Origin of the sequence: Tepidanaerobacter sp. GT38 (genome assembly GCF_021991635.1) — a bacterium.
Lineage (GTDB): Bacteria > Bacillota > Thermosediminibacteria > Thermosediminibacterales > Tepidanaerobacteraceae > DTU063.
Genome location: NZ_JAFFJA010000003.1, coordinates 57,672 through 115,342, shown reverse-complemented (window position 1 = coordinate 115,342; position 57,671 = coordinate 57,672). Strand labels below are relative to the sequence as shown.

Sequence of the window (57,671 nt, the reverse complement as noted above, 5' to 3'; positions counted from 1 at the left end):
GAAAGCATTCCCGTTGAAAAAAAAGTTGGGGATCTTGTGGTCGGTGCTACTATCAATAAGACGGGGACATTTAAATTTAAGGCTACCAAAGTGGGCAAAGATACCGTGCTTTTTCAGATTATTAAAATGGTTGAAGAAGCCCAAGGCTCCAAAGCGCCAATTCAAAAACTGGCAGACCAAATATCAGGTGTTTTTGTTCCCGCTGTAGTAGTTATTGCTGCAGTAACCTTTGCCGTATGGAACTTTATTTTTCATGACTTTACAGCAGGCTTGATTAATGCTGTGTCGGTTCTGGTCATAGCATGTCCCTGTGCTCTTGGGCTCGCAACTCCTACTTCAGTTATGGTGGGTACCGGTAAAGGTGCTGAACACGGCGTTTTAATAAAAGGTGGAGAGCATCTGGAAAGGGCCCATAAAATCAGAGCAATAGTTCTGGATAAAACCGGTACAATAACAAAAGGAGAGCCAGAGGTAACAGATGTAATCTCCGAAGGAGAGCTGACACCTGAAGAAATCTTAATGTATGCGGCAATTGCAGAGAAGAATTCGGAACATCCCTTAGGTGAAGCCATTGTTAATAAAGCCAAACAAAAAGACATGAACATTGTTGATGCAGAAGATTTTATGGCAATACCGGGTCACGGCATTTATGCCAAGATCCAGGGCAAAGATGTCTACCTGGGAAATAGGCGCCTGATGCAATCTAAAAATATCGACACAAAGGATATAGAAGAGCTTTTGGAAAAACTTGAAAACGAGGGAAAAACCGCCATGATTATGGCTATGGACAACAAAGTCCAGGGTGTGCTGGCCGTGGCAGATACTGTAAAAGATCATTCCAGGAAAGCTATAAGTGAGATAAAGCAAATGGGTATCGAGGTTTGGATGATAACCGGTGATAACGAGCGAACTGCAAAAGCCATAGCAAACCAAGTAGGAATAGATCACGTCCTTGCTGAAGTGCTGCCCGAACATAAAGCAAGAGAGGTGGAAAAGCTCAAAAGCCAGGGTAAGATCACAGCTATGGTAGGAGATGGAATAAACGATGCACCTGCTTTAGCTGCTGCAGATGTGGGCATAGCCATCGGCACAGGCACCGATGTGGCCATGGAAGCATCAGACATTACACTTATGAGCGGCGATCTGAGAGGAATCGTTACTGCGATTAAACTAAGTAGGGCAACCATGCGAAATATTAAGCAGAATCTGTTTTGGGCTTTTATTTATAACACCATAGGCATTCCTTTTGCGGCATTAGGATTTCTAAGCCCGGCCATTGCCGGAGCAGCTATGGCCTTTAGTTCGGTTTCTGTGGTAACAAATGCGCTGAGACTAAAGAGATTTAGACCTTAATCTACTAAGGAAGTTAATAGCAAAAGTTTTTTATTAAGTGTAGTATAATGGATATAGGATAGATGGTTTAAAATGATCATTTTTCCTGTATCCATTTTTATATTAATTAGACTCCGGAAGGGAGGCTATGTCAAATGTTCCTTTTTAACATGGAAAGTGTATACATAGGATATTCGTTACAAGAACTGTCAAAGGTGAGAGATATTCTGAAAAGAGAGGGCATTAAGTATTCCTATAAGGTGGTAAACCATTCAGGACAGTGGTCACGCCTGGGTACAAGAAGAAGCAGGTTTGGCAGTTTTGGAATGAATATGAATTACGAGAAGCAATATGCTGTTTATGTTCACAAAAAAGATCTTGAAAAGGCAAAAAACCTTGTTAACAGTGTTTTACATCAATAAAATTTCGAACTACCTGCGGTCTGTCGCTGTAGTTATAATATTTTCCTTCACGCTATTGTTTAGATGTAATTTTTATGCTACACTATATTTAGATGATTATCTAAATATCTAAATAGGAGGGCTCATATGAATGGCAATACAAAATCCAGGTTACCGATAAATTGGTTAGCAGTAGCATTGATTCTTTCGCTTTATGTATTAGGTTATTTTCTTTACCCTCATCTTCCAGAGCAAGTGCCGTCCCACTGGAATATAGAGGGTGAAGTAGATGGTTATAGCTCCCGGACTTTTCATGTATTATTTTTTCCAAGTATGATTTTGTTTTTGTATATAATCATGGCCTTTGCGCCGGTTTTAGATCCAAGACCGGAAAGTTATAAAAAATTCTTAGGTGTCTATGAGGGATTTCGCTGGTTGATGATTGGATTCCTCGTATTGCTTTATGTAACTACAACTCTATTTGCGCTAGGCTATCCCTTATCTATAGGGAAAATAATCAGATTTGTATTAGGCCTGCTGTTAGCTTTCATGGGCAACTATTTTGGTAAAATAAGGCACAATTATACCTTTGGCATAAAAACCCCCTGGACCCTTGCCAGTGAAGAAGTATGGAACAAGACTCACAGAATTTCTGGGCCTCTCTGGGTTGTTGTGGGCTTGATATGGATGCTTAGTATTTTCATTGCTGAAAAATTAGCTTTTGCAATTGCTATGGGAAGCTTAATGATAGTCACCATATATGGTTACGCCTATTCCTACGTCTTATTTCAGAAACTTAAAAACCAATAAGATGCTTTCGCAACAATCGAGGGAGAGGATGACAGGAGAACCATGAGCCTTAACCTAATGTTTAAAGCCCTATCAGACCCCATACGAAGGCAGATCCTTTTAATGTTAAGAAAACAAGACATGACCGCAGGAGAGATTGCGGAAAAGTTCGATATATCAAAGCCCAGCATTTCACATCATTTAAACATATTAAAACAGGCTGGCATGGTAATTGACGAAAGAAAGGGCCAGCATATATACTACTCAATAAATACATCTGTTTTTGAAGATGTGGTGAGTTTTGCTTTACAGCTTACCGGCCGCAAACAATAATAAGTGGAAGAGGGGTTAATATGAATATCCAATATTTAAAGAAAAAACTTAGTGAATTCCCAAGAGTTAAATTGATGTGGGGACCAACACCTATCGTTTATGCTGAAAACATCAGCAAAGACCTAGGAATAAATCTCTATATAAAAAGAGATGACCTGACTGGTCTTGCCTTAGGAGGAAACAAAACAAGGAAACTTGAGTTTATTATGGGCAAAGCAGTAGAACAAAAGTATGACACAGTTATTACAGCTGGTGCACTACATTCCAATCATGCCCTTCAGACTGCTGCTGCAGCAAAAAAGTTGGGAATGGATGCAGTGCTAGTATTAAGGGGCAAAGAAGAGAACAAAGGCAATTATTTTATGGATAAAATTATTGATGCTGACACGAGGGTATTTAATGTAAAAACAAGTAAAGAATTGAGAGTTTTCATGGACGATATAAAGAGAGAACTGGCAACGAAAGGCAAGAAACCTTTAGTAATACCGGTAGGAGGTTCTGATTCTGTAGGGGCCTTGGGGTATATAAATGCAGCTATAGAGATAAATGAGCAACTGAAAGAATTAAACTTAGAACTGGACTATGTAGTCAGTGCCACCAGCAGCGGGGGGACCCAAGCGGGTACTACCTTGGGATATAAGATACTTGCACCTTCAACAAAAATCCTCAACATAGGTGTAGGAGACCCGAGAGAAGAACTGCTAAGTGATGTATATAATTTGATCGAAGAAACCCAAGATATGCTTGGGATACAAGAAAGACTCATCGAGAAAAAAGAGGTAGACTTAAATACAATAGATGGCTACGGTTTTGGAGGTTACGGCACTATAGTAAGAGAAGTAGTAGATCTAATTCGATATGTTGCAAAACTAGAAGGATTTTACCTTGATCCGGTATATACCGGAAAGGCTTTTTACGGTCTTATGGACTTAGTAAGAAAAAAGGTTATTCCCCAAGATTCTAACGTGCTGTTTATTCATACAGGGGGATTGGGCGGCTTGTTCCAGTACGATGATGTTATTAGTGAGTTGTTGAAATTTTAATACCCTTTCCAAACCAAAAGTATGTAAACAACTGTTTATTATACTCAATATAATAGTTTAATATTACTAAAGTAGTGCCATATTTATGAGGTATATATCCTTTAAACCATTTATGGCTTGTTACATTAAGTGTAGCAAGCCTTTTTTATTTAACCGTAACCCCTTTTAAGCCACCTGAATATATATAAAGAAGGTTAATTTTTTAAAAGGGGTGGTTGCTTTGAGGCGTTTAGCATTGTTTTTAGTAGTTGTGTTACTGATTTCTGCGTTTATTATAGGCTGTAGTCAGCAGGCAAAAGTCGAAGAAAAGCCGGAAGAAACAGTACCTGAACAAAGCGAGGAACATACTGTTGAAAGCAAACCTGAAGTGGAGCCTCTTTCTCCTAAAGTAAAGGTAACGGTGGGAATGAAAGAAGTAGTATCTGATGCAGGTGTCCTCATTGGAATGGCCAAAGGTTACTATGAGGAACTGGGCATCGAAATTGAGTCAGTATCTTTTAACACCGGTCAAGACATGATAAATGCCTTAGGCGCTGGGCAGCTTGATGTAGGTTGCACCGTAACGGCATCAGGTCTATTTAATGCTATACTTCGCGACATACCCATTAAGATTGTTGCCGATAAAGGGATCAATGTTGAAGGCCAAGGATATTACCGCTTAATGATTAGAAAAGACCTGGTTGATGAAATCAAAGACTTTGAAGATTTAAGAGGACGCAAACTGGCAGTAGTGGGCACTGCTTCCCTTGATGAGATTGCTCTGGACAGAGTGTTAAATCAGGCTGGAATGACTACAAATGATGTTGACCTGCAGGTTATCAGAAGTTTTCCAGATATCGTGGCTGCTATGAGCAACAAGAGCATTGATGGAGGAATGATAATTGAGCCCTTTGTAACTGCTGCAATTGAAGATGATATAGCGGATCCTTGGAAAGATCCGTCAGAGTATGATCCTGATGCCCAGACGGCACTGCTGGTTTATGGCAAGAGCATGATTGAAAGGCCGGAAGTGGCAAAACGCTTTATGATTGCCTATCTCAAAGCCGTGCGGGACTACAACGATGCATTCTTTAAGGGCATAAACAAAGATGAAATCATATCTATCCTTTCTGAATATTCCACGGTAAAAGACAAAGCCCTTTATGAAAAAATGTACCCTGTAGGCTTAAATCCCGATGGCTTTGTGCGAATGAAAGGTATTCAAATGGATCTTGACTGGTATAAAGAGAGAGGTTTACTAAAAGGCGATTTGAATGCTGAAGATGTGGTAGATAACAGTTATGCTGAATATGCAGTGAAAGTGCTAGGTAATTATCAAAAATAGCAGCTGTGGCCGAAAATCGATTTGATTTTCGGCCACCTTAATAGAAAGGGGTTGACATCATGAGTTTGGTAGAAGAGACACTTCAAAAACAATTTGGTGAAATTATAGTAAAGGAAGCAAAAGGCGAACCTAAAAAAGCTGTATTTGACAAAGCATTAATCTTGAAAGTTTTAGCTTTTCTATCACCGTCTTTGCTGCTAGTTTTATGGGAAATATTCTCAAGACTTGGCGTTGTTGATATTCGACTTTTTTCAAGCCCAATTATGATTTTCAAGACCATGGTGCCCATGCTCTATTCAGGAGAACTACTATATCACACATTTATCAGCGCTCAAAGAATAGTGTTGGGATTTTTGGCAGGGGCTGTGCCCGGAGTGATTTTGGGCCTTTCCATGGGTCTTTTTGCACCGATAAGGGCAAGTTTAATGCCGATGGTATCAGCCACTTTTCCAATTCCAAAGCTGGCAATTATGCCGCTAATTCTAATAGTATTCGGTTTAGGAGAAGCGTCTAAAATATTTACAATAGCAATTGGCGTTTTTTATTTGGTATTGATAAATACCATGGCCGGTGTTTTAAACATAGATGACATCTACCTAGATGTGGCCAAAAACTTTGGAGCAAGTCCTTTTCAATTTTATACAACTGTGGCTTTCCCGGGTGCACTGCCTATGATATTTGCAGGTTTTAAACTGGGAATGGGAACTGCACTGCTTTTAATAGTTGCAGCAGAACTTTCGGCAGCTAAAGCTGGTGTCGGTTGGCTGGTTTGGCGGGCTTATGATATGTTCGATATTGAGAAAATGTTTGTAGCCCTTATTACATTAGCCTTTTTAGGGTATATCTTCTCTTATTTATTGGAAATAGCTGAAAAAGTTGTTATACCCTGGAAAAACGACAGGAGGTGAACTATGGTGAATCCCACCGAGGCTATAAATTTAGAAAATTTGACGAAAGTATTTTATGCGCGTAAAAAGAAAATAGTAGCTCTTGAAAATATAGATTTATCCGTGAGGGAAGGCGAATTTTTGTGTATAGTAGGCCCCAGTGGCTGTGGCAAGACCACACTTCTTAGAATTCTAGCAGGCTTGGAAAAACAAACTTGGGGAAAAGTGATAATTCGGTCAAAAAACCCGGAAAAACCTTTAACATCAATGGTATTTCAGGGAGAATCGGTATTTCCTTGGATGACAGTAGCAGAAAATGTAGCCTACAGTTTGAGAATCAGAGGCATTCCCAAAAATGAGAGACGGGAAATAGCCGACCACTATTTAAAATTAATGGGTCTTGACGGATTCGCTGACACTTTTCCCCACCAACTGTCCGGTGGGATGAAACAGAGGATCAACGTTGCACGGGCTTTCGTAAGCGATCCGGAAATATTATTGATGGATGAACCTTTTGGCGCTCTTGACGAACAAAATCGCTTGATCCTTCAACAAGAACTTTTAAAAATATGGGAAGGCAGCGAAAAAACAACCCTCTTTATAACACACAGCATTGATGAGGCTCTTGTTTTGGCTGATAGAATAATTATAATGACGGCTCATCCGGGTAGAGTCAAAGCTATAGTGCCGATTGATATACCAAGGCCAAGGGATATTCTGTCCTTGCGTTCATCGCCACAATTTGGAGCCCTCTTTCAAGAAATATGGCGACTCCTTCAAGAAGAAGTGTTGAAAGCCCAATCTATGGAATTAAAGAATTAACTTAACTTAAGCAGCAAACGCTGCTTTTTCTCATGCATTTCAAGATTTTATGGAATCTATAATATTTCCCCCATCATATAATTTTTCATGTATAATAGTAAATGTAGCATAATTTTTATTCGAGGAGGGTTTTCGATGAAAAAAGGTCTACAGGGAGTAATAGTAGTATTAGTAATAATAGCAGTATTGGGGTTATTTATTTTTTCAACATATAACGGTTTAGTTACATCTGAAGAGGCAGTAAACAGCGCCTGGAGCCAGGTAGAAAATCAAATTCAGCGCCGTTTAGATTTAATACCTAATTTAGTAAGTACAGTAAAGGGTTACGCTGCCCATGAAGAGTCTATTTTTTCAGAAGTTACAAGGGCAAGAGAAAAGCTAATAGGTGCAGGTTCTTTATCAGAAATGGCCGAGGCCAATCAGGAGCTGTCTGGAGCTTTATCGAGACTGCTGGCTATTGCTGAAAATTATCCACAGCTTAAAGCCGATGCCAATTTTAGGCAGCTTTCAGATGAACTGGCTGGCACTGAAAACCGCATAGCAGTCGCACGAATGGATTATAATAATGCCGTGCGGGCTTATAATACAAAAATAAGGAGATTCCCCACCGTTATCTTTGCCAATATGTTTGGCTTCGAAAGAAAAGATTACTTCCAAGCTGATGAAAGAGCAAGTGAGGTTCCGAAAGTTGATTTTAGCGGTGAAAGTGAGTAGTTTGGATCTCCAAAATTAGTGAAAGCGGTGAGCAAAATGACTTTAACCTCAGCAAGGCCACCCCGAGGAAAAAGCAAAAAAATCCTGCTGATTATATCAGTAATGATTTTTAGTTTTGCAATGTCTTTTCTGCAATGTGTCCAGGCCGAACCGATTCCGCCAAAGCCCCATGCAAATCTTTATGTATTCGATTATGCGGAGTTGATCGAAAGTCAAGATGAACAGGAAATGCAAAAAATAGCCAAGATTTTAGATGACAAAACAAAAGCTCAGGTTATTGTAGTGACAGTAAACGGTTTATCACAGATGGAAATCGAAGAATATGCACTGGGCTTGTTTAGAAACTGGGGAATAGGAGATAGACAAAAAAATAACGGTGTTCTAATTTTGATAAATAAAGAAAGTCTTTTAGCAAATCAAAGAGGACGCATCAGAATTGAAGTTGGATATGGCTTGGAAGGAGCTATTAATGACGGCAAAGCAGGTGCGATATTAGATAATTTTGCGCTGCCTGCTTTTGAAACCGGCGAATATTCTCGTGGAATCAAAGATACATTTATGGCTGTGGCTTCTGAAGTTGCCAAAGAATACGACCTTGATTTACAAGATAGCGATCTTTCCGGCCTAGAGCAATACTTAGTCGATGAAGATAATGGCTTGCTGTTTGACGTAATTATTGCCATAATAATCTTTATTGCAATAATTATTATTGCTACCAGTAAAAGAGGCAGTCGCCCATATTACCGCAGGGGGCCCTTTAACGGACCTTTTGGTCCCTTTGGCGGTGGAGGCTTTGGAGGCGGTAGCTTCGGCGGAGGAGGTTTCGGTGGTTTTAGCGGAGGAAGCTTCGGTGGCGGCAGGAGTGGCGGCGGAGGAGCTAGCAGGTAATTTTCGACATATTTTAAGGCACTAAAGATAAAGCAAAAAGAGGTGTTGGCTTTGAACGTAAATATAAAAGGTTTTGGAGTAAGCACCCTAGATGGGCCTATTAGCTTACAAGAGCTAGGCAAGCGATATGAAAAGGATTTTGCTTCTCCCATTGTTGCAGCTATTGTTGATGGCAGCCTTAGGGAACTGACATATGTAGTTGATGGAGATTCTAATGTAGAATTTTTAGACATGTCTTCAGAGATAGGCATGAAAATTTATATTAGGTCACTTATATTTTTATTTGTAAAAGCGTGCTACGATGTTTTTCCAGATTGCAAGGTTCATGTGGAACACTCACTGGGCGATGGGCTTTACTGTGAGGTTGTTCGAAAGGAACCTTTAAGCGAAGATGACGTAGAATCTATTGAAAAGCGTATGCGGCAATTAGTCGAAAGGGATATACCTATACAAAAATATAAAATGCCTCTAAAAGAAGCTATTGCAATGTTTAAGGAATCCGGAATGGAAGACAAGGTCCGAGTTTTAAAATACAGGAAAAGCGATTTTATAAATATTTATGAAATAGATGGCACAAAAGATTATTTTTACGGGTATCTTGTACCATCTACCGGTTACTTAAAGTGGTTTGGCCTAAAATTTTATTTGCCCGGGATCATTCTCCAACACCCCAACAAATCAAATCCAACACATATAGCCGAGTACCATGAACAACCAAAGCTTGCCAGTATATTTAGAGAATCAGACCGCTGGGCACACATTTTGGGTGTTCCAGATGTGGGTGCTTTGAATGAACTTATCACATCGGGTAAAAGTGGTGAAATCATAAGGGTAGCAGAAGCTCTCCATGAAAAAAAGATAGCACAGATTGCAGATACTATAGCCAATGAAAAGGAACGCCTGAGAATAATTCTAATTGCAGGTCCGTCCTCATCTGGCAAAACCACCTTTGCTCAGAGATTAATAGTTCAGCTTAGAGTAAACGGGCTGCGGCCCATATCTATATCACTGGATGATTATTTCTTAGATAGAGACAAGACTCCGCTGGGAGATGATGGCAAGCCTGATTTTGAAGCATTGGAGGCTATTGACCTTCGCCTGTTCAATCAGCAATTGGCCCAATTGATTCAAGGCAAGGAAGTAATAGTGCCGAGGTACAATTTCCATACAGGCAAGAGGGAATACCCGGATATTCCTACAAAAATAGAAAAGGATCAACCCATTATTATTGAAGGCATTCATGGGTTAAATGAACGCCTTACGGCTTCTATTCCGAAAGAAAACAAATTTAAAATATATGTCAGCGCTTTGACACAACTCGGTATAGATAATCATAACCGCATTTCAACAACTGACACCAGGTTGCTAAGGCGTCTGGTTAGGGATAGTTGGCAGAGGTCTACAGATGCAAAAACCACCATCTCCGTGTGGCCGAAGGTTTTAAAAGGTGCACAGGCCAACATTTTCCCATATCAGGAGGAAGCAGATGTAATGTTCAATTCAGCTTTAGTTTATGAAATTGCGGTAATCAAAAAATACGCGGAGCCGCTGCTAAAACAAATCACTCCCCAAGATCCGGAATATATAAAGGCAAAGCATCTGCTAAAGTTCTTGGAGTACTTTGAACCTATTGAGGATGAACGAGATATTCCTCTGACATCAATTATCCGTGAGTTCATAGGAGGAAGCTGTTTTTGCGCTTAAAGTTTTTTCGCCAGCAAGGGGATGTCTAGGAGCATGAACTACGGTTATGCTGCTGTATATGAGTTCGTACTCGCACTTACTGCAATCGCCATTAAGACACGTCTTGCGCATTTGTGCTCTCGGGATTACCACCGTTACTTCATGGGGTGTATCTAAATCGACATTTCTAGACATTTTTATAGTAAGGCCAGGTAAGCTTACTTCAACTTTGTCAGCTTGCCTGGCGTTGTTTTTTTTTACCAAATTTTTAAAAAAACTTTTAAGCTTTACAATGGGTTTCATATTAATTCTCCTTATAAGCTCTGTCGGTTTGCTACTTTCATTATATGCCTCTAATAACAAAATGTTTGATTTGACTTTACTATTTCAGTGTGATATATTGAAGAAAAGAAGGGCCCATCTTTTATTTAGCTTTAGGAGGAATGAATAATTGCAAGGTAAAGTAAAATGGTTTAACCAAGAAAAAGGCTATGGATTTATTGAAGTTGAAGGCGAGAAAGACGTTTTTGTCCATTATTCCGCAATTAATCAAGAAGGTTTCAAAACCTTAAAAGAAGGCGATGTTGTGGAATTTGATGTAGTTGAAGGACAAAAAGGCCCTCAAGCCGCAAATGTAACAGTTATATAGTGAAAATATTAGCCCGGGTAATTTTATGCGCCGGGCTTTAATTATACATTAAATTATATAAATTACATACAAATGTATTAGAAATCGTGGCAAAAAACATTACATTAAATATATTAAAAAAAAATCCCAGAGGGGAGTTGAGCTTTTATGAAGATTAATGTAAGTGGTAAAAATTTCAATGTAACAAAAGCTTTAAAAGACTATGCAGAGAAAAAAGTAGGAAAGCTCGAACGTTTTTTTGATACCCAGGTTGAGGCACAGGTAACCTTGAGCGTGGAAAAGGACAGACATATTGTCGAAGTTACAATGCCGATTAATGGAATGCTGCTTAGAGGTGAAACAGCTACAAACGATATGTATTCCTCCATCGATTTAGTTGTTGACAAACTGGAAAAACAAATAGGAAAATATAAGACAAAGATTGCGAAGAGCATCAGAAAAAATCCTTTTAAATATAACAACATAGAACAAGATGCGGCGGAAGATGTTGAACCGAAAATTGTGAAAGTAAAGCGATTTCCATTAAAACCAATGGATTTAGATGAAGCCGTGATGCAAATGGAACTTTTAGGCCATGATTTTTTCGTCTTTTCCAATGCAGAAACTGACCAAATCAATGTGGTGTACAAGCGGCGTGATGGAGATTACGGCTTGATTGAGCCTGAACTTTTATAAACTTAAAACTCCAAACCTGCCAATCGGCAGGTTTTTTTATACCAAAACAACTTATTGCTATTAGGAACTTTTATTATTTTTTACATTTTAGGAGGATTTGTAAAAAGAAAGTCGAATTAAACCCATATTAACCCTTAAAACGTGGGGTGATTTTGTGTGTAAATTTTTGGAAAGAGATAGGACCATTTTGCATTTTGAAAACCTAATAAAGGAAATTAGAGATATTGTATCAGCAAAGATAATGACCGATGCTGATGGCAAAATATCAGAGATCTATGTGATTTCAAAATCTGACAAAAGTCCAATGCAAATTGTAAAGGAAATTGAATCTACTCTTGCTACTTTTCTAGTGTCACAAACGGATTGTAAGAAAGATACTGTTTTCCATATACCAAATCTTAGTATTCAAGGCATAGCAACATATAAAACTCAACCAAACCTGGAGGTGAAGGTTTTACTTAAAAATTCTGATGGAACCATCTTTGAGGGAAAAGCTAAAGGCACTGTATCTTTTCAGAGTCGAGTGAGCACTACTGCTTATGCCACCATAAATGCAATTCAATTATTTGTCGGTGAAAACTTTGTTATTGATTTAGAGGATGTACATACATACAAAATAGGTAATAATCAGGCCATATCTGTGTTAGTTTCAGTTTTGACTGAAGAAAAATATGAGCAGCATTTAGGCTGTGCAATAGTTGAGCACGACATCTATGAAGCGGTAGCTCAAGCTGTATTAGATGCTATATTTTCTAACCAGCACAATTTAATATGCTAATATTTCGGAGGCAATACATGGATAACAAACTTAAAATTTTAATTCCACTAATGATAGCAGGAGCTATGACTACTGTAGACACGAGCGTTATGAATGTGGCAATGCCAACATTTGCAGAGTCTTTTAATGCGCCTTTGCAAACGGTCAGTTGGATATCTTCTGCATATCTGTTGGTACTTGCAAGTTTACTGCTGACCTCCGGTAGAATTGGAGATATATTCGGATACGGCAGACCATTTATGGCAGGACTTTTTATATTTACAATAGGCACAGCTCTTTGCGGTTTTGCTCCTAATTTGACGCTTCTAATTATTTGCCGGGTTTTTCAAGCAATAGGGACAAGTTTAATTATGGCAGCTATACCAGCTTTAATCACTACTTCTTTCCCGCCACAAGAGCGTGGAAGGGCCATGGGGTTCTATGTTATCTCTGTGTCTTTAGGCCTTATAACGGGCCCATCTTTAGGTGGCTTGATTTTATCAAAGTTTACGTGGAGATATATCTTTTTCATAAATGTACCTTTAGGCATTATTGCGCTGACAGCCTCAACCTTTATAATTCCTAAGCATACTGAAAAAAAGGTTAAGAGTTTTGACTATTTGGGAACCGTTTTGGCTTTAATTTTTCTAATCAGCCTATTATTTTATATAAATCAAGGTTCTTCCATAGGTTGGCTGTCAAATAAAGGCCTGGCGTTAATCTCAACAACTATTGTAGCTTTAGTTGCTTTTATATTTATAGAGAAAAAGATTTCGGAGCCAATGTTAGACTTAAAACTTTTTGCCAATAAAGTCTTTGTAGGTGGTCTAGCCAGCAATTTCCTATATTTTGTGGCGCAAATGATAATGGTGTTTCTGGCGCCGGTTTTGCTTACTGCTGCAACATATCCTCCTGAAGTTATAGGTTTTACGGTTATTGCCTTTCCTGCTGCTATGATGCTTTTTGCTCCTGTAGGAGGCCATCTGTCAGATAGGGTAAATCCTAATCTTGTAAGCGCATTAGGAGGCACTTTTGCCGCCTTGGCAGTACTGCTGATTAGCACCCTATCGCCTACTTCCTTTTCTTATAAAGATTTGCTCTGGAGAATGCTCATATTCGGAGTTGGTGGAGGATTTTTTGAAACATCAAATTCGGTAGTAATCTTAAGCAATGCGCCAGAGCACAGGCGCGGTATCGCTTCCGGGATACTTGCTATGGTAAGATATACAGGTATGGTGTTTGGAGTTGCCATAAGCAGTACACTTTCAGGTCTGCGCAGTGAATATTATAGACAGGCTGTGATTTCGACTTCAAATGGGTTTCGGGATATTGACACAATAAAAGGGATAAAAGACGTGCATATGCTTGCACTTGTATTCGTAACTTCCAGTGTTTTGATTGCGCTTATTGGGGCCCTGTATGCTAATCGAAAAAATCGTCAATTGAAAAAAACAGCTTGAAGTGATACAATTAATAGTAGCAATATGGCTTTGGCATAAGGAACCATCAATATGGTTCCTTATTATTGTAACTTGGACTGATTTGCGGGTTTAAATAAATGAGGTGATATGATGCTAGGCATAATTAAAAAAATCTTGGGCGACAGCAATGAAAAAGAGGTTAGGAAACTTCAAAAAACTGTTGATAAAATAAATGCCCTAGAGCCTACTATGGAAAAATTAAGCGATGACGAGCTTCGCGGTAAGACTGCTGAATTTAAAGAGCGCCTCTCAAGAGGTCAGACCCTCGATGATATACTGCCTGAGGCCTTTGCGGTGGTTAGAGAAGCTGCTAAGAGAACGCTGAATATGAGGCCTTTTGATGTCCAGGTGATGGGCGGCATCGTGCTCCATCAAGGACGCATAGCCGAGATGAAGACCGGTGAAGGTAAAACATTGGTTGCCACAATGCCGGTATATTTAAATGCCCTTACCGGCCAAGGTGTTCATGTGGTTACGGTAAACGACTATCTGGCAAAAAGAGACAGTGAATGGATGGGTAAAATTTACAATTTTTTAGGCCTTGAAGTAGGTCTTATTGTTCACGGTTTAGACTATCAGGAACGCAAAAAAGCATATAATGCCGATATTACTTACGGCACCAATAATGAGTTTGGCTTTGACTACTTGAGAGATAATATGGTCCTTTACAAAGAGCATATGGTCCAGCGGCCTTTAAACTATGCTATTATCGATGAAGTTGACAGCATCCTCATCGACGAAGCCAGGACTCCGCTTATAATCTCCGGGCAAGCTGAAGAGTCTACCGATATATATTACAAATTTGCAAGATTTGTTCCTCGATTGATTTTAAATGAAGATTACACGGTAGATGAAAAGGCCCACAGTGTAATACCTACAGAGAAAGGCATTAAGAAATGTGAACAATTTTTAGGTATAGACAATCTCTATGATGAAGAGAACATAGAACTTTTACATCACTTCCAGCAAGCTCTGAAAGCCCATGCACTGATGAAGAGGGACAGGGACTACGTAGTAAAAGACGGTCAGATAATAATTGTGGATGAATTCACCGGCAGGCTTATGTTTGGGCGAAGGTACAGTGATGGTTTACATCAGGCCATCGAAGCTAAGGAAGGTGTAAAAGTAGAAAATGAAAGTAAAACCCTTGCTACAATTACCTTCCAGAATTATTTCCGCATGTATAAGAAGTTAGCGGGTATGACGGGTACTGCAGCTACCGAAGAGGATGAATTTCGGAGCATTTACGGTCTTGATGTAGTAGTTATTCCTACCAACAAACCGATGATTAGAGTGGATTATCCCGATGTTATATATAAAACTGAAAAGGCTAAATTCAATGCAGTGGTAAAGGAAATAGAAGATTGCTACCGCAGGGGTCAGCCTGTACTAGTAGGCACGGTCACTATTGAAAAATCGGAGCTTTTAAGCAGTATGCTCAAGCGCAAGGGCATTCCTCATCAAGTATTAAATGCAAAGTACCATGAAAAAGAGGCTGAAATAGTGGCCAGAGCCGGCCAAAAGGGTGCCGTTACAATTGCCACTAACATGGCCGGTCGAGGCACCGACATAGTGTTAGGAGAAGGTGTAGCGGAATTAGGTGGCCTGCATATCATAGGAACGGAAAGGCACGAAGCACGGCGCATAGATAACCAGCTTCGGGGTCGCGCAGGCCGTCAGGGAGACCCGGGATCTTCCAGATTTTATATTTCCCTGGAAGATGACCTGATGAGACTTTTTGGCGGTGACAATATTAAGAGTATAATGGATAAATTGGGCATGGATGAAGATCAACCTATTGAGCATCCCATTATAACAAAGTCTATTGAAAATGCTCAAAAGAAAGTGGAAGCCCGTAACTTTGACATAAGAAAACATGTGTTACAATACGATGACGTTATGAATACTCAGCGAGAAGTCATTTACTCGCATCGTCGCAGGGTTTTAGAAAATGACAACCTAAAAGACAGCATAATGGACATGATCTCAGAGATCATCGATAGACTGCTTGACATATACGCATCAAAAGAGATTCATTCGGAAGAATGGGATATAAAGGGCCTTGCTGAGTACCTTATGGATATCTTCCAAATTAAATTTGACCTTGATAAAGAAAAAACAGCTTTGTCTAGAGATGCCCTGCGGCAGGAGCTTGTCAGCAAAGCTCAAGCTGCCTATGAGAAAAAGGAAGAGGAATTGGGCAGCGAGACTATGCGCGAACTGGAACGTTTTGTCTTGCTAAAAACCGTTGACCAAAAATGGATGGATCACATCGATGCTATGGATCAACTGCGGGAAGGCATCGGACTTAGAGCTTATGGTCAGCGAGATCCGGTGATAGAATATAAATTTGAAGGTTATGAGATGTTCCAGGATATGATTAGGAGCATTCAAGAAGATACCGTTCGATACCTTTTCCGCGTTCAAGTCAAAAAGGCTCCGGAAAGACGCCAAAAGACCTATAATATGACGTATTCTCACAATGACGGCGCAGAAAAACCTCAGCCGGTGCGCAACCAGAAAAAAGTTGGCCGCAACGATCCTTGCCCTTGTGGCAGCGGCAAAAAATATAAAAAGTGCTGCGGAAGGACAGCTTAAGTGGATAAACTTTTATGAAAGAGGGGCTGAACATGATTGATGAATATAAAACTCAAATAGAATCGGCAAAGTCTGTTTTAACTGAATTGAGGGATTCACTTTGAAATTGATAAATTAAATTCTGAAATAGAACGCTTAGAGCAAAGAACTATGGCTTCTGATTTTTGGGATGACCATGAAACCGCTCAAAAAATCCTGCAAGAATTAAACAATCTGAAAGGCAAAGTTAAAAACTATACTTTGCTTATCAAAAAGTATGAGGACCTTGAAACCTTACTGGAGCTTTGTGCTGAAACAAATGATAGTGAATTTGAACAGGAACTTGCTCAGGAAACCAAAAACTTTATGAAGCTCTTGGAAAAGACCAAGCTGGAAACCCTGCTTTCTGGTAAATATGATGACAAAAACGCCATTGTTTCTCTTCATGCTGGAGCAGGGGGCACTGAGGCACAGGACTGGGTAAGCATGCTGCTTCGCATGTATACTCGATGGGCGGAAGATAAGGGATATAAAGTAAGCACCCTTGATATGCTGCCTGGAGATGAAGCGGGCATAAAGAGCGTTACCATACTGGTTGAAGGCATGAATGCATATGGATATTTAAAAGCAGAAAAGGGCGTCCATCGCTTGGTTAGAATTTCGCCCTTTGATGCTGCCGGCAGGCGCCATACTTCTTTTGCTTCGGTAGATGTTATGCCCGAGATCGATGATGATATTCAGGTAGATATTAAGCCGGAAGATCTTAAAATCGAAACTTTTCGTGCTGGAGGAGCTGGAGGTCAGCACGTAAACAAAACCGAATCGGCTGTTCGCATAACACATATTCCTACCGGAATTGTGGTATCTTGCCAAAATGAACGTTCTCAGCAAAGCAACCGAAACACAGCCATGAAGATATTAAAAGCCAGGCTATTTGATCTGTATCAACAGCAGCAACAGCAAGAACTTGAAAAAATAAGAGGTGACCAGAAAGAAATAGCTTGGGGCAGTCAGATAAGGTCCTATGTTTTTCAACCATACAGTCTTGTAAAAGATCACAGGACAAATGTAGAAGTTGGAAATGTTCAGGCCGTCATGGATGGCGAACTGGACGAATTTATAAATGCGTATTTAAAGTCTACTGCAAAATAAAAATAAAATATATATACACTTACGCCAAAAACAAGAGCTGTCAAATGTGTAAACGAGACAGCTCTTTTTTATTTTGGATTGTGATGTATATCATGGTCTTTTTGGTGGTTTTAGGGTATTATAAGCATAGAAAACAAAGGGGAACCTTATATAGATGAATAACATAAAAGAAAGGAGCATATCCATGTCAACCTTTAAAGAAGCAAAGGAGAAAAACCTTAAAAAATTAGAGCAGTTTGTGCCCATTGTAGCACGAGTCCACGGCAAAGCTCACCCAGAATTTTACGATGTACACAAATTGTTTGATGCAATCTGTGCCAAGATTAAAGAGGCAGGATCTGAAACACCAGATTTAAACCAGGAATTTGAACAACTGCGCCAAATTACGGGAAACTACACGGTGCCGGAAGGTGTATGCGAAACCTACGAGGCTGTATACAATATGTTAAAAGAGCTTGACAAAGCCTATCAAAAGCAACAAGAAAAAGATTAATATAATTAGGGGTAGTTGCAGTGCAAAACTATATATTAAAAAATAAAAATTCAATAACATTGATAAGCGGCATTTTAATAGCTATTGCCTTTATCAGTAAATGGGCAGTCGCTGATATAGATATCTTTATCTGGGCCTTGATTGCTGCTTCCATCTTAGGTGCAGCACCTATTGCCATTCAAGCATATGAGGCTTTGAGAGTAAAAGTAGTGAGTATAGATGTTCTAGTTACAATTGCAGTCATCGGTGCCTTTTTAATTCAAAACTATGAAGAATCGGCAGTTGTTACATTTTTATTTTTATTCGGTGCATATTTAGAGCAGCACACGTTAAATAAGACACGTTCAGCCATAAAAGAATTGACGGAAATGGCACCGGAAAGTGCATTAAAACAAATGGAAGATGGAGAATTTGTGGAAGTTGAAATTGATGAAGTTGACGTAGGTGATATTTTACTTATTAAAACCGGTGCCAAAGTTCCGGTTGATGGTAAAGTTTTAACCGGTGAAGGCAGTGTCAATGAAGCAAGTATCACGGGTGAATCTATTCCTGTTAGAAAGGAAAAAGGCTCAAAAGTATTTGCAGGCACAATTTTGGATAATGGAACTCTTCAAATCGTAGCTGAACGGGTAGGGGAAGATACGACTTTTGGCAGAATAATTGAACTGGTGGAGGAAGCCCAAGACTCAAAATCTGAAGTAGAACGCTTCATAGACCGCTTCTCAAAAAATTATACACCAGCAGTCCTTGTTCTAGCATTTATAGTATGGTTATTTTCAAGAGATGTGGAACTTTCGATTACCGTTTTAGTTTTAGGCTGTCCCGGAGCTTTAGTTATCGGTGTGCCGGTGTCCAATGTTGCAGGCATAGGAAATGGTGCCCGAAATGGCATACTGCTAAAGGGCAGTGAAGTGATCAATGATTTTAGCAGATTGGATACAATGGTATTTGATAAGACGGGCACCCTTACTGTTGGAAAGCCATCGGTTACCGAGAAAAAATACTATAGCGAAAATATAGATGAGGCATTAAGCTATCTTGCAAGTGTTGAACGGGAATCAGATCACCCGCTGGCAAAAGCTGTATTAGAGCAAATAGGCGAAACTAAAATCTTCCCAGTTGAAAATACAGAAGTTGTAAAGGGTGAAGGAATCGTAGCAAATGTAGGAGGCCACAGAGTAGCTGTAGGCAATGCTGCCTTAATGGCAAGAGAAAATGTCAAGATAGACGAAAATGCTAAAGCCGATATAGAGCGCTTTGAAAAACATGGCAACTCCCTTGTCTTAACTTCTGTTGACGGAGAATTGAAAATATTGATGGGGGTTCGCGATCGAATACGGCCAGGCGTAAAAGAAGACCTACAAAAGCTTAAGAAATTAGGAGTAAAGAACTTAATAATGCTTTCTGGTGACAACCAAGGGACTGTTGATGCGGTCAGCCGCGAATTAGGTTTGACTGAGGCCTATGGTAACATGCTGCCTGAAGATAAAGCAGCGTATATCAAAAAGTTAATAGAGGAGGGTAAAACTGTAGCTTTTGTTGGAGATGGAGTAAATGACAGTCCTTCACTGGCCTTAGCAAATATTGGCATAGCTATGGGCGGGGGTACAGACGTAGCCATTGAAACATCAGATGTTGTACTGATGAATTCGGATTTTGGTCGTTTGCCCCATGCGCTGGGGCTAGCAAAAGCCACTGCCAGGAATATGAAACAAAACATTGCAATTGCTCTAGGTGTAGTTCTGGTGTTACTTGCAGGTTTATTGTTTGGCGATTGGGTAAATATGTCAATCGGCATGCTGGTACATGAAGCAAGTATCTTGGCTGTTATCTTAAACGGTATGAGGTTATTAGGCTATCGCCTAAGATAATTTTATACACAAAGCGAAAAGGCAATCGCAAAAATAAATTTAAGACAGGAGATGATAATTATGAAATCGGCAACAATACAGTTAGAAACTTTAACATGCCCTTCATGTATGTTAAAAATCGAAAGCGCACTTAAAGGTTTAAGTGGCGTAGATCAAGATACGGTAAAAATTATGTTTAATTCAAGCAAAGTAAAATTAGATTTCGATGAAGACAAGATTTCCATTGACCAAATTGAAGATTCCATAAAAAGACTAGGTTATGAAGTTGTAAAATCTAGAGTTAAATAGGTTGCATCAATGGGTTAAATAGCAATCCCTGTAGTCATTCGAATACAGGGATTGCTATTTTATAAAGTCTTTTAAAATTTTCGACATTATGAGCGGTATAAATCAAAAAAAGGAGGAATCTGGTAAAACTTTGTAGAATTATATATTTAATTTAATGTTTTTAAAAAAACTGACTCAGTGGGGGTATTATGATAAAAAGTGCCCATGTGGCAAATTTGTTTTTAAACCTTTTGTTTCCTCAAAAGCCTTACTGTCTTATATGCAGTAAAAAGCTTGTAGAGTCATCTCTACATTTATGTCAACAATGCAGAGATAAGATAATACCTCTAAGTGGACCCCTATGTGATAAATGCGGGAAACCTTTGCAAATACAAAGAAAAAATATGATATGCCAGGACTGTCAAGAGGATTATCATGCTTTTGTACAAGCACGCTCATATGGCCATTATTCAGGCATACTGAAGCAACTGATTAATGAATTCAAATACCATGGAAAGCCACAAATAGCAGAAGTTTTAGGGAATTTGATGTTTGATGTTTTAAGAGAGCTTCCGTGGCCTATATTTGATTACATTGTCCCCATACCCCTTCATGCCGCAAGGCAAAGGGAGAGGGGGTTTAATCAGGCATACTTGCTATCCAAAGTTATATCCAGGCAAAGTGGCATTCCCATCTTTTGCGGTCTGATAAGGATAAAGCCTACGGAGCATCAGACCTTACTTGATAAAACTTTACGAAAGGAAAATCTAAAAGGAGCTTTTAAAGCTGTAAACACTCATAAAATCCAGGACAAAACTTTGCTCTTAATAGATGATGTGTATACAACTGGAGCAACATCGGGAGAGTGCTCTAAGTGTCTTGTCAAAGCGGGAGCAAAGGCTGTTTATGTATTGACTTGCGCAAGGGGTTAAATACAAAAATTAGATTTATTACAACCACTATAAAAAGGGGTGATATGCAGTGGAACTCAGGAATTGTCCTGTGTGCGGGAAATTGTTTGTCTATAACCATATAAACCTGTGCCCTGAGTGTTTAAAAAAGGACGAAGAAGATTTCGACAAGGTTAGAGAATTTATCAATAATAATCCTAAGGCTACCATTGAAGAAGTATCAGAGGGCACGGGCGTTTCCGCAAGAAAGATTTTGGAGTATCTAAAGGCAGGCCGTTTGATGCTGCAAAGCAACAATACTAATATCGTATTAAAATGCGAGATTTGCGAAGAACCTATTTTAACGGGTAGGCTTTGTGAAAAGTGCAGCAGGAAGCTCAGAAATAATCTGATTCCCGACAAAAAACCTATGTTCGTAGATAAAAATATGAAGGGCAAGCTGCACCTGTCAAAATTTTCAAAGGACGAAAGAAGAAGGTAAGTAATGCCATAATACAGAGCAATAGAGAGCTAAACAGACTTAAATAACATATATTGATATTTTAGCTGCTTATAAATACTCTAGTATAGTTCGATATAATATGTAGCAAGGTTTCTAAGAGGGGGCATTTTGCATGAATATTTCTAGGGCTCAGCTGGACGGAATAATGAGGGCCTACCTAAAAAGCTCAGAGCATTCAAAAGCTAAATTAGATAAAAAAGCTCCAACATATACTGATGAGGTAAATTTATCTGCTGAAGTACGTGAAATAGCCCATGCCATTAAATTGGCTTCTCAAGTGGAAGATATAAGAACTGAAAAAGTAGAGGAATTAAAAGCCAAAATAAAAGCCGGAACATATAACATTGACGGAAAACTGGTGGCAGATAAAATCGTAGAAGAAATTTTTGCAGATAAGCTAATATAATTTAGGGGGCCTAAAAGTGAGAAATAGGGAAATTACACCCGTTCTAATAGAAGTAATGCAAGAACAACTTGAAGCATATAAGAAATTATTTAATTTGGGCGAGGAAAAAACTGATGTCCTTGTAAATGGCGATATCAAAAAGCTCAGCGAAATAACAGAAAAAGAGCAGAACCTCATTTTAAAATTGGGCAAGCTGGAAGAAGAAAGATTTGACTTAGTAAAGCAGATTGCCAAGTTGCACAATAAAGATGCCTCTGAAATAAAAGGGGATTTTCTCAAATCCATTTTAGAAGAGAAAGAAGCAAAAACTTTTGCTGCTATTTACGATGGGCTAAAAGATGTCTTACTGAAAATTGAAGAACAAAATCGGAGAAATGAAAAACTCATTAAAAATGCCTTAGATTACATTAATTTTTCAATAAATTTATTGACGGAAACCAGGTCAAGTAAGGCAAACTACGGTGCAGATGGTGCAAATGCCAAGGATGAAGCATTTCACTTTATTGATAAGCAGGCATGAGGTGGTGAAATATATTGTCAAGTTTTCTAGGAATAGAAATTGCAAAGAAGGCACTTTTTGCAAGTCAAATGGCTCAACAAACCGTATCCCATAACATATCAAATGCCAATACCCCTGGATACTCCCGTCAGCGGGTGATTTTAGAGTCCACATATTCAGCTTATGGTTTCGGTGCCAACTACCAGATGGGCACTGGCGTAAAGATATCTGACATAAATCGTATTCGAGATGAATTTACTGATAGACAATATAGAAATGAAAACTCTTCCCTTGGTCAGTGGAATATAGAAAGCAGTATTCTAAAACAAGTGGAAGCTGTTTTCAATGAGCCTTCAGATATTGGCATATCTTCAGTTTTAAATGAATTTTGGAAGAGCGTTGAGACCTTATCAAAGGATCCTTCTTCCCAAGAAGCCCGGGAAACGGTGAAAGAAAGAGGTATTACCTTAGCAAATACTATAAACCATGCTTTTACCCAGTTAAATGACATAATAAATGACATCAATTACAGAATATCAGTACAGGTAAATAACATAAACAGTATTGCAAACCAAATAGCCCAGCTAAACATGCAAATACAGCAGACCCAAATCGGCGGAGCTTCTGCTGCTGACCTTATGGACAAAAGAGACCTTTTATTAGATGAACTGTCAAATCTGGTGCAGTTTGAATCATATGTAGATGAAAACGGATTATTCACCGTAAATGTAGGTGGCGCTATTTTAGTCAAGGGCACTGAAAGTGCCACAATGGAATTCGATACTTCCGTTGCAGATGGAAAAATCACATGGAAAGAATACGGTTCTGAGTTAAGAGTATTAAAAGGAGAGTTAAAAGGGCTTTTAGACTTGCGGGATGACAAACTAAAAAATTACATAGACACCTTGCATAATTTCACTAAAAAATTTGCCCAGGAATTTAACAAAATTCATCGTTCAGGTTATGACTTAAATGGCGTGGAAGGGATAAATTTCTTCCAATATGAATTTGGCAGACTAAAAGTCAATCCCCAGATTGTTCAAAATCCATCCAAAATAGCCGCAGCAGAAGATCAAGCCAAAATCCCAGGAGATAACCGGATAGCTTTAAAGTTAGCAGCTTTGAGGAACCAAATTTTTGAAATAGATGGAAGAGATTGCACCATTGACGAATACTACGGTGCTCTCATTTCAAAAATTGGGGTAGACTCCCAGGAGGCTACTCGTGCTGCCGACAGTCAGGCCTTTATGGTGAGCCAGCTGGACGAGCGCCGTAAGATGACCTCCAGTGTCTCCTTAGATGAAGAGATGACCAAGATGATTCAGTACCTCCATGGATTTAATGCAGCCAGCCGCATGGTTACTACCGTTGATGAGATGTTAAACACCATAATTAACCGCATGGGCATAACCGGAAGGTAGGGATAGATCGTGAGAATAACTCAATCCATGATAATAGAAAACTTCAATAGAAACCTGACACAAAACCTAAAGCGTCTAGGAGATATAAACGATATGATTGCTGCTCGAAGAAAAATACGGCGGCCTTCAGATGATCCGGTGGGAGCAGCCTTGGCCTTAAAACTTCGCCGTCAGCTCAGCGCCCTAGAGCAGTACAACAGCAATGCCAAAGACGCTCTAACATGGATGAAGGATACTGAAACAGCCCTGACCAATGTTGGAGACAGACTTCAGAGAATAAACGAACTTACCGTTCAAGCTGCCAATGGTACGCTAACTGCTGATGAACGGGAGAAGATACTATATGAAGTCAGAGAATTAAAAGACCAGCTTCTTCAAGAGGCAAACTCAACGAGTGTCAACAGATACATATTTGGTGGGTATATTACAGATAAACCGCCTTTTGATATAGTAGAAGAGGAGATTGATGGAAAACTAAAAAAAGTTATAAAATTGAATCCTGAAATTGAGGATAGCGGTAGAAAAATTGATGATGATGATTTTATAGATTACAATCTTGGTCATTCAGAGCAAATACCCATAAACCTGATTGGCCCCGAAGTATTTGAAGATATTTTTAAGGCAGTGGAAGCACTTGAGGTGGCCCTTGAAAAAGACGATAGTGAAGCTATCTCAGGGGGTATTTTGGAAGACATAAAAAACTCCCTGGGCATTGTTTTAAAATACAGAGCCCAGATAGGCGCCCGCACCAACCGCTTGGAAGCCACTGTTGCAAGACTTGATGCCAATGAAATTGACTACTTAGAACTGCTCAACGATACAGAGGGAATTGACCTGGCCAAAATGATAACGGAACTGAAAATGGAAGAAAGTATATACAGAGCCTCTCTTTCTGTGGGAGCAAGAATAATACAGCCTACACTGGTAGACTTTTTAAGATAATTTTTCCAGGATTTTAGGGGGCCTCTTATATGCTCATTTATGATCTTCACATTGAATATGGTTTTGGCAGCATAGGAATCAATACTTACAAAGGCTATGTGGACCCTAATATGAACATCCAAGAGGGTTTTGAAGTAAATACGGAATTACCGGAGGTCGAAGTCTCCAATACTTTTCCCATAGTCGATGACATAGATTTGTCCCACTGTAGGGCGGAAATAGGACAGCCTGATATTTTTACAGCGTCTTCCATGTGGTACAGTGAGGCCAAACAGTATGTCATTGAATATCTAGGCAGTAAAGCTGCCGGCGGTGACGCTTTAGGAGCCATAGAAAAAGGTGTGACCATTGGCGACATAATTGAAGGGGAATCCTTTCCTGAGCCACCTGAAGTTAACGTGGTGGCGGCACCTAAAACACCTCCTAAAATCACCTTTAAGATGGGCAGAGCAGATATAAATTTTCTATTAGGCAGCGTAAAAGTAGACGTTTCGAAAAAACCTGTTACTTTAGATTATGAAAGGGCAAAGGTGGACATATATATGGAGCAAAATCCATATATAAACATAGAAGCGGTGCCTAGAGGCAAAAATATAGATAAACTAGCATAGGAGTTGTATATTATCATGACCACAGCGGATAAAAAAATCATCACCTTTACTAACGGCATATTGGGGCTCGAGCAGTATAAAAGTTATGTACTCCTTGACCATCCCGGCACCGATGTTGTCAAATGGCTTGAAGCTGTCGACGAACCTGAAGTAGCCTTACCTGTAACTAATCCGTATCATTTTTTTCCAAACTATACTCCCAACATTTCCCGGGAAAATCTTCTCCAATTGCATATCAAATCGCCTGAAGAAGCTCTGGTGCTTTGCGTGTTGACAATTAGGGCACGTACAAAAGATATTACTATAAATCTCAAGGCGCCCATTATTATAAACCCGGATTTGCGCTTAGCTGATCAATTCATTGTGGACAATCCTGAGTACAATATACGGGAACCTTTGCAACTAAAAAAAGCCTGTTCAGATAGGCGGTGCGAATCTTGTTAGTGCTTACAAGAAAGACCGGAGAAGGCATTGTTATCGGAAATGATATTATTATAAAGGTTTTTGAAATTGAGGGAGATCGGGTTAAAATTGGCATCGAAGCTCCTAAGGCTACTAAAGTTTTAAGACTGGAACTTTACGAAGATATCAGTCAGGAGAACAAAAAGGCAATTGATGTCACAAGAGATGCCGTGGATAAGCTTTTTGAATTGTTTTAGGCAAAATCAATATATTGTCTTATATAAACCGCAGAATATATAAAAGACCTGCGGTTTTTGCTGTCCTTAAAAACTCACCTATGCTATAATTGTTTTAGGTCAATCTTTTTCCAATGTTTCCACACTAAAATCATAATTGGGTTATAGCTTTTTAAACCACCTTAAGGGGGTCATCATGTGGAAAAAGTAAAAATGGAGTCAAAGGATATTATCCAAAATAACATAGAAAAAATAGGCAGACTCTTTCCAAATGTCATAACTGAAATAAAGGACGAAAAGGGCAATATAACCCGTGCAATAGATTTTGAGCTCTTAAAGCAGGAGCTGTCTGATGAGATAGTGGAAGGCACCAAAGAGAGGTACTTGCTTACATGGCCGGGGAAAAAGGAAGCCATAGTTTTAGCCAACACTCCTACTAATAAAACTTTAAGGCCGGTGAAAGAAGATAGCCTGAACTGGGAAACCACTCAGAACCTTTTTATCGAAGGTGACAATCTGGAAGTTTTAAAGCTCCTTCAAGAATCATATCTAAACAAAATAAAATTTATTTACATAGATCCGCCTTATAACACCGGCAAAGATTTCATATACAAAGACAGATTCACCGTTGAAAAAACCAAATATGCTAAAAAGTCGGGGCAAGTTGATCAAGAAGGCAACAGACTATTCCAAAATACCGAATACAATGGAAGATACCACAGTGACTGGCTCACCATGATTTACCCGAGGCTTAAACTGGCGAGGAACTTACTGTCGGAAGATGGAGTTATACTTATCAGCATAGATGATAATGAAATCCACAACATGAGAAGGATATGCGATGAAATATTTGGAGAGAGAAACTTCGTGGCCAATTTTATTTGGCGAAAGTCAAAAGGTTCTGGCAATGACTCAAAATACCTAATGGTGGAAACTGAATATATCCTGCTTTATGCTAAAAACATAGAAAATGTAAAATTTAACAATCAAGTTGTAGATATCGACGGAAAGTATAAATTTAAAGATGAATACTATAAAGAGCGCGGCGGATATAATTTAGAAAAACTGGATCGGGGAAGCAAAGGATACGTTGAAAGCCTGGATTTTGGAATAAAAGCACCTGACGGAACCCTTATATTTCCCAACAATCGAAGAGAAAAGTACAATGACGGCTGGCGCTGGGTGTGGAGCAAATCAAAAGTAGAGTGGGGCATAAAAAACGGCTACATAGTATTTAAAAAAGGCAAGGGCAATCAGTGGAATGTATACTGCAAAAACTATGCGAAGGTTGACAATGAAGGCAATCCCATAGTCAGAACCAAGCTTTACAGAAATCATATAGGCTTTGAAGAAAATATATTAAATATTCAGGCCAACCATGAAATGAAGCGGTTATTTGAAGGTGCCGTTTTTTCTTACCCAAAACCGACAACCTTGTTAAAACATTTAATCAGCATGTTTTATCTGGACAATGAAATTATCCTAGACTTCTTTGCAGGCTCTGCTACTACAGCCCATGCAGTGATGCAGCTAAATGCCGAAGACGGAGGCAATCGTAAATACATAATGATCCAATTGCCTGAGCCCTGCGATGAAAACTCGGAAGCCTACAAAGCAGGCTATAAAACAATAGCTGAAATAGCTAAAGAGCGCATCCGCCGCGCGGGAAAAAAGATAAAAGAAGAAACCGGTGCTGATATCGACTACGGCTTTAGAGTATATAGAGTAGACTCATCAAATATGAAAGACGTATATTACGCGCCCGATAAGCTCAGCCAAAACATTTTAGATGAGTTAGAATCAAATATAAAAGAAGACCGGACTAGTCTTGACCATTTAACTCAAGTAATGCTGGAAGCAGGCTTAGAACTTTCACTTCCCATAGAGACCAAAGAAATTTGCGGCAAAGAAGTCCACTTTGTGGCAGGGAATTCCTTGGCGGCCTGTTTTGATGAAGATGTAGGCGAAGAATTGATAAAGGAAATTGCGAAAATAAAACCTTTAAAAGCGGTATTTCGAGACAGTTCTTTTAGCTCATGTCCCGACAGGATAAACCTTGAAGAAATCTTTAAAAGCATTTCTCCCGATACACAGATTAAGGTTTTATAAAGGTGAGTTTAATGAAGATAAAATTTAAGGAACAGCAGTTTCAAATAGACGCAGTAAAATCTGTAGTGGACTGCTTTAGAGGGCAGCCAAATCAAGTTTCTCATTTTCAACTGGATACAGGCAGAGAAAAAGGAGAGATTGCCGGCCAGCAAAGGCTTTTATTTGAAACCGGCTTTAAAAATAGTCCTATAATTTTACCGGAAGAAGATATTTTGGAAAACATACGAAAAGTTCAGTTGAGAAATGGCTTAAAACCATCTGAGCGTTTAGCTGGCAAGTACAATCTCACCATCGAAATGGAAACAGGCACTGGCAAAACCTATACATATATAAGGACCATGTACGAACTTTACAGAGCATACGGCTGGAGTAAGTTCATCATAGTAGTGCCCTCTATCGCAATTCGGGAAGGAGTATATAAATCCTTCCAAATAACTGAAGACCACTTTATGGATTTGTACGGCATAAAGATCCGATACTTTATCTACAATTCCAAACAGCTTCACAAGATAGATCAATTTGCCTCAGATTCTGGGATAAATGCCATGATCATAAATTCCCAGGCTTTTAACGCCCGAGGTAAAGATGCCCGGCGAATCTATGAAGAGCTGGATGATTTCGGTACAAGAAGGCCCATAGACGTGTTGGCCCAGACCAACCCCATACTCATAATAGATGAGCCTCAGTCGGTAGAGGGCAAAAAAACCAAAGAAGCCTTAAAACTGTTTAACCCTTTATTTACCATAAGGTATTCTGCCACCCACAAAGAAGAATACAATAAAATATACCGACTTGATGCCTTAGATGCATACAATATGAAACTTGTGAAAAAAATCAAAGTGAAAGGTATTTCCGTAAAGGGCCTTACAGGCACCAGTGCATATATCTACTTTGAAGGCATAGATGTCAGCACCAAGAGAAAACCTATAGCCAGGATAGAGTTTGAAGTCAAGCAAAAGACAGGTATCAGAAGGGTTACCAGAAATGTAGACGAAGGTTTTGATTTGTATACCCATTCCAACTACATGGAGCAGTATAAGGGCTACCGGGTATCTGAAATAAACGGCTACAAAAACACCATAAGCTTTACCAATGGAGTGACCCTTTCTGCAGGAGATGTCCAAGGAGATATCAATGAGACTACTTTAAGGAGAATACAGATTAGGGAAACCATAAGGTCTCACTTTGAAAGGGAAAAGGCCCTTTTTGACAAAGGCATAAAGGTGCTGACGCTATTTTTTATAGATGAAGTGGCCAAATACAGACAATATGATGAAAACGGCAATCAAGTAAATGGCCAGTATGCCAAAATCTTTGAAGAAGAATACATAAACATTTTAAATGAATACATCACGCTGTTTAATGACCCATATGTAAAATATTTAAAATCCATCGATGTAAAAGATACCCACAAAGGTTATTTTGCTATAGACAAACAGGGCAGAATGGTAAACCCTGAGGCTAAGGGTGAAGAAAAAATTTCCGATGATGAGTCGGCCTACGATTTGATAATGAAGGATAAAGAGCGGCTGCTGAGCTTTGACGAGCCTACCCGATTTATCTTTTCCCACTCAGCCTTGAGGGAAGGCTGGGACAACCCCAACGTCTTTCAAATATGTACTTTAAAACACAGTGATTCAGTCATTAGAAAACGGCAGGAAGTGGGCAGGGGCTTAAGACTTTGTGTTGACCAAAATGGCAACAGAATAGACAGTGAAACACCAGGAGTAGATGTCCACGATATAAATGTGCTTACAGTCATAGCCAGCGAGTCTTATGAATCCTTTGCCAAAGGCTTGCAGTCCGAGATTGCGGAAACATTAACTGACAGACCACAAAAGGCCAATGTAGAGTTTTTCTTAAACAATGTGGTTAAGAATGCTAAAGGAGAAGAGCTGGTTATAGACGAAAATCTCGCAAACACCCTTCATAGATCTTTTATACGAAACTTTTATGTAGATGACAGCGACAATTTAACTGAAAAATATTACCGGGATTTAGAAGTTGGTAAGCTAATACTACCAGATGAAGTAGAGGACTTCAAAGATGGCATTGTCCAGTTGGTTAGCAAAATCTACAGCGAAAGTGCCACACCTCTTGTGGAAGACAGCAGAGCTGAGAATATAAAAAAGCTTGAAGTCAATGAAAACTTCAAGAAAAAGGAATTCCAGGAGCTTTGGAACAAGATAAATAAAAAGACGGCCTACTATGTAGATTTTGACACAGAAGAACTGATTAAAAACTGCATTATTGCCTTAGACAGGGACCTAAAGGTATCTGATATTGTATATCAGGTAAAGACTGGAGAAATGGAGCGTATATCTTCAAAAGAAGAACTAGAAAGAGGAGAGGCCTTTAGACTCAAGGAAACGGCTATGGACAAGGAATATAAACCGGTAACTACTTCAGTAAAATACGATCTAGTAGGAAAATTGGTAGATGAAACCCAGCTTACAAGAAAAGCCATCGTTAAAATCCTAAAAGGCATAAGGCCCAAGACCTTTTATTTGTTTAGAAAAAATCCGGAAGAGTTTATATTGAAAGCTTCAAGGATTATTAACGAACAAAAAGCTACAGTGATAATCCAGCATATAACATATAATCTCATCGACGAAGTATATGATGCAAAGATTTTTACTGAAAATACTTTAAAAGGAACCTTAGGTAAAGATGCTGTAGAAGCCAAAAAACACATATACGACTATGTAATTACTGATTCTGAAAAGGAAAAGGAATTTGCCAAGGAACTGGATGCCAGCAGTGAAGTTTGTGTATATGCCAAACTGCCAAGGGGATTTTTCATACCTACACCTGTAGGAGACTACAATCCGGACTGGGCTATAGTCTTTAATGAGGATAAGGTAAGGCACATATACTTTGTAGCTGAAACCAAAGGTAAACTGGAATCACTGCAATTTGATACGAGAGGCATCGAAGAAGCAAAAATCCGCTGTGCAAAAAAACATTTTGAAAAGATAGCAAACAGCACCGTAAAGTACGAAGTGGTGGACAGCTACGAAAAACTAATGGATAAAGTTATGGGGCAATAAACAAAAGACCGCACTTTTTGTGCGGTATCAGCCTGTCGGCAAAGTTACTGTCGGCAGGTATTTATATCTGCGTAGCAAATATTACTTGAATCCATTTTAAGGAGTGAAACTTTGCTGTCTAGACCGTATCATTTACTTATGATACTGCTCATTTTTGCGTTGTCATCAGCAAGAGAGCTTGCTATTTCCCTTTGTTTTTTGCAGATAATGTCAAGAGTGTTCGCAATTTCCGAGAGTTTGTTGATGTCCGCCTTCATTTTGTCGATGATGGATTTTATTTCAGCTGTAGCTTCTTTACTGGAGGTGGTGAGATTGCCTATCTCAGATGCCACCACTGAAAACCCTTGACCCGTTTCTCCAGCGCGGGCTGCCTCGATAGAAGCGTTTATACCGAGAATTCTAATTCGTGCGGTAATCTCATTGATGATTTGAACGATCTGGTCTGTTTTGTTTATGCTTTCGATGGCACTTGAAACCGATTCAAGGATGCTTTTAGATGTGCTATCTATCGATAAAACAGTGTCATTGATTGATGAAATATTTGATGTTACGTTCATAAGCAGTTCTTTGATATGGTCTATATAGTCAGCGAGTTTTTCTGAAAGCTCCTGTTGATGTTCTGTCAGAAGCGATGCCAGCCTTGCCGCATGAGAATCCATGAGGTGAGTTTCTTGTTTTTTTAACTGTTCGATGGTGTTTTTTACTTCCTGAATTCCTGTAAGTTCCAACACCACATCCATATCATTTTCCAAAAAAAGTTTTAGGTCGAAATATGTGGGGATTCCATGCTCCTTGGCATATATAATTGCCGGCGCTTCGGGGCTTTTATCGCAAACGCCTATGACATCAACCTCGGGTATTTCTAAAAGTGTTTTAAGAAACAGTGTTCCGGCATTGCCGCCTCCAACAATTCCTACTTTCAATACGTTTCCTCCTTGAAAACTTTATTAAATAATCTACCTAAAATATGGAAATAAAACTATAGGTATAATTCGCTAAAACTTGACAAAATCCTTCAACAAATAACACAAAAAGAAATCTTTACGTGGATAGCGTCTTTTCTTTTGGCAAGAGCTTACTCACACTTAAAGTATATAACAAGAGCACAAAACAGCCTGTGGGATTTTAGATGATGTTTTTTAGAGAATTAATTGGAAAAATTATTTCGTACATGATTTTTTGCCTTGGCTTTATATGGATACTTATTGATAAAGATAGCCAGGGTTGGCATGATAAGCTTATTGGTAGTATAGTATGTTATGATGAATAATAAAAGTCAACAATGCCTTTTAAACCCTTCGGATTTTTCAATTAAGCTATTATTCATGTGAAAAGAGGATCGTTATGGGTAAAATAAAAATGCCGGAATTAGTGACCCCTATCGCTAGCGTTTTTACTTCAGATGAAAAATTATTTGAACCTGTAAAGGAGACCCTGTCAAAACGGCTAGGATCCTGCATTTACGAAAGTTCGGTGCTTCCTTTTAATCACACCGATTATTATACAGCCGAAATGGGCAGTGACCTCAAACGGTGCATTTTCGCCTTTGATGAGCTGATTGATCCTAGCGAGCTTCCCGCCTTGAAGCTCTGGTCAAATTCCCTTGAACAGGACCGCGCAGTTGACGGCAAACGGCAGGTCAATATCGACGTTGGGTATATAAGTCTTGGGAAACTGGTGCTTGCCAGCACTAAAGACCACAGCCATCGCATATATTTGGGCAAAGGCATTTACGGTGAAGTTACCTTGCGCTTTGTCGGAGGTGAATTTCAGCCGTGGCCCTGGACCTATCCCGATTATGCAAGTGAAGAGTATCGCAAAATCTTTGGCGGGATTCGCCAGCTGCACAAGGAAAAACTTCGCTCCTAGTAACCGCATTCATTGCGGCTTTTTTGTTTTGCAATGCTGCTTTTATCGACAATATGGAACAAAATAATACGAATACAAAGAATTTTCGGCATCTCCAACTTGCTTAAAGGAAGGATTTTCTATAAGACTGTAGAAATGTATACATAGTAATATTCATTTGGCATTGTGTTTTTAGAATGGGGTGGTTCTTATGTATTTTGATGCGTTAAAAGATGTGCAAACCCATGCTAAAAATGAGCTTTATGAAACGTGCTTGGCTGCTGAAGAAAATGCAAGAATTCGGCCCAATGAAAGTGTAATCAATGCGCGAAAGGCTTTGGAAGTCTTTACGGCGTCAGTACTGGCTGACCACGGCATTACCATACCTTCAGATAAATCTGAAAGGCAAAGCAAGGGTTTGAGCGATTTATACGGACAAATCAGAAAATGCCGCTGGGAAAACTTTATTGACAAAAATACATATCACTTGCTTGATGAAATAAGAAGAGACGCAAATAAAGTCGTCCATGTTACGTACAACGATGCTGGTGTTCCGGAAAAATACGAGATAAAAAATATTGATGCGGATATTACACTGGCATCAAAACTGGTTAAAAATCTTTATGAAGGGATTGTGAATCATTTTTTAAAGGGGAAAAGGAGACTTACTCTAGATGTGGAGCGGCTGCCGTTTGGCAAATACCAGGTTGTGGAATTGGTCAAAAAAACTGATATGGAAGCTTCTGCAGGAAAATTCAATTATATATGCAAGCGCGTTGACCTGGATGAGAACAATCGTGAGCGCTGCAGCTGGGCATATATTAGAGCTTTTAAAAAGGAGCCGGAAATATACAACAGACGTGACAGTACTGTTTTGTATGAGGTTTGGGAGGGTATTCATGAACTGCCGCGAAATATAGTTATGGGCAGTGTAATTGATACTTCTAGGGAATGTGGCCTGATTTATATTAAATACAATATCGACCAAAGAACTTTTACTTTAGCCAACAGAGAAAGACTGGGCAAAGTGACGGCCAAGGCGGCGCTGGAAATCATTGAAAAGCTCATTATCGCATTGCTTTCAATTCAAAACGTAAAGGCTGGCACCAAGATTTACCATAGGGGGATTAGACCTGAGTATGTCTTTGTGACGCCGCAAAACAATTCTCTCAGTGTAAGCTTAGGCTGTTTTGAGACATCCAAGATCGTAAAGGATGATGAAAGGGAGGCTTACACCACGGTATATCACACCATGAAAGAAAAACAGACCTCAAATCCATTTGCCCCATACGAACTAAGGAATAACTTAATTCAAGATACGGATGGTGTGGATTGGGAAAAAGTCGATACATATTCCCTGGGTGTATTACTTTTATGGATTTTAGGTGATGACATCCGATCAGATAAGCAAATTAACATAGACATCTTGATAGACCATTACAGTGACGCCTTTGTAGATTTTATGGAGCAAGTAATTGAGAATTCCTTAAATATAAAACCTTCACTTAGGGAATTTCTGGAGGCTTTGAGAAAAGAGCTGGTTCTAGTTGGCTAGCAAACAAGTTGAGTTTGATAAAAAACACAAATTCTTCATCCTGGAAACGATTTATGAATCAGAGGCCACTCAAACCTGCTTCTATAAGGCGAAAGATATGGAATACGACAGAACTGTGGGAATCAAGATTATATGCTTTGATGATTTTAAACAGAGGGATCTACTGCTGCAGGAAGCCAGGAGTATGATAAAACTGGAAGAATTCACCGATAAGATTCCCAGCCTCTACGAGTACCATATTGACAACAAAAATAAAAAACTTATCCTGGTGATGCAGTACATAGATGGCCTTACACTGAGAGAAATTATTAAACAAACAGGGGATAAGATAAAAGATCCTTATGTGATCAGACAAAATATTGAATTGATTTACCAAATAAGCCTGGTATTGGGTGCAATTCATACGTCAGCTCCCGTGTTTCAGCATAAGGATTTAAAACCGGAAAACATTATTGTCAAGAACAAGGGTCAGCTGAACCAAGCTGTATATTTAATTGATTTAGGCATTACCGGTCGCCCATTGCGACGAAAAACCGGCACACCCCTCTACCAATCCCCGGAGCAGAGAGGCTATTTAGGATTTATATCGTCTGACAATGTAGACGTATTTTCTTTAGGCTTAATCTTTTTTGAGATACTCACAGGCAAACAACTGAGGATCGGAGTAGACTTATTGAGAAAAAGCAATGAAAAGCATTGGGTAAATATTCCTGCCGTTACGGATTATAATGAGAATGTTCCTCCTATATATAACGATATTATAAGCAAATGCCTGCAGCTAATGCCTGACAAAAGATATAGAAACGGTATGGAAGTGGCAAAGGCCATAAATTACGCCCTTAAGAGAAAGAGGTATGGAAGGTGAAAGATATAAAACCGGTACTGGACCAAGTATTGGATGAGCTCGACAAGACTTTTCTTGATAGATACCTTAAAGAAGAAAAAGAGGAAATTTATAAATTACCCACTTCCACTGATATAAAAATAGATGTGGATTGGAGAGAAGAAGCCAATGCAGCAGATTAACCTATATTCCGGTGAATGGTATGCTGTAGATTCACCCCTGATATTTTTTATCGGCAATAATGTTCGGGTAAAAAATATTGAAATAATCGAAGATGTCATAAAAAAACTTACTGACTCCCAAGTCCTCGTCATCGGGAATTACAGGCAGGTGGAAGATTCATACTCTTTCGGAATATTGCTGGACGACTTCTTTCTAATGTGCAGAAGAAGTGAGAAGAACAATTTCTCAGTTACATATATGGAGAGCCTTGCCCAAATAAAAAGTCATGGGCGCAAGGCAGCCTTCTACAACAAACCTATCCTGAACATAATTCCCCGCAAAAAGCTCTTGGTTATACTTCAAAACGTTGACAGCCAAGGCAATTTCAAATACGATGTTTTCCCTCAAGGGTATCTGAGCCGGTCTTGGGATATGGCTGAAACAGCTATTGCGAGTATTGACCAAAAAATCAGGTCCTATTTTGAGGCCGGTGAGGAGAGCGGTGAAGGCGAGCAATATAAAATAGGGCATTCATTTCGCAGAAAAATTTTAGATAGAATCCGGGATTACACCTATTATGAGGATGAAAACGAGAAGTTCCAGGTAATGCAAGGGAGCTCTCTATTTTATACAAAGCGAATTTCCACCACTGACAGCAGCAAATTGAAGAATTATACGTATCAATTTTTTTGTCCGGCCTTTGATGATGAAACCTTCACTGTTGATGCAAGAGTGAGCGTCGAATCAAGCATCAAAGATTATTACGGCAACTGTGAGTTCATAGATGGCGTAATTATCGACATATTAATCGGCGATGATGAAACCATTGTGGAAATAAGTTTTTCGCGGCAGTTCAACGACAGTGACATTCCTCCCACAGGGAGGATTGTCCTCCGACACAACCCTGTACAGAGAAGGGTCAGAGAAGACGTGTTAGCTGCCATAGAAAAAGGTGAAATACTTTCCACGTACATGTACAAAACCTTTAACACTTTTGAAACTGAAGGTTTTGAACAGGGAGTAGGATGGGAGGAGTTTGAAAGGGAGCTGGACAGTCCTAAAGACGGTTTTAAGCCAAATGAGAGTCAAAAAGAAGCCATCCGTAAAGGCATTGAAACTAGAGACTTGCTTTTGGTGCTAGGTCCTCCCGGCACAGGCAAGACTACAGTTATCGTTGCCTGGGTGGAGTTTTTCGTAAGGCATGGCATGAAAGTATTAGTTTCTTCACAGAACAATATGGCTGTGGACAATGTATTGTCCAGAGTTTCAAAAAACCCAGATGTAGAAATCATCCGCATTGGAAATGAAAGTAAGGTGCAAGAAGGGGTCAAGCCCTTTCTTCCCGAGAGAAGAGACAGAGCCCTTTATGAAAAATTCCAGGAAACCTTTAGGCAAAACCGTATCAATTTTCAAAAGGACCTGCACAAATTAAATTCGATGGAAGAAGTAATAAATACCGTGCTTGCTTATTTAACGGAGTGTGAGCGCATTGAAAATGCCCTGGGGCAAGTATACGCTGGCATTGCTTCAGAGCTGGAAAAACAAAATAAACTTTACTCAATAATTCTTTCATCGGAACAAAGGCTAAATGAAATAATCGAAGCCATTGCAAAAAAGCTGATTTACCTTGAAGAAACGGCCAAGAGCCATATTGTAATCAGAGCCTTGAGGTTCATATATACAGTAGGTGTAAAACGGGATTTATCGAGATTGCAAACGGAGTTTAATAAAATCCGCAGTGAGTATGTAGAGCAAGTAAGAAGATACAACCAACGGTTTGCAAATATTATTGATTCATTAAAGAAGCCTGAGCTGCAAAACTTGAAAAATAGATATAATCAACTGCTTGAGCAACTTGCTCCATACAGAGAATTAAAAGTGGAATTTGATTCCCCTTACAGCACTATTACGTACGAACTTGAAACAGAGGAACTTAGCCTGTCGATTGCGGAATTAGATGAGTTTAGGGCAAAGTGCATGGAAAGCAAGGCCAATATAGAAAAGGCAAGTGCCGCCCTTGATGAATGGGAAGCCTCTCTCAAAGCAAAGCGAAATGAAATAATGACAAATATACTCATAGAAAGCGCTAATGTGGTAGGCGCCACATGTATAGGAATTAATACAAACCGCAAATTCGCAGATGTGGATTTTGATGTTGCAATTATCGACGAAGCAGGTCAGATTCAGGTGCACAATATTATTGTGCCTATGACCAGAGCCAAAAAGAACCTGCTGCTGGGAGACTACCTTCAGATTCCGCCTATTGTAAATGACAAGGTGGCGGAGCTTTGCAAGTTGGACGGCGTGCCGATGGATTTGCTGGAAATGAGTTTTTTTGAATACCTGTTTACCAAGACCCCCCTGCCGGAGGAAAACAAGACGATGCTAAAGTGGCAGTTTCGAATGCCTGCTGAAATTGCAGATATAGTATCTCACCAATTCTACAATGACCAATATTTTTCCGTTGATGCTAAGAAAAACTTGGGACCCCTTTGCCCCCAAATGTTTTCCAGACCGTTGGCAGTAATCGATACCGGTGATTTTGCAGATAGAAGGGAAACGCCTCATAAGGAGGGCGGATATTTTAACTCTTATGAAGCGGAAATAATTTTGTTGATTCTGAAAAAAATCTTTGAAGGAAAAGAGGCTGAAAGCATTAGCCCTAAAGACATAGGGATAATAGCACCGTATAAAAAGCAAGTGCAGCACATAAAAAAAACCTTAAAGAGTAAATTGACTAAACTGAGCCCGGAAGAGATTGACGAGATGGTGGCCACATTAGACAGCTTCCAAGGCCAAGAAAGAAAGATGATTATATATAGTTTTACGAGGAGCAATACCAGGCCCTCAAACACTCCAAGAATAGGCTTCTTGTCTGAACTACGCCGGTTAAACGTTGCTTTTACACGATGCCAGAAGCAGCTAGTCATCATAGGGGATATGGATTTTCTGTCATCCTGTGAATATGAAGAAAAAGGCGAAGACGGACAACCGCTGCCTAACAGAAGTGAAAGGGAATTTTCCCGCTTTATCAAGTACTTGGTGGATAGGGTAATGGCCGGTGCCGGCCAGCTTATCAGTTCGCGAGAATTTTTAAAGCGTGCAAGTGGTGATTAATCATGGATGAAATTTGTGAAAGACCAAAGAAAAGCATAAATATAGAAAAGACAAAACAAGCCCTGGACATCTTTCGGAAAAGTTGTCCGGAGCTGTTTGAATTGGGGCAGCTGAAGTATTTTCATTTTTTTTATTGTCCAATCTCGGTGGCTTTGGTAGATGCCGATGAGTACATAAGGGAAGAGTATGAATCTTTAGAGCTTCTGGTTCTTAAATTGTATGATGCGGGTTTGACCTCTGTTGATGCTATATGTAAAGTTACAGGCTTACATCCAAAACTCGTCATCAAAACCCTCCAATTGCTAAAAAAGGCCTACAGACACATTGAAGATGAAAGGATAAGCGAGCTGGGCCGGCTGTCAATAAATGAAGGGATTAAGCATGTGGTGTATGAAGTAAAAAAAGAAATCCAATTTGAAGCCATTACAGGCACCGTTTTAGATCGAGAGATTGAACAGAGAAAAGATAAGCTGCTGAAAGGTTTGGACCCCAACTACAGTAGGCCACTGGCAATTGACACGGTCGAATTGGACGAAGAGGTCGCCAGGGACATAAGTGAGCGGCTAAACGAGTACAAAAATACTGAAAAAAGTGTATTTGATAAAAACATCAAGCGCATACGCAAAGTTACCACCAATATGCTCAGGTATACCCCCGCTTATGCCGTGGCTTTTGACTATATGCCCGAGCCCTTTATCATACTGAGAGGCAGGAGCTTTAGTAAGACAGAAAAGCGCTCGGCCCTCATATGGAAGCCTACAGCTATTTCTCAGGCGAATGCCGAGATTTTGCAAGAAAGAAATGTGGACATCATGCCATACAATGTCCGCGCTGAGCACCATTTTGACTACTTAAAAGAAGTAATTGACGGTTTTCATATCGATGATGAAGAAATAGAAGTCATTCAACAATTAGTTAAAGGTGATGAAATATCATTCAAGGTTCAGGTTCATGAGTCAGAAGTTCCGGAGGAATTTACCGGGGAAATAGAGCTAGAAGATAAAGCGGCAAATATCGCAGATTTTCCGGAAATCGTTGAAGAGCTTTAGAATAGATGCGGGGGAACACAGATGGGTTGGAAATGTGATAATTGTTCACACATGAACAGCTACAGGGATAAATACTGCAGTAGCTGCCAAAGTCAGATGAGCCAAGCTGAAATAAATAAAATAGTATCTGAAGAAATACGCTTGCAGCAAATGAAGATTATAAAGCTGCCGCTACAAACTTGGCTGCTGCTTTTAAAATGTCTGGATTATTGCGTCGAGAAAAGGAAACAGATTAATATTGCGGCAACTATTGTCTTGTTGGCAATTATAATTGCCAATCTTGCTCTTTTAAAGGATTTTAGCATGAGCAACCTATGGGAAAAGTCAGACTTAGAATATAAGCTATATCTTGTGCAAAACACAAGACATAAGGACATAGTATACGAGCTTGGCAAAGCTGTTTTAAAAACACTGGAAAATCTAGGGGGAGATAAGCTGAGTGCGATTGTAGAGAACCTATACCGGGCATTAAGAGATAAGGATATTCGACACCTTCATATAAAAAAAGCAAATCCCATAAAAATAAAAGTGCTGGAGGAAAAACTATGGAAAGTATTTTACAAATTACAACCGTTATATTAGGAATTGTTTTAAATATTTTAGCTGCAATTCTGTCACTGGCATATGTATATCGAAGCTGCGTCGGGGAAGGCCTGCCCGGCGAAATAAAAAGACATTATTATGAGCAAGCCGGAAGATGCTTTAAATATGGGAATGGACTAATCCTTTTTATATGGCTTGTAACATCAACTGCCGGAGATGAGCTGATTTTTTCGGGAATGAGAATAGGCATATATTCTTGGGCATTAGTCGCCATCCTAAGCATTACCTGCATGCTTGCAAAACTCGTAACCCGAAGAACAAACGCTGAATGCATCACAACCTTAAGCAGTATATCCACTAGGTCAATAAAATATTTAGCATTATTAATCTTCGTATTTTGGTTTATATCATAATTTAAACATTAAATCTAAACAAAATCACATCACCGTCTTTTACTACATACTCTTTGCCCTCAGAGCGAAGCAGCCCCTTTTCCCGTACTGCATGTTGACTGCCGTGGGCCACCAAATCTTCGTAATCCATAACTTCCGCACGGATAAAGCCCCGCTCAAAGTCGGTGTGAATCTTACCGGCAGCCTGAGGGGCTTTTGTGCCTTTTTTGATAGTCCAGGCACGGACTTGCTTAGATTCTAAAGTAAAGAAAGTTATAAGGCCGAGAAGTCTATAGCATGATTTTATCAGCTTATCAAGACCCGGTTCTTTCAAACCGTATTCGGAAAGCAGCTCCTTCTTTTCCACTTCAGCAAGTTCTGAAAGCTCCGCCTCTAATCTGGATGCGATTGTAATAACTTCAGCACCTTCTTTAGCAGCATATTCTTTGACCTTTTTCACATATTCATTTTCTTCACCTGATATTAGATCATCTTCAGAAATATTTGCTACATAAATGACAGGTTTTGATGTGAGTAAAAACAAGTGTTTTATTATATCCTGCTCCTCATCGGTAAGTTCCAAAGAGCGGGCAGGTATGTTTTGTTCTAAAGCCTCTTTTACTCTTTCCAGGAACGAAAGTTCGGCCAAGGTCTGTTTGTTCCCTGATTTAGCTTGTTTTTTAACTCGTTCTAATCGCTTTTCTAAACTCTCCAAATCGGCAAAAATAAGTTCGAGATTTATTATCTCTATATCCCTTATAGGGTCAACACTTCCATCTACATGAACAACATTTGGGTCGTCAAAACATCTGACAACATGTACCACCGCGTCAACTTCCCGAATATGGGAAAGAAACTTATTTCCAAGCCCCTCACCGCGACTTGCACCTTTTACCAGGCCTGCAATGTCTACAAATTCTATAGTAGTTGGAATTACCTTATCAGGTTGTTCTATTTCTGCAAGTTTTTCAAGCCGTTCATCTGGAACTGCTACTACGCCCACATTTGGCTCTATTGTGCAAAAAGGATAGTTGGCACATTCTGCTCCTGCTCTTGTTAATGCGTTAAAAAGTGTGCTTTTCCCCACATTGGGAAGCCCTACTATGCCTAGTTTCATTCAAAATCCTCCTTTGAATTGTTTCTCAACATATCTTAGATTGTATTATACCAATGAACACACAGTATGGGAACATAACGTATGCAATATACCCATAAAAATACACTTGATATAAAAAAGGAAATTGTAAAACTTAATGAACTGCAGAAACAGCACTTATCAAATCTATAATGAAAAAAGTGTATTCGTCTAAAAAAATGTAGAAAAAACAGGAATTTCCAATCTTTACGTCGAAATTAAATCTATATTCATATTTATGTCGATTATGTTTTGCTCCATAGTTGATCACAAAAAATAATTGTGTACGTCTAATTTTACAACAATAATATCGAAACAAACTGAAAATGTAGTAAACCATAGAAAAATGACTAATCAAATTATGATAAAGGAGTATGATTTATGCATGGAACTTATATAGGAAATAACAAAGTACTAGTATCAACAAAATGGGGTGGAATGTTAACAGTAAATGCTGAAGATTTAAGTTTAGCCCCAGTTTTAATAATTCATGGAATTTATGATGCGGGGTTAACAAATTATTTGATTAAAAACATAAAAAAAGGGGATACAGTTGTTGATATTGGTGCTAACTTGGGATATTTCACAACTTTGATGGGATATTTGGTTGGTCCTATCGGGAAAGTGCTTGCGTATGAGGCGAATCCATCTCTTATACCGTTAATACAAGATAATATTTCAATGAACTACATTGGGGACAGAGTGACGGTATATAATAAGGCAATCTATTCTGAATACAAAACTATGCCTTTTTTCGTTGCAAAGAAGTTTATGGGCAATTCGTCACTTCATAAACATGATAGTGTCTATTTTAATAATTACAAGAGTGACACAATACAAGAAATCCAAGTTGATGCAGAGCCATTAGATGCAATAATGGACAACGTTGATGTGTTAAGTTTTGTAAAAATAGATATTGAAGGTGGAGAATATCATGCGCTAAAAGGTATGGAAAACTTTTAGAATCAAATAAAATTGAAACCTTTAGTTTTGAACTTAATAGAAAGATGTTGCAAAATGATTGGTACTTGTTATATGCCTTTTTAAAGGCTTATGAAGAAAGAATGGAATACTATTTATTAAATAATAATGGCGATATTCTGCCTATATCTCTTGATGATTTATTTATGAAAGATGGAATTCCAAATGTAATTGTTAAAGTAAAAAGGAATATTTAATATTGTGCTTGTTTTAATTGCAGATATTGTTTATTAAAGATACTATTAAAGGGATATACAGAGCTAAGAAATACTGTGGCATAGGAGAAAGAGAAAAATGATAAAAGTTTTGATTGGTACGACAGTGCGTCAACAACCTGAAATATTAAAAGAGTATTTACATTCGCTAAAAAGTTTAAATAAAGAAAATATCATATGTGATTATCTTTTTGTTGATGATAACAATGATATCAAATCAAAAAATCTATTAACGGATTTTAGAGATAATAATCTGGAGAATAGCGTCTATTTAATCGAATCAGATTCAGATAATATTGACTATATCAAAGATGAAAACACCCACCATTGGCGTGAAGAGTTAGTATGGAAAGTAGCGAAAAATAAAAATATCATATTAGAATATGCATTAAAAAACGGCTATGATTATGTTTTTTTGGTTGACTCGGATATTGTACTTCATCCAGCAACATTACAGCATTTGTTGTCATTAAAAAAAAATATTGTGTCAGAAATATTTTGGACAAAATGGAACAATAATTCTACAGAACTTCCTCAAGTATGGCTTAGTGATCAATACAATTTATTTCATAAAGGAAGGGAAGAGAAAGTTACAGCCGAAGAGTTAAATAAAAGAATAAATGAATTTATAGACAAATTAAAAATGCCAGGTGTATATAAGGTTGGCGGCCTTGGAGCATGTACTTTAATAAGTAGAAATGCCATATCTAAAGGGGTTTCATATGATGAAATTTACAATATAACATTCTGGGGTGAGGATAGACATTTTTGCATACGTGCTGCAGCACTTGGCATAGAACTTTTTGTAGATACGCATTTTCCGGCTTTTCATATTTACAGAAGAAGTGATTTAAAAACACTTGGATTATATAAAAAGTATTTAAATGATTATTCGCAATACATATTTTTGCCCGGTAATAGATTAGTAAAAAAAGGAAAAAATAAAATTACTTTAGCGATGATTATAAAAAATGAGGCAAAAAGATACTTAAAAGATGTGTTGCTTAGTGTTAGAGATATTATTAGTAATGCAGTTATTTTAGATGATGGAAGCACAGATGATTCAGAAACTGTTTGCAGAACTATACTTAAAGATATTCCTTTAATTTACCATAAAAACAGTGAATCTGAGTCTTTTAATGAGGTTAAATTGCGAAAACAACTTTGGAAATTAACTATAGATACTAAACCTGATTGGATTTTAAGTTTAGATGCAGATGAAATATTTGAAGAAAATATAAAAAGAGAAATTGATAAATTAATAAATCAACCTCAATATGACGCGATTGGATTTAGATTATTCGATTTTTGGAATGAAAAACAATATCGAGATGACAAGTATTGGAATGCCCATAAGAAATACTGGTTTTTTTTAATAAGGTATCAACCTTTCTTTGAGTATAAATGGAATGAAGTTCCTGACCACTGCGGAAGATTCCCTGCTAATATTTTAAAACTACCTTTTTTGAAAAGCCAAATAAGGATAAAGCACATGGGGTGGGCGAAATTAGAAGATCGATTGAAAAAATATTGCAGATATAAAAAATTAGATAAAGATGGAAGGTACGGTATAAAAGAGCAGTATGAATCTATTTTAGACAAAAACCCAAACCTAATTGATTGGCAGGAAAACATAGCTAATGCTGTAGAAACAAACCCCACCCTATCCCTCTGCATCATCACAAAAGACGAAGAGAAAAACATTGCCCGCTGTATAAACAGCGTAAAAGATGTTGTTGACGAAATAGTTGTTGTTGATACGGGCTCTAAAGATAAAACGGTAGAGATTGCGCAAAGCCTCGGTGCAAGGGTAATACATACAAAATGGGAAGATGACTTCAGCAAAGCAAGGAATACAGCTATTGAAAATGCCAAATCCGATTGGATACTGTTTTTGGATGCAGATGAAGTGGTAAAAAGGGAAGATGTGGGGAAGATAAGGCCGCTGCTGGAAGATGATACCGTAGAAGCTTACATGTTCAAGTTTGTAAACTACGGCGGTGGCAGCATTTCAACCGGGCGCACTACGATTCACTACAATTTTAAATTATTCCGAAACAACGGCAAACTGAGATACGTATATCCCATTCACGAAAATTTAAAAAATGTTGCAGATAATCGGTCTCCGATATACAAGGAATCCGGCATAACAATCTTACATTACGGCTATTTAAAAGAAACGAGAATTGAAAAAAACAAAACCCAGCGGTATATAAACATGCTGTCAAAATATCTTTTGACACATCCAAATGATTTATTCCAGCACCTAAATTTAGGTGTGGAATATTTCAATGCTAAAGAATACGATAAGGCGTTAAAGCACTTGCAGATAGTTCAAAAAAGGATAAAAACAAATTCGCCGTTATTTGTAAGGCTTTATATATATCTGATACAGACGTATACAGAAATGAAAGATTACGATACGGCCCTGAAAATAGTAAATTCTGTAAAATCAGCTTATGAAAAGATACCTGATTTTCACTTCCTTGAAGGAGCTATATATTTTAAGCAGAAGCGGTATCAAAAGGCTGTTGAAACTTTTAACAGGTGCTTTTCTATAGGTGATTGTGAAGGAAGGGCTAACTTCATAGGAGGTGCCGGCAGTTATAGAGCAAAGTACATGATTGCTCATTGCCGTGAAATGCAGGGGGACCTTAACGGTGCCGTAAAAGATTACATAAAATTGCTCATAGCAAGGCCCGGCTTTAAAGAAGTGTTTATAAAACTTTTTGATATATTTGTGAAAAATGAAAAGCCTGAGGCGGTAAGGGAGTTTTTCGATAAATACGTTGACAAAAAAGACCCGGAAAATTATGCCATCTTAGCAAAACTTTATATGAATATTGGTAAGCACGAAATAGCAAAACGCTACTTAGATGATGTAAAAATTGACGTTCAAGGGTTAAACAATTTAAAGGGCATAGTGTATATGGGCCTTAAAAAATATCAGGATGCTCTAAAGTCTTTTGACATGGAATACGGCAGGGCAAAAAATACAGCAAATTACTACAAAGCACTCTGCTATATAATTTTAAAAGACTTTAATCAGGCAAAAGATGCAGTGTGGAAGCTGGAGGATTCAGGAGAAAAAAAGCTGTTTTTAACGATAATTGGGGAGCTGAAAGCTAAATTCGATGAAGTAAAAGATGATTTTTTCCAACTGCTGGAATTTATGTTAACAGTAGATGAATTTGAATTATTCAATAACTTATTGAACATTTACGCTAATCATTTTAGCAGGGATGATTATGTAAGATACGGCAAATTAATGGAAAAAAAGGGTTTTGAAGAGCTGGCATTAAATGCCTACATCACTGCCGCCGATAGAAATTGTCAGGATGCACATGTTTACAGATATCTTGCACAAAAAGCACTGGAAAAGGACATGTATGATGAAGCATTGGCCATGGCAGGAAAAGCGCTAAATCTTGATAGCAGAGATATTGAAAATTATGCGGTGATATATCGGCTGTACAAAACTTTAAAAAGAAAACATGAAACAGAACATATAAAAAAAATTGTAAGAAACATTTATCCTGAGATAGACATTGAAGAACTTACTGCAAAAAGTTGATGAAGGCAGCGACAGTTTAAATACTGTAAAAAAGCGAAAAATCAGGGCAAATTAGGCTATTTTACCAAGATAAATCTAAAAAATTGACCAAAAGCAGGTTTAATTACATGTTTTGACATTAAATTTTATATAAGTTTCATCGACTATATAAGTGAAAGAAAAATTTCGACACGGCCGGTCGAAAAATTTACCCGCAGGGACGCGGGAAAATAAAAAATCAGGGAGGAATAAAAATGAGAATTAACCACAACATAATGGCGTTAAATGCTCACCGCCAGCTTTCAATTAACAACACAAATACTCAAAAATCATTAGAGAAACTCTCATCTGGCTACAGGATCAACAGAGCCGGTGACGATGCAGCAGGCCTTGCCATTTCAGAAAAGATGAGAGCCCAGATCCGCGGCCTCAACATGGCATCAAAGAATGCCCAAGACGGCATTTCCCTCATCCAGACAGCAGAAGGTGCATTAAATGAAGCTCATGAAATTTTGCAGAGAATGAGAGAGCTTGCAGTCCAGTCTGCAAACGATACAAACGTAGGCACTGACCGTCAAGCACTACAGGATGAAGTAAATCAGCTGGCAGAAGAACTGACGAGGATAGCAGAAAACACCGAATTTAACACTCAAAAACTATTAAATGGAGATTTTTCAGGAAAATTCCACATCGGCGCAAATAAAGACCAGAGCATAGATTTAAGCATAAAAGCAATGGATGCCGAGACTCTGGATGTAGCAGAAAAAGCAGAGGTGACTGTATCAGCTAGTGCTATTGATGATTCTACTACAGATCCAACTCCAGTAAATGCGGGGGAAACATATGATATAGTCGAATTTGATACTGTAGCTGTAACTGATGGAAGTTCCAACACAATTAATGCGCAGTATGGCTGGATGAATAAAGATGGCGAAATTGTTGCAATAAGTGCTGATGGAAAAGATTTTAATGCTCTTTCATCTGCAGCAACAATAGAAAATTTAGCAAGCGCTACTTATACTAGTGTTACTTTTGCTTTGGGTGCAGAATTTAAAACTGGCACGGTTGAAATATCTGAAGTAGTTGACACCAATGTTACAGTTACGGCAAGAAGAGGTATTTATATAGCTGATCAGGAATCTGCAAACAGTGCAATTACTAAAATCAACGATGCACTGGAGAAAGTTTCTACCGAACGCAGTAAGCTGGGTGCTGTCCAAAACCGCCTAGAGCACACCATTAAGAACTTGGACACTTCTGCTGAAAACCTCCAGGCTGCAGAAAGCCGCATCCGCGACGTCGATATGGCCAAGGAAATGATGGAGTTTACTAAGCAGAACATCCTGCAGCAGGCTGCAACAGCAATGCTTGCCCAGGCCAACATGGCACCTCAGACTGTGCTTAAGCTGTTAGGCTAATTTCGTAGCTTTCATTGACTTTAAGGCCCGGCGGAAATCCGCCGGGCTGCAATGATATGCGGGGTGATATATTTTGAGGATAGATTCATCTTTTTCCGGTAATATAGATGTTAATTCAGTTAGTAAAGTTCAGGGTAAATCTACGGAAGATGTTACGGGCTCTGTTGCTGTTGGAGAGGCAAATCCAACGGTAAAAGACTTTAAAAGGGCTTTAGGCAAAGAAGATTTTGAGAGCGTCATAGACAGCTTAAAAAATCTCCCGACAGAACTTACTTTCACCCGCCTGGAGTTTAAAATCCACGATGACACCAAGCGAATCATGGTAAGGATATACGATAAGGCCAGCGATGAGCTCATAACAGAGATTCCGCCGGAGAAGTTCTTGGACCTTATAGCTGGGCTTTGGAAGCAGGCAGGTTTAATTGTAGATGAAAAAGTGTGATATATAATTACAGCAGGAGGTGGTGATGTCATATGCTATACAGCCCAATGCGAATAGGCGGTTTGGCTTCTGGCATGGATATAGATCAGATTGTGTCCGACTTGATGAGAGCCGAGCGCATAAAGGTGGACAAGCTCTATCAGCAAAAGCAGGTTATGGAGTGGCAGAAGGCTGATTACCGTGATATTAATTTAAAGCTCAGGTCCCTTTACAATACATCCTTTGATATGAAACTTGCAAGCTCTTATTTAAAGTATAAAGCCATAGGCACTATGAATGACGGCACAAGCTTTGACAAGTACTTTGCTGTGTCGCCGGGTTCCGGTGCCGTACCCGGGGAATATAAAGTGCAGGTCCAGCAGACGGCAAGCTATGCCAGGCTTGAAAGCTCAAAATCTATAGCAAAACCTTTGATGGGAGATAAATTGATATTTGATGCAGAAGGGAAAATCGAAATCCCAGAAGGTAAATTTGAAGTGACAATTGATGGCGTGAAAAAAGAAGTTACATTTGGTGGTATCTATCAGGAAAGTGATATAAATACTTTAGCAGCAGATTTGGAAAAAGCTATAAATACAGCTTTTGGCTGGCAAGATGATGAGAATGGGAACACCGTTGGCATAAAAAGGGTAAAGGTATCCGTAACGGACGATAATAAACTTGCCATAGAGCCTGCCGATGGCTTTAACAAAGTCCAAATTTCTTTAAGCAGTGTAAAAGATGATGAAGGAAACCCGATCAATGATATTCTTACTACCCTAGGCTTTAAAGATGGTGACTCCTATCGACCATTAAACCCGCACACATCATTAAAAAGCCAGCTGGCAGAAGACATAGGTGAGGGTACAATCTCATTTAAAATAAATGGCCACCAGTTTGAATTTGGCTCTAGTGCTACCCTACAGATGATTATAGACAAAATAAATACAATACCAGATGTAGGCGTTACAGCTCGCTATGATGCACTTACCGATAAATTAGTTCTTGTATCAAAGGAGACTGGTCTTGGAGCAAATATTGAGATAGTAGATGAAAGCGGTCTTTTTAAAGCCCTTGGCTTTGAGAATACCAGCGCATCAGGCCAAAATGCTCGCATAGTCTTAAATGGCACCATTGTTGAAAAGACCACAAATGACTTTACCATAAGTGGCATAAGATTTAACTTAAAAGAAGTCATGGAGAAAGGTCAAGAGGCCACCTTCCGGCTTGAAAACGATCCTGATGCTGCAGTTGAAACTATAAAAAAATACATTGAACTTTACAACGAAACCATCGATTTAATAAACAAGAAGCTGTCAGAAGAGCGCTACAGAAACTACCCACCTCTTACCCAAGAGCAGAAAAAGGAAATGACAGAAAAAGAGATTGAACTTTGGGAGGAGAGGGCAAAGAGCGGTCTTTTAAGATCTGACCCACTCCTTGATAGAATAGTTCAGAACCTTCGCTATGCAGTAGCAAGTGTCGTGGCAGGCCAGCCTGCTGGCATGAAATCTCTTGCTGATATAGGTATCACCACCATTGACTGGAGAGAAAAAGGGAAGCTCCATGTAAATGAAGAAAAGCTAAGAAGCGCCATAGCCAAAGACCCGGAAGCTGTCATGAGGCTCTTTAATGCAGATGGGGCCGATTCTTCAAAAGACGGTGTGGCAACTCGCCTTTACGATATATTAAAAGGCGGAATTGAAGATATAACGGAAAAAGCCGGCGGCGGAGAATTTCAAATATATGATGACAGCATCCTCGGCAAACAAATCCGGGATATGGAAGATCGCATTTCAAATATGGAACAAATGCTCCTGCGCACTGAAGAGCGGTACTGGCAAAAGTTTATTGCCATGGAGCAGGCAATACAGTTTGCAAATCAGCAGAGCTTGTGGCTCATGTCCCAGATGAATATGACGGGGTATTAATATGTAGCGAAGAAAGGGGGCTACTCTTTTGATAAATGTCAATGCCTATCAACAATATCAGTACAACTCAATAATGTCTGCTTCCCCTGAGCGCTTGGTGCTGATGCTTTTTGAAGGTGCCATAAGGTTTGTGAAACTTGCCCGAAAGGCCATTGAGGAAAAGGATATAGCAGGGGCCAATGAAAATCTCACCAAGGCCCAGGACATCATAGCAGAGCTAAATCAAAGCCTTGATATGAGCTATGATATATCAGAGAACTTAGCCGGCATCTATGATTTTTTGTACAGGCGGTTGGTTGATGCAAATATAAAAAAAGATGCTGAGTTTCTAGATGTAGTGGAATCAATGCTTAAGGAACTGAAGGATACGTGGGAACAGGCTTATGTCAACTCAAAAAAGAACTCTTAAATTTTGATGCTGGGAGCAGTCAAATGGAAGAAACCGTAAAAAGTTTATTAGAACAAAAACTTAATGTGATGGAAAATCTGCTAAATATCACTCAAAGGATTTCTGAGATTATAAAACGCGAGGACACCGAGGAGTTATTGATAGCTTTAAATGATCGGCAGCAGCTGATAAATAATATTGACCAAATAGACACTAAGCTGCTCAATTTTTTTAATGATGACATAAGCGGGCTTATAAAATACACATTAGGGGACTGTAAGTTGCGAGCTGTACATAATGATATACTGTCATTACTTAAAAAAATAAAGGAAATTGACGATATAAACCTTGACGGAATCAAAGCTTTATTTTCTAAGCTAAAGGAAGATATATGCAAATTAAGACAAACTGAAACTGCCCTTAAGGGCTACGGAATCATAGGTGCTGGCAGTCGAGATGGCGCATTTATAGACACCAAGAAATAGCATGTCTTAAGAAATTATTTATTTTTCTTGCATTTTATTACAATTGAGGTTATAATTGAACATAGGCATAACTTAGGTCTGTGGTTGAAAGTCGATGCCAGGGCCGGAGGCGAAGCGACTCCCAGGGGTGGTGATCCACTTAGGTATACGGCGTCTTCTGGGGATGACCAGGTCAGCTAAGCGAATGCCAACAATACTTTTTCTAATAAAGTGAGGGGTTTTTTTAATGGCATTTCAGGACAAAACAATAGTGTGTAAAGAGTGTGGTAAGGAGTTCGTATTCACCGCAGGCGAGCAGGAGTTTTATGCGGAAAAGGGTTTCGAAAACGAACCTTCCAGATGCAAAGCCTGCCGAGATGCGCGTAAAAGGAGGATAAACGAGGGCGGGCATCAAAGACGAAACAGGCAAATGTATGATGCAGTTTGTGCCGATTGCGGTGCAGCCACACAGGTTCCCTTTAAGCCCAGAGAAGATAGACCCGTATACTGCAGTGATTGCTATCAAAATCATCGCATGGCCCAAAATGGATACTAAAAAGGGAAAATAAGTCCGGTACTACACCGGACTTTTGTTGTGCTTAAAGGAATTTTAAGCAGTGGGGTGTATTAAATGACCATCCGACTTAAAATTTTGACCAATGACAGGGTAGGCATGGTACTGGATATTTTAAAGATACTCTACAAATATGATGTAAATCTTAAGGCTTTGGAAGTAGGCCCAGGGCTCATTTGCCTTAAAATGGATAAAAATTTTCGAGTTTCCCTTTCTTATTTATTAAAACAGCTGCGGGCTCAAGATGATGTTATAGAAATTTCTGAAGCGAAACTTTTGCCTTATGAAAAGCGTGAAAAGCATATGAAAGCGGTCCTTGATGCCACCGGTGAAGGTATAATAGCAATTGACAAAAACGGCATAATAACTACTTTTAATGCAGCGGCCGAAAATATATTAAAGGTTTCTGCAAAAGTTGCTTTAGGCAAAAATATTGCAGATATTATTTCGCCTGATATTCCCATATTAAAAACTATAGTTACTGGTGAAAGCTATGATAATGAAGAAATGATTATAAACACCCCTAAATTAAAGAGCCACTATATAACTTCAGGTCGTCCCATCTTAGATGAAGAAGGCAATCCCATCGGTGCAGTAGCTTCTCTCAAAGATATTGAAAATGTAATGGAACTTATTCATACATTTACACAGCCACCAATGATAACCTTTGATGAAATTCTTGGAGAAAGTAAAGAGATTACTAGGGTTAAAGAGCTTGCCAGAATTGTAGCAAAAGGAGATTCTACAGTGCTCATTAGAGGTGAAAGCGGAACCGGTAAAGAGCTCTTTGCACGCTCTATTCACATGGCAAGTTCCCGTCGTGACAAGCCTTTTGTAGCTGTAAACTGTGCAGCACTGCCTGATACCCTTCTTGAAAGTGAACTTTTCGGATATGAAGAAGGTGCTTTTACAGGTGCAAAACGCGGCGGAAAACAGGGTCTTTTTCAGTATGCTGACAAAGGCACTTTGTTTCTTGATGAAATTGGTGAACTTTCTCCTCATCTGCAGGTAAAGCTGCTTAGGGTTCTGCAAGAAAATAAAATTAGGCGTGTTGGGGGCGATGAGGAGATATCCGTCAATGTCAGGATTATAGCCGCAACCAATAGAAATCTTGAAGAACTGATGAAAAACGGCCAGTTTCGCGATGACCTTTATTATCGCCTAAATGTAATTCCTCTCATAATCCCGCCTTTAAGGGATAGAAAAGAAGATATTCCCATATTAACTCGTGCTTTTATAAAAAAGCTATCTTATAAAATGAATAAGAATGTAGTGGATATAAGTGATGAAGCCATGCGTCGCTTGATGAATTACGATTGGCCGGGAAATATCAGAGAGCTGTCAAATGTAATAGAAAGGGCCATGAACCTTTGTGATGACGTAATACAGTCACACCATCTATTTCTGCAGTACGAAGAGCTATCAAGTTCTGTTATATCAGGAAAATTAGGGCAAAAGACACTAAAAGAAATAGTAGAAGATGCTGAGAAAAGGACTATATTAGATGCCCTTGACACTTATAGTAGCATACGCAAAGCCGCAAAGGCTTTGGGTATAAGCCATGCTGCCTTAATAAACAAAATGAAAAAATATAAAATAAATCGAGGGCCTTAAGTGGTAGTTATATTAACCAGTGGTATAAAAAATAACCACTGAATTTTCAAACAATGGTTAGAAATATTACCGACCGTGCAGAATTACTAATGTTTTTGCTTTTGGCATAAATTTTGCAAACAAATAATAAATGAAACACAATAAAAGCACAGGGAGGTAATATTTCATGGCTATGGAAGTAAAAGGGTTTAATACAAAAGCTATCCATGCAGGGCAAAAACCATGTCCTGTTACTGGAGCTCATGTTACTCCCATCTATCAGACATCAACATTTGTTTTTAAAGATGTGGAGCAAGGTGCGCGCCGTTTCGCCGGACAAGAGCCGGGCTATATTTATACAAGGCTTGGCAATCCGACGATTACTGAACTTGAAGAAAAAATAGCAGCTCTTGAAGGAGGAGAGGCAGCGTTAGCAACGGCTTCAGGTATGGCCGCTATTTCTACAGCTTTGGTGTCTCTGTTAAAACAGGGCGATCATGTAGTAACCGGTGATACCCTTTATGGCTGTACTCATGGCTTTATAAATGAGTTGTTGCCGCGATATGGCGTTGAAGTAACTGCGGTAGATACGTCCGATTTAAATAATATAGAAAAGGCCATGAAGCCAAATACCAAAGTAGTATATGTAGAAACTCCGGCTAACCCCACAATGAAAATGGTTGATTTAAAAGGTGCTGCAGACGTGGCACATAGGCACGGTGCACTGCTAATCGTTGACAATACCTTTATGTCGCCTTATCTGCAAAGGCCTATTGAACATGGCGCTGATGTAGTTGTCCACAGTGCTACCAAATATATAGGCGGACACGGAGACGTGATTGCGGGCCTTATTATAAGTTCTAAAGAATTGATAGATATTATGCGCATACCATATTTGAAAGATTTTGGCGGTGTTTTGTCTCCCTTTGACGCCTGGCTATTACTCAGGGGACTTAAGACTTTAGGAATTAGAATGGAACGTCACTGCATCAACGCTCAGAAAGTTGCGGAATATTTAGAGAAACACCCATTGATTGAAAAAGTATATTACCCTGGGCTTCCTTCCCACCCTCAGCATGAACTGGCTAAAAAACAAATGGACGGCTTTGGTGGAATGATGAGCTTTGAACTTAAAGGCGGACTTGAAGCAGGCAAAATACTAATGAATAGTGTAAAGATGATTTCACTTGCTGTAAGTCTAGGTTGTGTTGACTCATTAATACAGCACCCTGCTTCTATGACACACTCACCAGTGCCCCGGGAAGAGAGGTTAAAAGCAGGCATTACGGACGGTCAAGTGAGACTTTCAGTTGGCATTGAAGATGTGGAAGATATTATTAATGACCTGGATCAGGCATTAAAGGAAGTAGAAAAGCATACTAAGTGAGACTGAGCTTAAAAACAACTATTTTCCTACAATTGTACTTGTTGTATGTTATAATTATGTGGAGCAATTTATAAAAATAAAATAAAGGGGGATAAGTATGAAAAAGGGCAATCCTACGGCATTGCTGCCCTTGGTGGTTTTCTTGGCCTTGTTTTTAGGTTCAGGTATTTATTTTAATATGCAAGGTGTCGACATGGCTTTCTATCAGCTGCCCGCACCTGTTGCTGCAATTGTAGGTATTATATTAGCTTTTGTTATGGGCAAGGGCAGCATAGATGAAAAGATGGACACTTTTGTAAGTGGCGTAGGTGACAGCAATATCATCATAATGTGCATGATTTACCTCTTAGCAGGAGCATTTTCTGCTGTTGCAAGGGCTATGGGGGGTGTAGAATCAACAGTCAATTTCGGCCTTTCAATAATTCCGCCTAGCCTCATTCTGCCTGGAATTTTTATTATCGCATGTTTTGTATCTACGTCAATGGGTACATCTATGGGCACTATAAGTGCTGTAGCACCTATAGCTGTTGAGATGGCCATCAAGGCACAACTGCCTGTTGCTGTAGCCGTAGGCGCAGTTGTGGGTGGGGCTATGTTTGGCGACAATCTCTCTATGATTTCCGACACCACTATTGCCGCGACCCGCACTCAGGGGTGTGAAATGAGAGATAAGTTTATAATGAATTTTAAAATAGCGCTACCTGCTGCAATCTTAACCATAATCATTATGATTATTTCCGGTGTATCAGGTCAAATTCCTGATGATTTAGGCTACAGTGTTATAAAAATAGTTCCATATATTGCTGTATTGGTGTTAGCACTTTTAGGTATTAATGTGTTTTTGGTCTTGATAATAGGCATTGTTTTAGGAGGAGTTATCGGTCTTTTAGACGGCAGCTTTACTCTTATAGCCTTTACTCAGACAATATATGATGGTTTTACCTCCATGCAGGAAATATTCATTCTTTCGCTTTTAGTCGGCGGTCTTGCAGCACTAATTTCAAAAGAAGGCGGCGTTGATTATCTTCTAAATACTATTACCAGCCGCATAAAAAGTGTCAGAGGAGCAGAGGCAGGTATCAGCGCTCTCGTATCTGTGGCAGATATCTGTACAGCAAATAATACCGTGGCAATTGTAATAACAGGTCCCATGGCAAAGCAAATAGCTGATGAAAACGGCGTTGACCCAAGGCGAAGTGCCAGTTTACTTGATATTTTCTCATGTATATGGCAGGGCATCATACCGTATGGCGCACAGCTTTTACTTGCAGGGCAACTATCTCAGCTTTCACCCATTGAGATAATGCCGTCTTTATACTACCCATATCTATTGGCAATTGTGGCTATTCTAGCTATAATATTTGGCTTTCCAAAGGCAAAAGCTTAAGTGATGATTTCCTATAACCTGGGATAAACTCCCGGGTTTTTTTATCTTTTTTTGTAAGGTTATGCTATAATATTTACTGTTATAAATATTTTATTTAGGTGATCTTATGAAGTTTTATGATTTTCACGTGCACTTGGAACAAGGACCTTATACCATAGAGTGGATACGCCGATTTTACGAAGTAGGAGAAAAAAGAGGTGTTGTTGAAGTCGGTTTTTCGGAACACGGCCATAGATTTAAAGAGTCAGTTGGGCTTTTGGCAAGTGACGGTTTTAGGGGCAAATGGACAAGAGAAGAGGCAACAGAAAGCATCGAAGATTACATAGAAGTAGTTGAAAAGGCAAAGAAGCTGGGGCTACCTGTGAAACTGGGTATTGAACTAGATTTTGTCCCTGAATACGAAGATGAAATAAAGAAGTTCGCAAAATCGTATCCTTTTGACTACGTATTAGGTGCAGTACACTGGCTGGGGGATTTTGGTTTTGACCACCCTGCTCTAATTGATGAGTGGAAAGAAAGAAATGTCGATGAAATTTATAAGGAATATTTTGATACGCTACTTATTGCAGTAAAATCTGGGATTTTTGATGCCATTGCCCATCCCGATGTTATTAAGGTGTTTGGCTATAGACCCAGTCAAGATATGAGCAGGTGGTATGAACAATTAGCAAAATCTCTAAGACAAATGGATATTTGTTTGGAAGTAAGTACAGCAGGGATCAGAAAACCTGTGGGAGAATTGTATCCTTCACAAGAACTCATGAAGTATTTTAAAAAATACCAGGTGCCTGTCATGATAAGTTCTGATGCCCATGTGCCAGAAGATGTGGGTAGGGATTTTGATAAGGCCTTGGAATTTATCAGAAGTTTTGGTTATGATAAAATTTGCTATTTTGATAAAAGAATCAGGAAATCAATAAATATATAAACAGCATGAAGGTGATATGTGTGTTGCATGTAGTTTTGGTTGAGCCGGAAATACCGCAAAATACGGGGAATATTGCAAGGACCTGTGCGGCAACCGGGGCTGTTTTGCATTTGGTAGGACCTTTGGGATTTAGCATAGATGACAAGCATTTAAAAAGGGCAGGCCTTGATTATTGGTCACTAGTCGATGTAAGGTATTATGAAAGTTATGATGAGTTTGAAGCAAAAAACCAAAGTGAATCAAAGTTTTTTCTCACAACAAAGGCTAAGCGCTGCTATACAGATGTAAACTTTCCGGAGAGCGAATGTTATTTAGTATTTGGCAAGGAGACGGCAGGCCTTCCTATGCCACTTTTGCAAGCTCACTGGGAAAGCTGTATCAGAATTCCAATGGTCGATGATGCCAGGTCATTAAATCTTTCAAACTCTGTAGCTATCGTGGTGTATGAGGCTCTTCGCCAATGGGGTTTTCCTGGGCTTAAAATTCAAGGCCCATCAAAGGCTTAAAAAAGACTAAAAAAATACACCGGTCAAAATAACTTTGACCGGTGTTTTAGATT

Annotated in this window: 56 protein-coding genes (1 of these 56 only partly in view); 53 read left to right on the top strand and 3 right to left on the bottom strand. The window is 39.1% G+C overall.

Annotated elements, in window-relative coordinates; genetic code table 11:
* The 11 genes from JT739_RS01335 to JT739_RS01285 form a co-directional block, all read left to right on the top strand.
* Window positions 1-1,353, top strand: partial view of a heavy metal translocating P-type ATPase gene (locus tag JT739_RS01335; RefSeq protein ID WP_237659279.1) — the 3' portion only. The gene continues 1,047 nt to the left of window position 1, outside the view; only the last 1,353 of its 2,400 coding nucleotides appear in the window; the start codon falls outside the window, past its left edge; the stop codon is at window positions 1,351-1,353.
* 134 nt (window positions 1,354-1,487) lie between these two features.
* Window positions 1,488-1,754: a hypothetical protein gene (locus tag JT739_RS01330; RefSeq protein WP_237659278.1), complete on the top strand. Its 267-nt coding sequence runs from the start codon at window positions 1,488-1,490 to the stop codon at window positions 1,752-1,754.
* A 126-nt stretch (window positions 1,755-1,880) separates the two neighbouring features.
* A complete protein-coding gene (locus JT739_RS01325) occupies window positions 1,881-2,543 on the top strand; it encodes an SdpI family protein (protein ID WP_237659277.1) in 663 nt (220 codons plus the stop codon).
* A gap of 42 nt (window positions 2,544-2,585) precedes the next feature.
* Window positions 2,586-2,855: an autorepressor SdpR family transcription factor gene (locus JT739_RS01320; RefSeq protein ID WP_237659276.1), complete on the top strand. Its 270-nt coding sequence runs from the start codon at window positions 2,586-2,588 to the stop codon at window positions 2,853-2,855.
* Window positions 2,856-2,875: 20 nt separating this feature from the next.
* Window positions 2,876-3,898: a D-cysteine desulfhydrase family protein gene (locus JT739_RS01315; RefSeq protein ID WP_237659275.1), complete on the top strand. Its 1,023-nt coding sequence runs from the start codon at window positions 2,876-2,878 to the stop codon at window positions 3,896-3,898.
* Window positions 3,899-4,118: 220 nt separating this feature from the next.
* Window positions 4,119-5,222 (top strand): ABC transporter substrate-binding protein, encoded by a 1,104-nt coding sequence (locus tag JT739_RS01310; RefSeq protein ID WP_237659274.1) that lies wholly within the window; start codon window positions 4,119-4,121, stop codon window positions 5,220-5,222.
* 59 nt (window positions 5,223-5,281) lie between these two features.
* Window positions 5,282-6,130, top strand: a complete 849-nt coding sequence (locus JT739_RS01305; RefSeq protein WP_237659273.1) for an ABC transporter permease — start codon at window positions 5,282-5,284, stop codon at window positions 6,128-6,130.
* Between the two features lie 3 nt (window positions 6,131-6,133).
* Window positions 6,134-6,931, top strand: coding sequence for an ABC transporter ATP-binding protein (locus JT739_RS01300; protein WP_237659272.1), 798 nt, complete (start codon window positions 6,134-6,136; stop codon window positions 6,929-6,931).
* 135 nt (window positions 6,932-7,066) lie between these two features.
* Entirely contained in the window at window positions 7,067-7,645 is a 579-nt protein-coding gene (locus JT739_RS01295) for a LemA family protein (RefSeq protein WP_237659271.1), read from the top strand.
* A 102-nt stretch (window positions 7,646-7,747) separates the two neighbouring features.
* Window positions 7,748-8,533 (top strand): YgcG family protein, encoded by a 786-nt coding sequence (locus JT739_RS01290; RefSeq protein WP_370642546.1) that lies wholly within the window; start codon window positions 7,748-7,750, stop codon window positions 8,531-8,533.
* A 42-nt stretch (window positions 8,534-8,575) separates the two neighbouring features.
* Window positions 8,576-10,237, top strand: a complete 1,662-nt coding sequence (locus JT739_RS01285) for a nucleoside kinase (RefSeq protein WP_370642545.1) — start codon at window positions 8,576-8,578, stop codon at window positions 10,235-10,237.
* On the opposite strand, the gene JT739_RS01280 is transcribed toward JT739_RS01285, so the two are convergent.
* On the bottom strand, window positions 10,193-10,519 hold the full coding sequence (locus JT739_RS01280) for a hypothetical protein (RefSeq protein WP_237659268.1): 327 nt from the start codon (window positions 10,517-10,519) through the stop codon (window positions 10,193-10,195). The two genes, JT739_RS01285 and JT739_RS01280, sit on opposite strands and share 45 nt — an antisense overlap.
* A 148-nt stretch (window positions 10,520-10,667) precedes the next feature.
* Between JT739_RS01280 and JT739_RS01275 the strand changes: the two genes are divergently transcribed.
* From JT739_RS01275 to JT739_RS01180, 20 genes are all read left to right on the top strand, one after another.
* The gene (locus JT739_RS01275) at window positions 10,668-10,865 is read left to right on the top strand and encodes a cold shock domain-containing protein (protein WP_237659267.1); all 198 of its coding nucleotides are present in this window, start codon (window positions 10,668-10,670) and stop codon (window positions 10,863-10,865) included.
* Window positions 10,866-11,012: 147 nt separating this feature from the next.
* The gene (hpf, locus tag JT739_RS01270; protein ID WP_237659266.1) at window positions 11,013-11,540 is read left to right on the top strand and encodes a ribosome hibernation-promoting factor, HPF/YfiA family; all 528 of its coding nucleotides are present in this window, start codon (window positions 11,013-11,015) and stop codon (window positions 11,538-11,540) included.
* 154 nt (window positions 11,541-11,694) lie between these two features.
* Complete coding sequence (locus tag JT739_RS01265; RefSeq protein ID WP_237659265.1) at window positions 11,695-12,318, top strand: hypothetical protein; 624 nt, start codon at window positions 11,695-11,697, stop codon at window positions 12,316-12,318.
* A 17-nt stretch (window positions 12,319-12,335) separates the two neighbouring features.
* Entirely contained in the window at window positions 12,336-13,757 is a 1,422-nt protein-coding gene (locus JT739_RS01260) for a DHA2 family efflux MFS transporter permease subunit (RefSeq protein ID WP_237659264.1), read from the top strand.
* Between the two features lie 111 nt (window positions 13,758-13,868).
* Complete coding sequence (secA, locus tag JT739_RS01255; protein ID WP_237659295.1) at window positions 13,869-16,376, top strand: preprotein translocase subunit SecA; 2,508 nt, start codon at window positions 13,869-13,871, stop codon at window positions 16,374-16,376.
* 32 nt (window positions 16,377-16,408) lie between these two features.
* Window positions 16,409-17,507, top strand: a protein-coding gene (gene prfB / locus JT739_RS01250) for a peptide chain release factor 2 (protein WP_237659263.1) whose coding sequence is annotated in 2 segments (ribosomal slippage) — window positions 16,409-16,477 and window positions 16,479-17,507 — 1,098 coding nt in all. Because the reading frame shifts where the segments join, the coding sequence is not laid out codon by codon here.
* A gap of 154 nt (window positions 17,508-17,661) precedes the next feature.
* Window positions 17,662-18,000 carry an iron-sulfur cluster repair di-iron protein, ric gene (locus JT739_RS01245; RefSeq protein ID WP_237659262.1) on the top strand — a complete coding sequence of 113 codons (339 nt, stop codon included), beginning with the start codon at window positions 17,662-17,664 and terminating at the stop codon, window positions 17,998-18,000.
* A 20-nt stretch (window positions 18,001-18,020) separates the two neighbouring features.
* On the top strand, window positions 18,021-19,871 hold the full coding sequence (locus tag JT739_RS01240) for a heavy metal translocating P-type ATPase (RefSeq protein WP_237659261.1): 1,851 nt from the start codon (window positions 18,021-18,023) through the stop codon (window positions 19,869-19,871).
* 60 nt (window positions 19,872-19,931) lie between these two features.
* The gene (locus JT739_RS01235; RefSeq protein WP_237659260.1) at window positions 19,932-20,159 is read left to right on the top strand and encodes a heavy-metal-associated domain-containing protein; all 228 of its coding nucleotides are present in this window, start codon (window positions 19,932-19,934) and stop codon (window positions 20,157-20,159) included.
* A gap of 188 nt (window positions 20,160-20,347) precedes the next feature.
* Window positions 20,348-21,070, top strand: coding sequence for a ComF family protein (locus JT739_RS01230; protein ID WP_237659259.1), 723 nt, complete (start codon window positions 20,348-20,350; stop codon window positions 21,068-21,070).
* A gap of 49 nt (window positions 21,071-21,119) precedes the next feature.
* Window positions 21,120-21,530: a MerR family transcriptional regulator gene (locus JT739_RS01225; protein WP_237659258.1), complete on the top strand. Its 411-nt coding sequence runs from the start codon at window positions 21,120-21,122 to the stop codon at window positions 21,528-21,530.
* A gap of 133 nt (window positions 21,531-21,663) precedes the next feature.
* Window positions 21,664-21,957 (top strand): flagellar biosynthesis anti-sigma factor FlgM, encoded by a 294-nt coding sequence (gene flgM / locus JT739_RS01220; protein WP_237659257.1) that lies wholly within the window; start codon window positions 21,664-21,666, stop codon window positions 21,955-21,957.
* A 16-nt stretch (window positions 21,958-21,973) separates the two neighbouring features.
* Window positions 21,974-22,477, top strand: a complete 504-nt coding sequence (locus tag JT739_RS01215) for a flagellar protein FlgN (RefSeq protein ID WP_237659256.1) — start codon at window positions 21,974-21,976, stop codon at window positions 22,475-22,477.
* Between the two features lie 14 nt (window positions 22,478-22,491).
* A complete protein-coding gene (gene flgK / locus JT739_RS01210) occupies window positions 22,492-23,877 on the top strand; it encodes a flagellar hook-associated protein FlgK (RefSeq protein ID WP_237659255.1) in 1,386 nt (461 codons plus the stop codon).
* A gap of 9 nt (window positions 23,878-23,886) precedes the next feature.
* Complete coding sequence (flgL, locus tag JT739_RS12820) at window positions 23,887-24,819, top strand: flagellar hook-associated protein FlgL (protein WP_237659254.1); 933 nt, start codon at window positions 23,887-23,889, stop codon at window positions 24,817-24,819.
* A 29-nt stretch (window positions 24,820-24,848) separates the two neighbouring features.
* Window positions 24,849-25,430 (top strand): DUF6470 family protein, encoded by a 582-nt coding sequence (locus tag JT739_RS01200; RefSeq protein ID WP_237659253.1) that lies wholly within the window; start codon window positions 24,849-24,851, stop codon window positions 25,428-25,430.
* A gap of 15 nt (window positions 25,431-25,445) precedes the next feature.
* Window positions 25,446-25,874 (top strand): flagellar assembly protein FliW, encoded by a 429-nt coding sequence (fliW, locus tag JT739_RS01195; protein WP_237659252.1) that lies wholly within the window; start codon window positions 25,446-25,448, stop codon window positions 25,872-25,874.
* Window positions 25,868-26,089 carry a carbon storage regulator CsrA gene (gene csrA / locus JT739_RS01190; RefSeq protein WP_255688218.1) on the top strand — a complete coding sequence of 74 codons (222 nt, stop codon included), beginning with the start codon at window positions 25,868-25,870 and terminating at the stop codon, window positions 26,087-26,089. Before fliW ends, csrA begins: the two co-directional genes overlap by 7 nt.
* A 177-nt stretch (window positions 26,090-26,266) precedes the next feature.
* A complete protein-coding gene (locus JT739_RS01185) occupies window positions 26,267-28,177 on the top strand; it encodes a site-specific DNA-methyltransferase (RefSeq protein ID WP_237659251.1) in 1,911 nt (636 codons plus the stop codon).
* An 11-nt stretch (window positions 28,178-28,188) separates the two neighbouring features.
* Window positions 28,189-31,227 carry a type III restriction-modification system endonuclease gene (locus JT739_RS01180; protein WP_237659250.1) on the top strand — a complete coding sequence of 1,013 codons (3,039 nt, stop codon included), beginning with the start codon at window positions 28,189-28,191 and terminating at the stop codon, window positions 31,225-31,227.
* Between the two features lie 128 nt (window positions 31,228-31,355).
* Here JT739_RS01180 and JT739_RS01175 read toward each other — a convergent pair whose 3' ends face one another.
* Window positions 31,356-32,150, bottom strand: coding sequence for a methyl-accepting chemotaxis protein (locus JT739_RS01175; protein WP_237659249.1), 795 nt, complete (start codon window positions 32,148-32,150; stop codon window positions 31,356-31,358).
* Window positions 32,151-32,356: 206 nt separating this feature from the next.
* Between JT739_RS01175 and JT739_RS12815 the strand changes: the two genes are divergently transcribed.
* From JT739_RS12815 to JT739_RS01135, 9 genes are all read left to right on the top strand, one after another.
* Window positions 32,357-32,497, top strand: coding sequence for an RDD family protein (locus JT739_RS12815; RefSeq protein WP_370642544.1), 141 nt, complete (start codon window positions 32,357-32,359; stop codon window positions 32,495-32,497).
* A 74-nt stretch (window positions 32,498-32,571) separates the two neighbouring features.
* Window positions 32,572-33,096, top strand: coding sequence for a DUF4416 family protein (locus tag JT739_RS01170; RefSeq protein WP_237659248.1), 525 nt, complete (start codon window positions 32,572-32,574; stop codon window positions 33,094-33,096).
* 190 nt (window positions 33,097-33,286) lie between these two features.
* The gene (locus JT739_RS01165; RefSeq protein WP_237659247.1) at window positions 33,287-34,630 is read left to right on the top strand and encodes a hypothetical protein; all 1,344 of its coding nucleotides are present in this window, start codon (window positions 33,287-33,289) and stop codon (window positions 34,628-34,630) included.
* Window positions 34,623-35,495 carry a serine/threonine-protein kinase gene (locus JT739_RS01160; RefSeq protein WP_237659246.1) on the top strand — a complete coding sequence of 291 codons (873 nt, stop codon included), beginning with the start codon at window positions 34,623-34,625 and terminating at the stop codon, window positions 35,493-35,495. Before JT739_RS01165 ends, JT739_RS01160 begins: the two co-directional genes overlap by 8 nt.
* The gene (locus JT739_RS01155) at window positions 35,492-35,656 is read left to right on the top strand and encodes a hypothetical protein (protein ID WP_237659245.1); all 165 of its coding nucleotides are present in this window, start codon (window positions 35,492-35,494) and stop codon (window positions 35,654-35,656) included. The genes JT739_RS01160 and JT739_RS01155 overlap by 4 nt, the downstream gene beginning before the upstream one ends.
* Complete coding sequence (locus JT739_RS01150) at window positions 35,643-38,753, top strand: ATP-binding protein (protein WP_237659244.1); 3,111 nt, start codon at window positions 35,643-35,645, stop codon at window positions 38,751-38,753. Before JT739_RS01155 ends, JT739_RS01150 begins: the two co-directional genes overlap by 14 nt.
* Before the next feature lie 2 nt (window positions 38,754-38,755).
* Window positions 38,756-39,802: a hypothetical protein gene (locus tag JT739_RS01145; RefSeq protein ID WP_237659243.1), complete on the top strand. Its 1,047-nt coding sequence runs from the start codon at window positions 38,756-38,758 to the stop codon at window positions 39,800-39,802.
* A gap of 21 nt (window positions 39,803-39,823) precedes the next feature.
* Window positions 39,824-40,384 carry a hypothetical protein gene (locus tag JT739_RS01140; RefSeq protein WP_237659242.1) on the top strand — a complete coding sequence of 187 codons (561 nt, stop codon included), beginning with the start codon at window positions 39,824-39,826 and terminating at the stop codon, window positions 40,382-40,384.
* Complete coding sequence (locus JT739_RS01135) at window positions 40,348-40,758, top strand: hypothetical protein (protein ID WP_237659241.1); 411 nt, start codon at window positions 40,348-40,350, stop codon at window positions 40,756-40,758. The genes JT739_RS01140 and JT739_RS01135 overlap by 37 nt, the downstream gene beginning before the upstream one ends.
* A gap of 1 nt (window position 40,759) precedes the next feature.
* Here the strand turns inward: JT739_RS01135 and ychF are convergent, their stop codons facing one another.
* A complete protein-coding gene (ychF, locus tag JT739_RS01130; RefSeq protein WP_237659240.1) occupies window positions 40,760-41,854 on the bottom strand; it encodes a redox-regulated ATPase YchF in 1,095 nt (364 codons plus the stop codon).
* Window positions 41,855-42,253: 399 nt separating this feature from the next.
* Here ychF and JT739_RS01125 point away from each other — a divergent pair, with 399 nt between their 5' ends.
* The 13 genes from JT739_RS01125 to trmL all read left to right on the top strand — a co-directional run bounded on the left by JT739_RS01125 (window position 42,254) and on the right by trmL (window position 57,618).
* Window positions 42,254-42,835: an FkbM family methyltransferase gene (locus tag JT739_RS01125; RefSeq protein ID WP_237659239.1), complete on the top strand. Its 582-nt coding sequence runs from the start codon at window positions 42,254-42,256 to the stop codon at window positions 42,833-42,835.
* A 312-nt stretch (window positions 42,836-43,147) separates the two neighbouring features.
* Complete coding sequence (locus tag JT739_RS01120; protein ID WP_237659238.1) at window positions 43,148-46,642, top strand: glycosyltransferase; 3,495 nt, start codon at window positions 43,148-43,150, stop codon at window positions 46,640-46,642.
* A gap of 233 nt (window positions 46,643-46,875) precedes the next feature.
* Window positions 46,876-48,039 carry a flagellin gene (locus JT739_RS12780; protein ID WP_304650957.1) on the top strand — a complete coding sequence of 388 codons (1,164 nt, stop codon included), beginning with the start codon at window positions 46,876-46,878 and terminating at the stop codon, window positions 48,037-48,039.
* A 73-nt stretch (window positions 48,040-48,112) separates the two neighbouring features.
* The gene (locus JT739_RS01105; RefSeq protein ID WP_237659237.1) at window positions 48,113-48,481 is read left to right on the top strand and encodes a flagellar protein FlaG; all 369 of its coding nucleotides are present in this window, start codon (window positions 48,113-48,115) and stop codon (window positions 48,479-48,481) included.
* A 32-nt stretch (window positions 48,482-48,513) separates the two neighbouring features.
* Window positions 48,514-50,391, top strand: a complete 1,878-nt coding sequence (gene fliD, locus JT739_RS01100) for a flagellar filament capping protein FliD (protein ID WP_237659236.1) — start codon at window positions 48,514-48,516, stop codon at window positions 50,389-50,391.
* 28 nt (window positions 50,392-50,419) lie between these two features.
* Window positions 50,420-50,800 carry a flagellar export chaperone FliS gene (gene fliS, locus JT739_RS01095; protein WP_237659235.1) on the top strand — a complete coding sequence of 127 codons (381 nt, stop codon included), beginning with the start codon at window positions 50,420-50,422 and terminating at the stop codon, window positions 50,798-50,800.
* A 23-nt stretch (window positions 50,801-50,823) separates the two neighbouring features.
* The gene (flgN, locus tag JT739_RS01090; protein ID WP_237659234.1) at window positions 50,824-51,264 is read left to right on the top strand and encodes a flagellar export chaperone FlgN; all 441 of its coding nucleotides are present in this window, start codon (window positions 50,824-50,826) and stop codon (window positions 51,262-51,264) included.
* 226 nt (window positions 51,265-51,490) lie between these two features.
* The gene (locus tag JT739_RS01085) at window positions 51,491-51,799 is read left to right on the top strand and encodes a zinc-ribbon domain containing protein (protein ID WP_237659233.1); all 309 of its coding nucleotides are present in this window, start codon (window positions 51,491-51,493) and stop codon (window positions 51,797-51,799) included.
* 75 nt (window positions 51,800-51,874) lie between these two features.
* Window positions 51,875-53,431 (top strand): sigma 54-interacting transcriptional regulator, encoded by a 1,557-nt coding sequence (locus JT739_RS01080; RefSeq protein WP_237659232.1) that lies wholly within the window; start codon window positions 51,875-51,877, stop codon window positions 53,429-53,431.
* Window positions 53,432-53,597: 166 nt separating this feature from the next.
* Window positions 53,598-54,797 carry a methionine gamma-lyase gene (megL, locus tag JT739_RS01075; protein WP_237659231.1) on the top strand — a complete coding sequence of 400 codons (1,200 nt, stop codon included), beginning with the start codon at window positions 53,598-53,600 and terminating at the stop codon, window positions 54,795-54,797.
* Between the two features lie 97 nt (window positions 54,798-54,894).
* Window positions 54,895-56,184 carry a Na+/H+ antiporter NhaC family protein gene (locus JT739_RS01070; protein ID WP_237659230.1) on the top strand — a complete coding sequence of 430 codons (1,290 nt, stop codon included), beginning with the start codon at window positions 54,895-54,897 and terminating at the stop codon, window positions 56,182-56,184.
* 106 nt (window positions 56,185-56,290) lie between these two features.
* The gene (locus tag JT739_RS01065; protein ID WP_237659229.1) at window positions 56,291-57,112 is read left to right on the top strand and encodes a histidinol-phosphatase; all 822 of its coding nucleotides are present in this window, start codon (window positions 56,291-56,293) and stop codon (window positions 57,110-57,112) included.
* Window positions 57,113-57,117: 5 nt separating this feature from the next.
* Window positions 57,118-57,618, top strand: a complete 501-nt coding sequence (trmL, locus tag JT739_RS01060; protein ID WP_255688217.1) for a tRNA (uridine(34)/cytosine(34)/5-carboxymethylaminomethyluridine(34)-2'-O)-methyltransferase TrmL — start codon at window positions 57,118-57,120, stop codon at window positions 57,616-57,618.
* Window positions 57,619-57,671 lie beyond the last annotated feature (53 nt).

What these genes read in the sequence shown, in the direction of transcription:
- JT739_RS01305 (WP_237659273.1), top strand. Translation starts at nt 5,282, where the DNA reads ATGAGTTTGGTAGAAGAGACACTTCAAAAACAATTTGGTGAAATTATA.
- JT739_RS01295 (WP_237659271.1), top strand. Translation starts at nt 7,067, where the DNA reads ATGAAAAAAGGTCTACAGGGAGTAATAGTAGTATTAGTAATAATAGCA.
- fliW (WP_237659252.1), top strand. Translation starts at nt 25,446, where the DNA reads ATGACCACAGCGGATAAAAAAATCATCACCTTTACTAACGGCATATTG.
- JT739_RS01260 (WP_237659264.1), top strand. Translation starts at nt 12,336, where the DNA reads ATGGATAACAAACTTAAAATTTTAATTCCACTAATGATAGCAGGAGCT.
- JT739_RS01180 (WP_237659250.1), top strand. Translation starts at nt 28,189, where the DNA reads ATGAAGATAAAATTTAAGGAACAGCAGTTTCAAATAGACGCAGTAAAA.
- JT739_RS01120 (WP_237659238.1), top strand. Translation starts at nt 43,148, where the DNA reads ATGATAAAAGTTTTGATTGGTACGACAGTGCGTCAACAACCTGAAATA.
- JT739_RS01150 (WP_237659244.1), top strand. Translation starts at nt 35,643, where the DNA reads ATGCAGCAGATTAACCTATATTCCGGTGAATGGTATGCTGTAGATTCA.
- JT739_RS01125 (WP_237659239.1), top strand. Translation starts at nt 42,254, where the DNA reads ATGCATGGAACTTATATAGGAAATAACAAAGTACTAGTATCAACAAAA.
- JT739_RS01145 (WP_237659243.1), top strand. Translation starts at nt 38,756, where the DNA reads ATGGATGAAATTTGTGAAAGACCAAAGAAAAGCATAAATATAGAAAAG.
- JT739_RS01140 (WP_237659242.1), top strand. Translation starts at nt 39,824, where the DNA reads ATGGGTTGGAAATGTGATAATTGTTCACACATGAACAGCTACAGGGAT.
- JT739_RS01300 (WP_237659272.1), top strand. Translation starts at nt 6,134, where the DNA reads ATGGTGAATCCCACCGAGGCTATAAATTTAGAAAATTTGACGAAAGTA.
- JT739_RS01080 (WP_237659232.1), top strand. Translation starts at nt 51,875, where the DNA reads ATGACCATCCGACTTAAAATTTTGACCAATGACAGGGTAGGCATGGTA.
- JT739_RS01325 (WP_237659277.1), top strand. Translation starts at nt 1,881, where the DNA reads ATGAATGGCAATACAAAATCCAGGTTACCGATAAATTGGTTAGCAGTA.
- JT739_RS01085 (WP_237659233.1), top strand. Translation starts at nt 51,491, where the DNA reads ATGGCATTTCAGGACAAAACAATAGTGTGTAAAGAGTGTGGTAAGGAG.
- JT739_RS01065 (WP_237659229.1), top strand. Translation starts at nt 56,291, where the DNA reads ATGAAGTTTTATGATTTTCACGTGCACTTGGAACAAGGACCTTATACC.
- hpf (WP_237659266.1), top strand. Translation starts at nt 11,013, where the DNA reads ATGAAGATTAATGTAAGTGGTAAAAATTTCAATGTAACAAAAGCTTTA.
- JT739_RS01280 (WP_237659268.1), bottom strand. Translation starts at nt 10,519, where the DNA reads ATGAAACCCATTGTAAAGCTTAAAAGTTTTTTTAAAAATTTGGTAAAA.
- flgN (WP_237659234.1), top strand. Translation starts at nt 50,824, where the DNA reads ATGGAAGAAACCGTAAAAAGTTTATTAGAACAAAAACTTAATGTGATG.
- JT739_RS01245 (WP_237659262.1), top strand. Translation starts at nt 17,662, where the DNA reads ATGAATAACATAAAAGAAAGGAGCATATCCATGTCAACCTTTAAAGAA.
- JT739_RS01320 (WP_237659276.1), top strand. Translation starts at nt 2,586, where the DNA reads ATGAGCCTTAACCTAATGTTTAAAGCCCTATCAGACCCCATACGAAGG.
- JT739_RS01135 (WP_237659241.1), top strand. Translation starts at nt 40,348, where the DNA reads ATGGAAAGTATTTTACAAATTACAACCGTTATATTAGGAATTGTTTTA.
- JT739_RS01165 (WP_237659247.1), top strand. Translation starts at nt 33,287, where the DNA reads ATGTATTTTGATGCGTTAAAAGATGTGCAAACCCATGCTAAAAATGAG.
- JT739_RS01290 (WP_370642546.1), top strand. Translation starts at nt 7,748, where the DNA reads ATGATTTTTAGTTTTGCAATGTCTTTTCTGCAATGTGTCCAGGCCGAA.
- JT739_RS01170 (WP_237659248.1), top strand. Translation starts at nt 32,572, where the DNA reads ATGGGTAAAATAAAAATGCCGGAATTAGTGACCCCTATCGCTAGCGTT.
- ychF (WP_237659240.1), bottom strand. Translation starts at nt 41,854, where the DNA reads ATGAAACTAGGCATAGTAGGGCTTCCCAATGTGGGGAAAAGCACACTT.
- secA (WP_237659295.1), top strand. Translation starts at nt 13,869, where the DNA reads ATGCTAGGCATAATTAAAAAAATCTTGGGCGACAGCAATGAAAAAGAG.
- JT739_RS01315 (WP_237659275.1), top strand. Translation starts at nt 2,876, where the DNA reads ATGAATATCCAATATTTAAAGAAAAAACTTAGTGAATTCCCAAGAGTT.
- JT739_RS01330 (WP_237659278.1), top strand. Translation starts at nt 1,488, where the DNA reads ATGTTCCTTTTTAACATGGAAAGTGTATACATAGGATATTCGTTACAA.
- JT739_RS01235 (WP_237659260.1), top strand. Translation starts at nt 19,932, where the DNA reads ATGAAATCGGCAACAATACAGTTAGAAACTTTAACATGCCCTTCATGT.
- JT739_RS12815 (WP_370642544.1), top strand. Translation starts at nt 32,357, where the DNA reads ATGATGTTTTTTAGAGAATTAATTGGAAAAATTATTTCGTACATGATT.
- JT739_RS01230 (WP_237659259.1), top strand. Translation starts at nt 20,348, where the DNA reads ATGATAAAAAGTGCCCATGTGGCAAATTTGTTTTTAAACCTTTTGTTT.
- JT739_RS01070 (WP_237659230.1), top strand. Translation starts at nt 54,895, where the DNA reads ATGAAAAAGGGCAATCCTACGGCATTGCTGCCCTTGGTGGTTTTCTTG.
- megL (WP_237659231.1), top strand. Translation starts at nt 53,598, where the DNA reads ATGGCTATGGAAGTAAAAGGGTTTAATACAAAAGCTATCCATGCAGGG.
- flgM (WP_237659257.1), top strand. Translation starts at nt 21,664, where the DNA reads ATGAATATTTCTAGGGCTCAGCTGGACGGAATAATGAGGGCCTACCTA.
- fliD (WP_237659236.1), top strand. Translation starts at nt 48,514, where the DNA reads ATGCTATACAGCCCAATGCGAATAGGCGGTTTGGCTTCTGGCATGGAT.
- JT739_RS12780 (WP_304650957.1), top strand. Translation starts at nt 46,876, where the DNA reads ATGAGAATTAACCACAACATAATGGCGTTAAATGCTCACCGCCAGCTT.
- trmL (WP_255688217.1), top strand. Translation starts at nt 57,118, where the DNA reads ATGAAGGTGATATGTGTGTTGCATGTAGTTTTGGTTGAGCCGGAAATA.
- JT739_RS01200 (WP_237659253.1), top strand. Translation starts at nt 24,849, where the DNA reads ATGCTCATTTATGATCTTCACATTGAATATGGTTTTGGCAGCATAGGA.